The organism is Polaromonas sp. P4_F6 (assembly GCF_056401275.1).
In genome coordinates, this window is the sequence record NZ_JBFUJQ010000001.1 from 1118321 (window position 1) to 1174523 (window position 56203).

Annotated in this window: 51 protein-coding genes (2 of these 51 cut by a window edge); 30 read left to right on the top strand and 21 right to left on the bottom strand. The window is 65.5% G+C overall.

Annotation, left to right across the window (positions count from 1 at the left end; all coding sequences use genetic code 11):
- The 3 genes from AC1DUN_RS05365 to selD form a co-directional block, all read right to left on the bottom strand.
- A protein-coding gene (locus AC1DUN_RS05365; protein ID WP_477713033.1) for a TRAP transporter large permease crosses the window boundary here: on the bottom strand, window positions 1-1225 show its 5' portion. The gene continues 317 nt to the left of window position 1, outside the view; the window shows 1225 of its 1542 coding nt (coding positions 1-1225); the start codon lies at window positions 1223-1225; the stop codon falls past the left edge of the window.
- A 47-nt stretch (window positions 1226-1272) separates the two neighbouring features.
- Entirely contained in the window at window positions 1273-1812 is a 540-nt protein-coding gene (locus tag AC1DUN_RS05370) for a TRAP transporter small permease subunit (RefSeq protein WP_477713034.1), read from the bottom strand.
- Between the two features lie 167 nt (window positions 1813-1979).
- Window positions 1980-3053 (bottom strand): selenide, water dikinase SelD, encoded by a 1074-nt coding sequence (selD, locus tag AC1DUN_RS05375; RefSeq protein WP_477713035.1) that lies wholly within the window; start codon window positions 3051-3053, stop codon window positions 1980-1982.
- Between the two features lie 257 nt (window positions 3054-3310).
- On the opposite strand from selD, the gene AC1DUN_RS05380 reads away from it, so the two are divergent.
- From AC1DUN_RS05380 to AC1DUN_RS05410, 7 genes are all read left to right on the top strand, one after another.
- Window positions 3311-3931 (top strand): hypothetical protein, encoded by a 621-nt coding sequence (locus tag AC1DUN_RS05380; protein ID WP_477713036.1) that lies wholly within the window; start codon window positions 3311-3313, stop codon window positions 3929-3931.
- A 111-nt stretch (window positions 3932-4042) separates the two neighbouring features.
- Window positions 4043-4660, top strand: a complete 618-nt coding sequence (locus tag AC1DUN_RS05385; protein ID WP_477660719.1) for a hypothetical protein — start codon at window positions 4043-4045, stop codon at window positions 4658-4660.
- 87 nt (window positions 4661-4747) lie between these two features.
- Window positions 4748-7744 (top strand): hypothetical protein, encoded by a 2997-nt coding sequence (locus AC1DUN_RS05390; protein WP_477713037.1) that lies wholly within the window; start codon window positions 4748-4750, stop codon window positions 7742-7744.
- Window positions 7745-7755: 11 nt separating this feature from the next.
- Complete coding sequence (locus AC1DUN_RS05395; RefSeq protein ID WP_477713038.1) at window positions 7756-8373, top strand: tail fiber protein; 618 nt, start codon at window positions 7756-7758, stop codon at window positions 8371-8373.
- Between the two features lie 30 nt (window positions 8374-8403).
- On the top strand, window positions 8404-9783 hold the full coding sequence (locus tag AC1DUN_RS05400) for a hypothetical protein (RefSeq protein WP_477713039.1): 1380 nt from the start codon (window positions 8404-8406) through the stop codon (window positions 9781-9783).
- 19 nt (window positions 9784-9802) lie between these two features.
- A complete protein-coding gene (locus tag AC1DUN_RS05405; protein WP_477713040.1) occupies window positions 9803-10675 on the top strand; it encodes an FkbM family methyltransferase in 873 nt (290 codons plus the stop codon).
- Window positions 10676-12949, top strand: coding sequence for a glycosyltransferase (locus tag AC1DUN_RS05410; protein ID WP_477713041.1), 2274 nt, complete (start codon window positions 10676-10678; stop codon window positions 12947-12949).
- Window positions 12950-12994: 45 nt separating this feature from the next.
- On the opposite strand, the gene AC1DUN_RS05415 is transcribed toward AC1DUN_RS05410, so the two are convergent.
- Both AC1DUN_RS05415 and AC1DUN_RS05420 read right to left on the bottom strand, forming a co-directional pair.
- Complete coding sequence (locus AC1DUN_RS05415) at window positions 12995-14494, bottom strand: protein kinase domain-containing protein (RefSeq protein WP_477713042.1); 1500 nt, start codon at window positions 14492-14494, stop codon at window positions 12995-12997.
- A gap of 12 nt (window positions 14495-14506) precedes the next feature.
- On the bottom strand, window positions 14507-15502 hold the full coding sequence (locus AC1DUN_RS05420; protein ID WP_477713043.1) for an FHA domain-containing protein: 996 nt from the start codon (window positions 15500-15502) through the stop codon (window positions 14507-14509).
- Window positions 15503-16076: 574 nt separating this feature from the next.
- Here AC1DUN_RS05420 and AC1DUN_RS05425 point away from each other — a divergent pair.
- From AC1DUN_RS05425 to AC1DUN_RS05435, 3 genes are read left to right on the top strand one after another with little or no spacing between them, the layout of a single operon-like run.
- Complete coding sequence (locus AC1DUN_RS05425) at window positions 16077-16724, top strand: hypothetical protein (protein WP_477713044.1); 648 nt, start codon at window positions 16077-16079, stop codon at window positions 16722-16724.
- Window positions 16725-16734: 10 nt separating this feature from the next.
- Window positions 16735-17385 carry a glycoside hydrolase family 25 protein gene (locus tag AC1DUN_RS05430; RefSeq protein WP_477713045.1) on the top strand — a complete coding sequence of 217 codons (651 nt, stop codon included), beginning with the start codon at window positions 16735-16737 and terminating at the stop codon, window positions 17383-17385.
- A complete protein-coding gene (locus AC1DUN_RS05435) occupies window positions 17382-19577 on the top strand; it encodes a glycoside hydrolase 64/thaumatin family protein (RefSeq protein WP_477713046.1) in 2196 nt (731 codons plus the stop codon). Before AC1DUN_RS05430 ends, AC1DUN_RS05435 begins: the two co-directional genes overlap by 4 nt.
- Before the next feature lie 25 nt (window positions 19578-19602).
- On the opposite strand, the gene AC1DUN_RS05440 is transcribed toward AC1DUN_RS05435, so the two are convergent.
- Window positions 19603-21369, bottom strand: a complete 1767-nt coding sequence (locus AC1DUN_RS05440; protein ID WP_477713047.1) for a FimL-related protein — start codon at window positions 21367-21369, stop codon at window positions 19603-19605.
- A gap of 419 nt (window positions 21370-21788) precedes the next feature.
- Between AC1DUN_RS05440 and senA the strand changes: the two genes are divergently transcribed.
- Window positions 21789-23030, top strand: coding sequence for a selenoneine synthase SenA (gene senA, locus AC1DUN_RS05445; protein WP_477713135.1), 1242 nt, complete (start codon window positions 21789-21791; stop codon window positions 23028-23030).
- 6 nt (window positions 23031-23036) lie between these two features.
- Here the strand turns inward: senA and AC1DUN_RS05450 are convergent, their stop codons facing one another.
- Window positions 23037-24152, bottom strand: coding sequence for a substrate-binding domain-containing protein (locus tag AC1DUN_RS05450; RefSeq protein ID WP_477713048.1), 1116 nt, complete (start codon window positions 24150-24152; stop codon window positions 23037-23039).
- Window positions 24153-24301: 149 nt separating this feature from the next.
- Here AC1DUN_RS05450 and AC1DUN_RS05455 point away from each other — a divergent pair, with 149 nt between their 5' ends.
- The 7 genes from AC1DUN_RS05455 to AC1DUN_RS05485 all read left to right on the top strand — a co-directional run bounded on the left by AC1DUN_RS05455 (window position 24302) and on the right by AC1DUN_RS05485 (window position 29200).
- Entirely contained in the window at window positions 24302-25054 is a 753-nt protein-coding gene (locus AC1DUN_RS05455; protein ID WP_477713049.1) for an ABC transporter permease, read from the top strand.
- On the top strand, window positions 25051-25740 hold the full coding sequence (locus tag AC1DUN_RS05460) for an ABC transporter ATP-binding protein (RefSeq protein ID WP_477713050.1): 690 nt from the start codon (window positions 25051-25053) through the stop codon (window positions 25738-25740). Before AC1DUN_RS05455 ends, AC1DUN_RS05460 begins: the two co-directional genes overlap by 4 nt.
- Complete coding sequence (locus AC1DUN_RS05465) at window positions 25737-26558, top strand: ABC transporter substrate-binding protein (RefSeq protein WP_477713051.1); 822 nt, start codon at window positions 25737-25739, stop codon at window positions 26556-26558. Before AC1DUN_RS05460 ends, AC1DUN_RS05465 begins: the two co-directional genes overlap by 4 nt.
- A gap of 137 nt (window positions 26559-26695) precedes the next feature.
- Window positions 26696-27469, top strand: a complete 774-nt coding sequence (locus AC1DUN_RS05470) for a molybdate ABC transporter substrate-binding protein (protein ID WP_477713052.1) — start codon at window positions 26696-26698, stop codon at window positions 27467-27469.
- A 64-nt stretch (window positions 27470-27533) separates the two neighbouring features.
- A complete protein-coding gene (locus tag AC1DUN_RS05475) occupies window positions 27534-27887 on the top strand; it encodes a DUF2946 family protein (RefSeq protein WP_477713053.1) in 354 nt (117 codons plus the stop codon).
- A gap of 201 nt (window positions 27888-28088) precedes the next feature.
- Complete coding sequence (locus AC1DUN_RS05480) at window positions 28089-28640, top strand: YcnI family copper-binding membrane protein (RefSeq protein ID WP_477713054.1); 552 nt, start codon at window positions 28089-28091, stop codon at window positions 28638-28640.
- 56 nt (window positions 28641-28696) lie between these two features.
- Entirely contained in the window at window positions 28697-29200 is a 504-nt protein-coding gene (locus tag AC1DUN_RS05485) for a copper chaperone PCu(A)C (protein WP_477713055.1), read from the top strand.
- Between the two features lies 1 nt (window position 29201).
- On the opposite strand, the gene AC1DUN_RS05490 is transcribed toward AC1DUN_RS05485, so the two are convergent.
- Both AC1DUN_RS05490 and crcB read right to left on the bottom strand, forming a co-directional pair.
- Window positions 29202-30365 (bottom strand): helix-turn-helix domain-containing protein, encoded by a 1164-nt coding sequence (locus AC1DUN_RS05490; protein WP_477713056.1) that lies wholly within the window; start codon window positions 30363-30365, stop codon window positions 29202-29204.
- Window positions 30366-30449: 84 nt separating this feature from the next.
- A complete protein-coding gene (crcB, locus tag AC1DUN_RS05495; protein ID WP_074575584.1) occupies window positions 30450-30836 on the bottom strand; it encodes a fluoride efflux transporter CrcB in 387 nt (128 codons plus the stop codon).
- 48 nt (window positions 30837-30884) lie between these two features.
- Between crcB and AC1DUN_RS05500 the strand changes: the two genes are divergently transcribed.
- Window positions 30885-31601, top strand: a complete 717-nt coding sequence (locus tag AC1DUN_RS05500) for an aspartate/glutamate racemase family protein (RefSeq protein WP_477713057.1) — start codon at window positions 30885-30887, stop codon at window positions 31599-31601.
- A 17-nt stretch (window positions 31602-31618) separates the two neighbouring features.
- Here the strand turns inward: AC1DUN_RS05500 and AC1DUN_RS05505 are convergent, their stop codons facing one another.
- From AC1DUN_RS05505 to AC1DUN_RS05515, 3 genes are read right to left on the bottom strand one after another with little or no spacing between them, the layout of a single operon-like run.
- Window positions 31619-32914 (bottom strand): TRAP transporter large permease, encoded by a 1296-nt coding sequence (locus AC1DUN_RS05505; RefSeq protein WP_477713058.1) that lies wholly within the window; start codon window positions 32912-32914, stop codon window positions 31619-31621.
- A 19-nt stretch (window positions 32915-32933) separates the two neighbouring features.
- Window positions 32934-33443 carry a TRAP transporter small permease gene (locus AC1DUN_RS05510; RefSeq protein ID WP_477713059.1) on the bottom strand — a complete coding sequence of 170 codons (510 nt, stop codon included), beginning with the start codon at window positions 33441-33443 and terminating at the stop codon, window positions 32934-32936.
- A gap of 2 nt (window positions 33444-33445) precedes the next feature.
- On the bottom strand, window positions 33446-34429 hold the full coding sequence (locus tag AC1DUN_RS05515) for a TRAP transporter substrate-binding protein (RefSeq protein WP_477713060.1): 984 nt from the start codon (window positions 34427-34429) through the stop codon (window positions 33446-33448).
- Between the two features lie 121 nt (window positions 34430-34550).
- On the opposite strand from AC1DUN_RS05515, the gene AC1DUN_RS05520 reads away from it, so the two are divergent.
- The 11 genes from AC1DUN_RS05520 to AC1DUN_RS05570 all read left to right on the top strand — a co-directional run bounded on the left by AC1DUN_RS05520 (window position 34551) and on the right by AC1DUN_RS05570 (window position 47233).
- The gene (locus AC1DUN_RS05520) at window positions 34551-35501 is read left to right on the top strand and encodes a LysR family transcriptional regulator (protein ID WP_477713061.1); all 951 of its coding nucleotides are present in this window, start codon (window positions 34551-34553) and stop codon (window positions 35499-35501) included.
- Window positions 35502-35622: 121 nt separating this feature from the next.
- The gene (locus AC1DUN_RS05525; RefSeq protein ID WP_477713062.1) at window positions 35623-36888 is read left to right on the top strand and encodes an ABC transporter substrate-binding protein; all 1266 of its coding nucleotides are present in this window, start codon (window positions 35623-35625) and stop codon (window positions 36886-36888) included.
- 36 nt (window positions 36889-36924) lie between these two features.
- Window positions 36925-37791 carry a branched-chain amino acid ABC transporter permease gene (locus AC1DUN_RS05530; protein ID WP_477713063.1) on the top strand — a complete coding sequence of 289 codons (867 nt, stop codon included), beginning with the start codon at window positions 36925-36927 and terminating at the stop codon, window positions 37789-37791.
- A 62-nt stretch (window positions 37792-37853) separates the two neighbouring features.
- Entirely contained in the window at window positions 37854-38879 is a 1026-nt protein-coding gene (locus AC1DUN_RS05535) for a branched-chain amino acid ABC transporter permease (protein ID WP_477713064.1), read from the top strand.
- Entirely contained in the window at window positions 38876-39586 is a 711-nt protein-coding gene (locus AC1DUN_RS05540; protein WP_477713065.1) for an ABC transporter ATP-binding protein, read from the top strand. The genes AC1DUN_RS05535 and AC1DUN_RS05540 overlap by 4 nt, the downstream gene beginning before the upstream one ends.
- A gap of 2 nt (window positions 39587-39588) precedes the next feature.
- On the top strand, window positions 39589-40293 hold the full coding sequence (locus tag AC1DUN_RS05545) for an ABC transporter ATP-binding protein (RefSeq protein WP_477713066.1): 705 nt from the start codon (window positions 39589-39591) through the stop codon (window positions 40291-40293).
- Between the two features lie 48 nt (window positions 40294-40341).
- A complete protein-coding gene (locus tag AC1DUN_RS05550) occupies window positions 40342-41109 on the top strand; it encodes a putative hydro-lyase (protein WP_477713067.1) in 768 nt (255 codons plus the stop codon).
- Window positions 41110-41159: 50 nt separating this feature from the next.
- Window positions 41160-42122: a TRAP transporter substrate-binding protein gene (locus tag AC1DUN_RS05555; protein WP_477713068.1), complete on the top strand. Its 963-nt coding sequence runs from the start codon at window positions 41160-41162 to the stop codon at window positions 42120-42122.
- A gap of 28 nt (window positions 42123-42150) precedes the next feature.
- Complete coding sequence (locus AC1DUN_RS05560) at window positions 42151-42780, top strand: nuclear transport factor 2 family protein (protein WP_477713069.1); 630 nt, start codon at window positions 42151-42153, stop codon at window positions 42778-42780.
- A gap of 18 nt (window positions 42781-42798) precedes the next feature.
- Window positions 42799-46431 carry a hydantoinase B/oxoprolinase family protein gene (locus tag AC1DUN_RS05565; protein WP_477713070.1) on the top strand — a complete coding sequence of 1211 codons (3633 nt, stop codon included), beginning with the start codon at window positions 42799-42801 and terminating at the stop codon, window positions 46429-46431.
- A 256-nt stretch (window positions 46432-46687) separates the two neighbouring features.
- Complete coding sequence (locus tag AC1DUN_RS05570) at window positions 46688-47233, top strand: DinB family protein (protein ID WP_477713071.1); 546 nt, start codon at window positions 46688-46690, stop codon at window positions 47231-47233.
- A 61-nt stretch (window positions 47234-47294) separates the two neighbouring features.
- Here AC1DUN_RS05570 and AC1DUN_RS05575 read toward each other — a convergent pair whose 3' ends face one another.
- The 9 genes from AC1DUN_RS05575 to AC1DUN_RS05615 form a co-directional block, all read right to left on the bottom strand.
- Window positions 47295-47945 (bottom strand): ComEA family DNA-binding protein, encoded by a 651-nt coding sequence (locus AC1DUN_RS05575; protein ID WP_477713072.1) that lies wholly within the window; start codon window positions 47943-47945, stop codon window positions 47295-47297.
- A 153-nt stretch (window positions 47946-48098) separates the two neighbouring features.
- Entirely contained in the window at window positions 48099-49106 is a 1008-nt protein-coding gene (rfaD, locus tag AC1DUN_RS05580; RefSeq protein WP_477660754.1) for an ADP-glyceromanno-heptose 6-epimerase, read from the bottom strand.
- Window positions 49107-49132: 26 nt separating this feature from the next.
- Window positions 49133-50068, bottom strand: a complete 936-nt coding sequence (rfaE1, locus tag AC1DUN_RS05585; RefSeq protein ID WP_477713136.1) for a D-glycero-beta-D-manno-heptose-7-phosphate kinase — start codon at window positions 50066-50068, stop codon at window positions 49133-49135.
- Between the two features lie 21 nt (window positions 50069-50089).
- Window positions 50090-51235, bottom strand: coding sequence for a lipopolysaccharide assembly protein LapB (gene lapB, locus AC1DUN_RS05590; protein WP_477713073.1), 1146 nt, complete (start codon window positions 51233-51235; stop codon window positions 50090-50092).
- Window positions 51225-51509 carry a LapA family protein gene (locus AC1DUN_RS05595; protein ID WP_477660756.1) on the bottom strand — a complete coding sequence of 95 codons (285 nt, stop codon included), beginning with the start codon at window positions 51507-51509 and terminating at the stop codon, window positions 51225-51227. The genes lapB and AC1DUN_RS05595 overlap by 11 nt, the downstream gene beginning before the upstream one ends.
- A 63-nt stretch (window positions 51510-51572) precedes the next feature.
- Window positions 51573-51887: an integration host factor subunit beta gene (locus tag AC1DUN_RS05600; protein ID WP_007869491.1), complete on the bottom strand. Its 315-nt coding sequence runs from the start codon at window positions 51885-51887 to the stop codon at window positions 51573-51575.
- A 66-nt stretch (window positions 51888-51953) separates the two neighbouring features.
- Window positions 51954-53639 carry a 30S ribosomal protein S1 gene (rpsA, locus tag AC1DUN_RS05605; protein ID WP_007869489.1) on the bottom strand — a complete coding sequence of 562 codons (1686 nt, stop codon included), beginning with the start codon at window positions 53637-53639 and terminating at the stop codon, window positions 51954-51956.
- Between the two features lie 151 nt (window positions 53640-53790).
- A complete protein-coding gene (locus tag AC1DUN_RS05610) occupies window positions 53791-55773 on the bottom strand; it encodes a bifunctional 3-phosphoshikimate 1-carboxyvinyltransferase/cytidylate kinase (protein ID WP_477713074.1) in 1983 nt (660 codons plus the stop codon).
- A gap of 10 nt (window positions 55774-55783) precedes the next feature.
- Window positions 55784-56203, bottom strand: partial view of a prephenate dehydrogenase gene (locus AC1DUN_RS05615; RefSeq protein ID WP_413327620.1) — the 3' portion only. The gene runs 459 nt beyond the window's last position; the window shows 420 of its 879 coding nt (coding positions 460-879); the start codon falls outside the window, past its right edge; its stop codon occupies window positions 55784-55786.

Genomic DNA, 56203 nt, shown 5'->3' on the forward strand with positions numbered 1-56203 from the left:
TGTCGGCGATGCCGCGCAGGTAGAACAGCGCGAAGCCGAAAGGCGGGTGCATAAAGCTGGTCTGCATGTTCACGCACAGCAGCACGCCGAACCAGATCAGGTCAATGCCCAGCTTGTCGGCGACCGGGCCCAGCATGGGCAGGATGATGAAGGCGATCTCGAAGAAGTCGAGGAAGAAAGCCAGGAAGAAGATGAAGGCATTGACGGCGATCAGGAAGCCTGTCTGGCCACCGGGCAGGCCGGTGAGCATGTGCTCGACCCACTTGGCGCCGTCCACACCCTGGAACACCATCGAGAAGACGCGCGCGCCTATCAGGATGAACACCACCATGGCCGTCAGGCGCATGGTGCCTATCATGGCTTCCCAGGTCAGCGCGCGGGTCAGGCGCTTGTGCATGGCGGCCAGCACCAGCGCGCCCACCACACCCATGGCACCGGCTTCGGTCGGCGTGGCGATGGCGGTGTCGATGCCCGGCAGGCCACCCATGGAGCCCAGCACCGCGAAGATCAGGATGGCCGAGGGGATGATGCCGCGCAGGCATTTGGCCCACAGCGCCCAGCCGTTGAGCGTGCGCGCGTTTTTTGGAACACCGGGCACATGGTCCGGTTTGAACACGCCGAGCGCGAAGGTGTAGCCCGCGAAGATCAGCACCTGCAGGATGGAAGGGCCCCAGGCGCCCTTGTACATGTCGCCCACCGAGCGGCCCAGCTGGTCGGCCATGACGATCAGCACGAGGGAAGGCGGCACCAGCTGCGTGATGGTGCCCGAGGCCGCCAGCACGCCGGTGGCGTAGCGCATGTTGTAGCCGTAGCGGATCATCACGGGCAGGGAGATCATCGCCATGGCGATCACCTGGCCGGCCACCGTGCCGGTGATGGCGCCCAGAATGAAGCCGACGATGATGACCGAGTAGCCCAGGCCGCCTTTGGCGGGGCCGAACAGCTGGCCCATGGAGTCCAGCATGTCCTCGGCCAGCCCGCATTTCTCAAGGATGGCGCCCATGAAGGTGAAGAAGGGAATCGCCAGCAGCAGATCGTTCGACAAAATGCCGAACATATTGAGCGGCAGGTTGGACATGAAGCTGGCCGGGAACCAGCCCATCTCGATGGCCAGAAAGCCCGAACCCAGCCCGAGGGCGGCCAGCGAGAAGGCGACGGGGAAGCCGATCAGCATGATCAGCACGAGGCCCGCGAACATGATCGGGGCGAAATTTTCCATTTGCATGGCGTAGTCCTGAAAGTATTTTTATGGGAGCGGGTGATGCAAACGGATCACTGGACCGGCTTCTCGTAGTGCGTGTCCATCTCGAACTTGCCCTGGAGGTAGCAGATACGCTTGATGATTTCCGACAGGCCCTGCACGAACATCAGGCCGAAGCCCAGGGGCAGCAGCAGCATGGCGGGCCAGCGGATCAGGCCGCCCGCGTTGCCCGAGACTTCCCCGGAGATGTACATGCTCATGAACAGCGGCCAGCTCAGGTAGGTCAACAGGCCCATTACCGGCAGCAGGAAGAAGACCAGGCCGAAGATGTCCACATAGACCGGCCCATTGCCTTTGAGCTTGCCGTAGATGATGTCGACCCGTACATGCTCGTTGAGCTTGAGCACCACGGGCGCGCCCAGCATCACGGTGCCGGCGAACAGGTACCACTGGATTTCCAGCCAGCCGTTGGAGCTGATGTCCAGGCCGTAGCGTACAAAGGCGTTGCCGGCTGAAATCAGCGCGGCAAACAACACCGTCCAGGCGGCGATCTTGCCCAGCCGCGTGGTCAGCCAGTCATAGGCCAGTGCGAGTTTGAGAAGTGCGGACACGGGGGATGTCTCCGATCAGTTTTTTTGAATGAGAAAGTACCCACCGGGTACGCCGAGGCATGAATGGTACGACGGATGCCCGCCGCCGCACTGAATAAAGACTGACAAAAAATTTCCGGGTTTACCCTAGGGGTATTGCGCCTGTGGCAGGCCCCCTGCCTCTTTTTTCAGCGAATGGCCATTCCCCGGCCCGCGGCGACTTCCCCAATCACCGCCGCATCCCCAAACCCCTGCTCCCGGAAAATCCCCAGCACCTCGTCCGCGCTGTCCGCGCTGCAGGACACCAGCAGCCCGCCCGAGGTCTGCGGGTCGCTCAGCAAGGCCTTGTCGACTTCGGTGAAGCCGGCCGGCAAACTCACTTCGGTCCCATAGCTGGCCCAGTTGCGGCCTGAGGCGCCCGTCACGCAGCCTTGCGCCGCGAGTTCTCGTGCCCCGGGGATCAGGGGCACGCGCTGCCAGTCGATGCGAAGCTGCAGGCCGGCGCCGCGCGCCAGTTCCAGGCCGTGGCCGGCCAGGCCGAAGCCGGTGATGTCGGTCAGCGCGTGCACGCCTTCCATGCGCGCCAGGGCGATGCCGGGTTTGTTGAGCTGTGTGGTGAGCGCCACCATGCGGGCATAACCCTGGGCATCGAGTTTTTCTTTTTTCAGCGCCGCCGAGAGTATGCCCACGCCCAGCGGCTTGCCCAGCACCAGCACGTCGCCGGCGCGCGCGCCGGAATTTTTCTTGACGCGCGACGGATGCACCAGGCCCATCACCACCAGGCCGTAGATAGGCTCCACCGAATCGATGGTGTGGCCGCCCGCAATCGGGATGCCGGCCTCGCGGCAGGCGTCCTGCCCGCCGCGCAGGATGGCGCCTATGGTTTCCAGCGGCAGCACGTTGACGGGCATGCCCACCAGCCCCAGCGCCATGATGGGCGTGCCGCCCATGGCGTAGACGTCGCTGATCGCATTGGTCGCGGCGATGCGCCCGAAGTCGTAGGGGTCGTCCACGATGGGCATGAAGAAGTCGGTGGTGGCGATCAGCGCCTGCTCGTCGTTGAGCTGGTACACGGCCGCGTCGTCGGCGGTCTCTATGCCCACCAGCAGTTGCGGCGGAATGTTCAGGCCCGGCAGGTTGCCCGAATTTTTCAGGATCTCGCTGAGCACGCCGGGCGCGATCTTGCAGCCGCAGCCGCCGCCGTGCGAGAGGCTGGTGAGCCGGGGTGCGGCGGATGGCTTGGGCGTGGCGGGCTGGGTCATGGTGCGGCTTTCAAATCGAGGGTGGCGTGGCGCGCGCATCGCGTGCGCATGCACGGCGCCAGTGCATCAAGTTTATGGCAAGCCCCGGCGCCGCCGCTTCATCCACGGCCCATCACGGGCCTGCGCGCAAGGGAAATTTTCACACGCGCTTTTGTAATTGCCTGTAATCGCTTTGGCCATGGGCCTTCCCTAGAGTAGCAGCACTGAAACGCAAAGGCCCGCGGGCCCCGAGCAGACAAGCCACCAAGGGAAGCGCCATGGATATCAAACTGCGATTCGTCAACAAGTCCAACGACGGCAACAAGTCCGAAGTGGTGATCTATCAGAAGAACGTGCTGAGCACCATGGCCTCGCTGTCCGTGGCCTGGAAGGTGATCCGCTACTGCGGGCGCGACTGCACCCACCCTTTCATTTACCCCGACGGCTACGAGGTGTCCGTCACCGACGAGAACGCCAACTTCACGCCGCGCCTGAAGGCCAAAAACGGCCAGATGCTGAGCCTGGTCCAGACCCCTACCGGCAACCGGCGCCTGCTGTACACCGGGCCGGCCGGCGCGTCGACCGAGCTGGATGTGCTCAACGACATGAGCCAGGGCGCGGTCGATGTCTGCATCTTCAAGGACGGCCGCCTGATGGGCGTGAAGACTTCGGTCTCTCCCGGGCAGAAGGCGGTTTTCCAGTACCAGCCGGCACTGTGGATAGGCGTGACCTCCGAGGTCATCCAGGGCCAGCCCATCAACTCCGCCGTGATGTCGGACATCAACACCGAGCTTTCGCTGATCGGCATCGCCAGCGCCGACATCGTGATGACGGGCGGCGGCCCGGGCGAGGGCGCGACAGCCTACGAATTCAATCTCGAAAACATCGTTCAGGCCTGAGGGAAAAGCCGGGACTGGACACGCTGGGTTCGCCGCCGGGGCAGCAGGGCAACGATGGCAAACGGGCAACGCACAGTGCGCTGCCATCTTTTTAATCAACAGGAGTAAACCATGGATATTGCGCTGAATTTCATCAACAACTCGAATGACGCGAACAACTCGGAGATCGTGATTTTCCAGAAGAACGTCGCGACCAACTTTGACGAGCTCGCGGTGGCCTGGCAGGTCATCCGCTACTGCGGCCAGGGTGACAACCATCCCTTTACCTTCCCCATGACCATGCAGGTCGGCGCCAGCGACAGCTACGGCAACTACACGCCGCAGCTCGATGCGCAGAACGGCCAGCTGTTCCAGATGGCGCTGACGACCTCGGGCGACCGCCTGGTGCCCGCGGGCAGCGGCACCAGCTCCAAGGAAGTGCAGGTGCTCAACAGCCTGCCCATGGGCGCCATCAATGCCAGCATCTACAAGGCCGGCAAGCTGCTGGCGATCAAGACCTCGATCGCGCCGCAGCAAAAAGCGGTGTTCGAGTTCAAGCCCACCATCTGGATCGGCGTGGCTTCGCAAATCGTGCAGGGCCAGGTCATGGACTCGGCGATCATCTCCAACATCAACACCGAGCTGTCCCTGCTGGGCATCGCCAGCGCCGACATCGTCATGACCGGTGGCGGCCCAGGCGCCAGTTCGACACCTTTCGCCTTCAACCTCGAAAACATCGTGATGTGCTAAACCCGCCTCGCCGGCGCCCGGCCCCAGCGCCGCGCGCCGGCGTTGCGGGCCGCATGCCCATCCCCCAGGAGCGCCCGAGTGAACGAAATGGTCAAAAGAAGCTGGTCGGCCATGGACGGCTGCCTGGTTTTCGATTTCACCATCAACCGTGAGCCCGGCGACGATATCCCGTCCCTTGCCAATGTGTCCTGCAAGTCCGGCCCGGCCGACAGCCAGCTGGTCACCATCACACGGCAGTGGCCGGCCAGGCCTTTTGAATTCAAGTTCCGGTCCGGCTGCTACGTCACGGGTTACCTGCAGCAGAGAACGCCGGTGCACATCGACGGCGTGACCAACACCGCCATCTTTGCCGACATCCATTACGGCATGAGGGGGCAGAACGACGACCACCATTTCGAGGGCATCATGGTGGCCTGCCCCGCGCGCGGGCCGCTGCCGCCACCGGGACCGCCCTGGCCTCCGGGCCCGCCTTGGCCGCCGGCTCCGCCCATAGTGCCGGATCCCCCCATAGACCCGGTCGAGCCGCTCCCTGTCGTCACCACCCATCCCGACGAGCTGTTCCCTTATGTGTATGTGCGGCGCTGGCCCAAACTCAGCGCCGACGACCTGCTTTACGGTTTCATCCGCTATGCCAGCGCCAGCCCGCCGTGGTGCGGTTTTTTCGGCGACCTGGTCAGCGCGCGCAACCAGCCGCAGGGCGCGCGCGAGGCCGCGCAGAAGCTTGCGGTGGACTTCATCGACGGCAGTGTTTACCCGGGCGACTTCATTCGCGACATGGACAGCCTCGCGGGTCCCGTCAGCCGCTTCCCCGAACTTTTCAGGCGTCTGCCCCCACTGGAGGGCGCACCGGCGGCCTGGCTGGCCGGGGCCTGCGAGCAGCTCACGCGGCTGCTGTCGCGCTACGCGCTGGACTGGGGTTATTTTGATTCCGCCGCCTATGCCAAAACGCTGGACGGCGTCTGGCAAAGCTACTTCGCCCTGGTGATCACCCTGGGCTACGACACCGCGCTGCTCGATGAGTTCACCCAGGCCCTGCTCATGGCCCACCTGATCGAGGTGGCGCTGCAGCCCTTCGAAAGCATGACGCAGGCCGGCGCTGCCGCCGGAGCAGCGGCCGCCCCAGCTGAGGGCGGTCCTGCAGCAGCGCCCATGGCCGCGGACCCGCCCTTTCTGGCCACGGCGCAGATCCATGCGCTGCTGCATGCCACGCCGGTCCTGAGTGAACAGGTGTTTCCGCTGCCGGCGGCGCAGGGCGCCGCCACGGCCTCGCCGCCGCCGGGGCTGCCGGGCTGGATAGAGCCCTATGCCATAGGCGAGCTGCAGATGGTGCGCCAGCGCCTGCTGCGCTACCAGTGCGGCGAGATCGCGCGCATCGAGAACGTGATGTGCGGCGAGCGCCGCGAGGTCACCCACAAACGGACGCATCGCCAGCTCGACGAGCTGCGCCAGAGCAGCGGCGAAAAGCAGCTGCTGCAAAACGACGCCGCGGACGAACGCAGCAACTTGCAGGAAGAGGCGCGCAAAACCGTGGCCGGGGTGGTGGAAACCAATCAGTACAACAACTTCACCAGCAGCTACGGCCCGCCCACCCAGGCCACGCTGGACGGCTCGTGGAGCAAGACGGTGCAGCCGGGTGCCACGCCGGGGCTGGACGACACCACACGTTTTGCGCGCGACATCCTGAGCAAGACCGTCAACCGCATCAGCCGCAGCGTGAGCCTGACGCGCGCCAGCAGCACCATGAGCCAGACCGAAGACTCGGTGGTCAGCCTGGTCGACAACACGGGCGGCACGCACAGCCTGCGCGGCGTCTACCGCTGGCTCAACAAGGTGTACGAGGCCTGCGTCGTCAACTACGGCCAGCGCCTCATGATGGAGTTCATGGTGTGCAAGCCCGCCGCCGCTTTCATTGCGGGCGAGCAGGCCCTGGCCGGGCAGGACTTCGTCAAGCCCTTGCCGCCGCTGCGGCTGCACATCGCCACCTTCAAGGACATCCAGCCGGGCAATTACGCCGGCCTGGGCGCTTACTACGGTGTGCTCGACCTGGCGCCGCCGCCGCTGGCGCAGCGTTTCGCCTCGGCCACCCTGCGCGACGGCGAGGAAAAGCAGATCGCGGTTCCCGCCGGCTACTGCGCCACCAAGGCCTTTGTCGCTTACCTCAGCGCGCCCACCGGCCTGCCGGCGCCCGTGGTGCTGGTGGGGCGGCAGGCCATCACCCCGCCCGGCCCCCCGGACGGAACGGCGCTGTCCGGCGAGGACGACAGCGTGCCGGTGTCGGTGCTCGATTACCCGCCCAGCATTTCCCCGCCCAGCGACGCGCAGGTGCAGGTCAACGTCGAGATCCAGTGCGCGCCCTCGGAGCGCTGCATGGACGAGTGGCGCATCCGTGTTTACGCCGCTGTCATGCGCGCCTACCAGGAGCGGCTCGCGGCTTACCAGCTCCGCGTCGAGGGCGGCCCGCAAGGCCGCGCGGCCACGCGCTCGCCGCTGGCGAACCGGCAGATCGAGCAGCGCGAACTCAGGAACGCCTGCCTGCGCCTGCTGCTCGAACGCATGCTCACGCTGACCGGCATGAACGAGCGGGGTTTCGCGCAGTCGCCGCCCTCGGAATTCGCCGTCTACGAGCCGCGCTACCTGCAGTTCTTCGACAAGGTGCTGGAGTGGAATGAAATGGCCTACAGCTTTTACGCCAGCCCCGGCCCGGGCGGCGGCTGTGGTGGTGGCGTGGAACTGGGCAGCCTGGCCGCCGACGATGACGCGCTGTTCGCGAGCTTTGTGCAGGCCGACCAGGCGCGTGTGCTGCTGCCGGTGCAGCCCGCGCACGTGATGGCGTTTTTGTATTTCTATTCGTCCGGCATGTTGTGGGCCTCGGCTGACCGGCTGGCGCCGGCCAACCCGGTCGACGTCCCGCTGGTCAACGACCTCAAGCAGTCCGGGCCCGTGCGCCATCCGGTGCGGCCCCTAGGCCCGTGCTGGGAAGTGCTGGTGCCCACGGCCATGCAGGTGCTGGACGAGACCTGTACCGGCGTGGTGCCCGGTGCGGCCCTGGAGGGCTTGGAGAGCCCGGGGAGTGCGGCAACATGATGGCGCCCGGCATGAGCCTTCCCTTTTTCGTGCGCCCGGGCTTTGGCGAGCTGCCGGTCGGCTCCGTCACGGCTTTCGCCGGCGCCCTGGGCGCGCCCGATAGCGCCGGTACGGCCAGCCCCGTGGCAGCGCAGGACTACGTCACCGACCCGCTGGAAGCCTGGGGCTGGATGTTTTGCGACGGCCGTTCCTTGCCCACCTATGACTATCCCGAGCTGTTCGCGGTGCTGGGTTATGTCTACGGCGGCAGCGGCAACCAGTTCCTGATTCCCGACTACCGCGGGTATTTCCTGCGCGGTGTCGGCACGGGCACCCAGAACGATCCCGACATCGCCACGCGCCAGGTGCCGCCCGGCGGCCAGGGGCAAAGCAGCGGCGTGGGTTCGACCCAGTCTTTCGCCTTGCAAACCCATGCGCACGACTACAACAGCGCGCCCGCGCCGGCCACTTCCTCGTCCAGCGGCACGGCGGCCGGCGCGTCCTCCAGCACCTCCACGCCGACCACCGGGCCGGTGACCGAGCAGGGCCAGGCCGCGGTGCAGGTGAGCCTGTACGAAACGCGTCCGATCAACGTGTACGTCAACCACATCATCAAGTTCACCTACGGTCTGGCGCCGCTCATCCGATGACCCCCGAGCATTTTTAACAGGAGAAACAGCATGGCTTACAACAATGTCCGATTCATAGGCTACGTGCTCGACACGGCGCCCGGCTTGAATCCCGATGGCTCGAACAGCTACCTCGGGCTGGACAATCCGGAGCTTGACCTCGAGGCGCGCTGCTCGCTGATGTTCCGCGCCATGGACACCGCGTACGATGTGCTGCAGCAGTCCATGTCGCCTCCCTCGTCGCCGCCCGTGCCCAGCGATACCCTCAATGTCTTCATGGCGCCCGAGTTCTTTTTCCGGGGCCCGAACGGCGCCTACGGGATGGAGGACGTGCAGCAGATCATCACCAGGCTGCAGGGCTACGCCGCCCTCGCGGACTGGGCCGACTGGATGTTCGCTTTCGGCACCATCCTGGGCGTGTCCTCGCCCACGCTCAAGACGCCGCCCTACGACATCGACCCGCTGGCCAACAAGGAGGTCTACAACTTCGCGCTGGTGCAACTGGGCGGCGTGGCGGCGCAGGGCGACGCGGGCGCGGTCGTGGTGATGAAGGAACTCATGTCGGGCGTGGACTTCCTCGCCACCGCGGCCGGCCCCAACAGCCTGCTGCTCGGTGAGGTCGACCACCTGGCGCCCTCGACCACGGGCGGCCCGGGACGCGAGCAGCAGGTGCTCAACTACGACGGCGCGGGCGTGTTCTCGCTGGCCGGCATCACCTGGGGGCTGGAGGTCTGCCTGGACCACCGTGATACCGTGCGCCGCCTGCAGAAGTCGCCGCAGCTGCCGGGCGAAAACCTGATCCAGCTGCAGCTCGTGCCTTCCTGCGGCATGGGCGTGCAGGCTCCCAGCGTGGTCACGCAGTTCGGTGGTTATGTGTTCAACTGCGACGGCTTCGGCGCCGCGCGCCATTCCACGCTGGCCGAGCAGGTGCCGCCGCTGACGGATGTGCCGCTGTCGTCGAGCACGCCGGTCCCGGATACCCAGATTCCGCTGAACAATGGGACGTCGGTGGATGTCAGCGACCTTTACCCCCACGGTCCCGGCGTGCTGAATTTCTACCCGGTGCGCGCCGTGCCGGCGCAGCAGACCGTTCCGGGAAAAACCGTGCGGCTGTTCTGGCAAGCCAGCGCCGATTACCAGTTCGTCTTCCTGCTGGTCTATGACGACAACGGCAACTATGTGACCATGGTTTGCGAGCCGCGCAGCAAAAAAACCAACTTCTACGGCAACAACTACTATTTGCCGCTGTCGCTGCAGACGCAGGACTCGCTCAAGCAGGGCGTGAGCATCCAGATGCGCCTGGCCGCCGGCAGCAGCCCCTATGCCGGCGCCGTCTGGTGCAAGATCAACGTGCCGGGCTTTGTCTTCGAGGGCAATGCCTTCGAGTTCAGCGCCAACATCTCGGGTCCGGCCCCCATGACGGTCTGGTAAGCGGCAAGGGAGACCGCCCATGCAACAAGCCAAGCTCCTGCAAGCCGGCCCGCCCGCGGACGACGCGCCGCGGGAACTCAGCGTATTCGTCCATCACCACGCTTTCCGGGTCCGTGCAGGCCCTGCGCGCGGGGACTTCTGGCACCGCGTGGGCGAGGGCGGGTGGGAGCCGCAGACCTTCGAGGTGTTCCGGCGTTTCCTGCGGCCCGACAAGTCCTACATCGACATGGGCGCTTGGATAGGGCCCACGGTGCTTTACGGCGCCATGCTTTCGCGCCGCGCCCATGCCCTGGAGCCGGACCCGGTGGCTTTTGCCGAACTGGCGGCCAATGTCGAGGCGAATCCCGCGCTGCGGCCCAAAATCAGCCTCTACCCCTACGGCATCAGCCCCGAAAGCGGGCCGCTGCGGCTTTACGCGGGAGGGCTTTATTTCGGCGAACAAAGCCGCTTCGGCGACAGCATGTCGGGCATGCTGGCCGCGCCGGGTGCCGTCGGCCAGCCCTGCCGCGAAGTCCATGGCCTGGACCTGGAGAGCTTCCTGGCGCTCAATGGCATAGACGACTGCAACTTCATCAAAATGGACATCGAGGGCGGCGAATACACGCTGATCCCCGGCCTGTGGCGGCGCCTGCCGCAGCTGGGCCTGCCCACGCTGTATGTTTCTTTTCACGCCCCCGAACCGGCGCGCCGCGAGGCGCTGATCCGCGCCTGCGCGGAGGAGTTGCTGCTGTGCTATCCGCGCTTTTACCGCTCGGTGAATGCCCAGGCCGTGGCGCTGGAGCAATTGCTGGACGCGGTCTGCGACTGGGGCGACGAAACGCCGGGCAGCCCCTGGCGCACGCTGGAGGCGCTGCTGGGCGCGGGCCTGCTGGCAAGCCGCGAGGAGTGGTAGATGCCGGCCGCGCCAGAGCGCCAGATCCTGATCGGCGTGTATGTGGCCGCGCATGCCGATGCGCTGGCGGCCACGCTGGCCAGCCTGTTCGAAAACACACCCATGCCTTTCGGCCTGCGGCTGCTGCCGGACCCGGCCGACGAGGCCGAGGCCGTCGCGCTGCAGGCGCGCTTTGAGGCCTGGCCGGGCCTGGAGCAGCTGCGCGGGCCCGTGCATGAAGGCGCGGCCGAATGCTTTAACCGGCTGGTGGGCGTGCCGGCCGACATCTATGTCTTTCTGGAAAACGGCGCGCGGGTCACGCCGGGATGGCTGGAACTGCTGCTGGCCGCGCTGGACGCGGACCCCAGCCACGGCCTGGCCGGCCCCTCGACCAACCGCGGCTGGAACGAGCAGGCCGTGGCGCCGGCTTGCGGCGAGGCGCAGGACGCCTTGTGGAACCAGGCCGATGCGCTGGCGGCCAGGTTCGGCCATGCCTGCGTTACGCTGGAGCCGCTGCACAGCCTGTCCGACTTTTGTTATGTGGTGAGGAACGAGGTGGTGGCCGCCATAGGCGCGGCCGACACGGCCTATGGCCAGGGCCCATGCTGGGAGATGGACTACAACATACGCGCCGCGCGGTCCGGCTTTCGCGGAGTCTGGGCCCAGGGCGCTTTTGTGCACAGGGCGCCGCCTTGCCCGCGGCGGTCCCGGCTGGAGGACAGCCTGCTGGACAACAGCAAGCGGCTGTACCAGGACCGCTTTTGCGCCTGGCGCGGCGAGGCCCAACACCCGCCCGCGCCTTACCACGCGCATTGCGCCGGCGAGCAGTGCCGCTACTTCGCCATGCCCGAGCGCATGCGCATCTTTGTGGCGCCGGCCGCGGCGCCGCCGCAACAGGTGCCGGAGCCGGCGCCGCTTGCCGAGGCGCCGCTGCTCAGCTGCATCATGCCCACACGCGCCCGGCCCGCCTTCGTCGAACAATCGATACGCTATTTCCAGCGCCAGGATTACCCGGCGCTGGAGCTCATCATCGTCTACGAGGAGGACAGCGACCTGCCCGCCGGCATCAGCGACGCGCGCATACGCTGCGTGCGCGTGGCCCCCAGGACCAGCATAGGCGCCAAACGCAACGAGGCGGTGCGCCTGGCGCGGGGCGAGCTGGTCGCGCACTGGGACGACGACTGGTACGGCGAGCAGCGCCTGAGCCGCCAGGCCGCGCCCATCCTGCACAACATCGCCGACATCACGGGGCTCAACGACATGCTGTTCATGGCGCGGGCGCAGGCCGAGTTCTGGGCGCCCAGCCGCGCGCTGTTTCGCCGCATGTTCGTGGAAAACGTCAGCGGCGGCTCCCTGCTGTTCCGGCGCAGCCTGTGGGAGACCCACGGCCGCTATCCCGCCACCTCGCTGCGCGAGGATGCCGACTTCCTGCTCAAGGTCCTGGCCGGCGGTGCGCGCCTGTGCCGTGTGCCCGGGCGCGAGCTGCACATCTATGTGCGCCACGACAACAACACCTGGAAATTCAAGGAAGGCCATTACCTGCAGCAAAACGCCTGGGCGCGTGTGCCGCCGCCGCCCTGCCTGGAGCGCGACCGCGATTTTTATTTTCCACCGGCCGCCGCCGCGCCGGCACCCGCGGCGGCGGCATGGCCGCTGGTGTCCTGCATCATGCCCACCGCCGACCGGCGCGACTTCGTGCCGCAGGCCATCCGCAACTTCCTGGCGCAGGACTACGGCCCGCGCGAGCTCATCGTGCTGGACGATGGCAGTGACAGCGTGGCCGACCTGATCCCCTCGCACGAATCCATCCACTACATGCGGCTGGAGCGCAAGCTGAGCCTGGGCGCCAAACGCAACGTCGCCTGCGAGATGGCCCGCGGTGAGCTGATCGCGCACTGGGACGACGACGACTGGATGGCGCCGGGCTGGCTCAGCTCGCAGGTCAAGGCCTTGCTGGAGCAGGGGGCGGATGTCTGCGGCCTGGACAAGGTGTTTTTTTATGCGCCCGAAGGCAGGCGCGCCTGGCAGTATGTCTACGACGGGCGCTCGCCCTGGGTCTACGGCGGGACCCTGTGCTACCGCCGGGAGTTCTGGCGCGATGCGCCTTTTGCCGACATCAATGTGGGCGAAGACAACGCCTTCGTCTGGGCCCCGCGGCACAAGCGCATCGCGGTCAATCCCGAGCAGCACCTCTATGTGGCCCGCGTGCACGCCCGCAACACCAGCCCCAAGGAGACTTTGAACCGGCGCTGGCGCGGCTACCCGGTCGAGCAGGTCGAGCGGCTGATGCTCTGAGGCCGCGCGGCCGGGCGGCCAGACGGCCAGGCGGCCAGGCGGCTCTTATCCCTGAAGGTCAGCCATCAGCCGGAACACCCTTTCCTCCCCCGCATGCCGCGCGGCCGCCGTGCCCAGGTATTCCTCAAACTGCATATTGGCCGCGAGTTCGCGGCGGGCATGCTGGCTGGCCACAATGGCGCCCGGTTCGGCCACGCTGTTCAGGTGCAGCGCGACGTTGGCGCCCTGGTTGCGGCTGGAGGCGTCGTGGCGCGAGGCCGGCCGCACGCTGTGGATGCCGCCCGATATTTCCAGGCGCACGCCGTGCTGCACTTCCAGCAGGCGGCTTCTGCGCTGCACGCGGGTGCACAGGTCCATGGCGGCGACGGCCGCCTGCTGCAGGTTCTGCGCGCTGCTCGCGCCTTGCTCAAAATGAAACAGCATGCAGTCGCCGAGCACCCCGGCGCTCTGGCCCTGGCCGCCTTGCACGGCGTTGGCGCACCAGCGCATCTGCTGCTCGCGCATCTCCTGCAGGTAGGGCAGGGCCAGCGAGGAATTGCGGGCCGGGTACAGGCGCAGGCCGACGCAGAGTATGCCCAGCGCATGCTCCGCGCTGGCGGGCCCGGCCGCGGGAATGTCCATGCTGTCCAGCGTCAGCTGCCGGGCGCCGCCGTCCGCGGGAGTGCCAGGCGCCGGCCAGGCCTGGCGCGTGCCGCGCAGCTGTGCCAGGCATTGCATGAGGTCGAGGTAGAGGCCCGCCGCATCGGACGCGCGCTGCCGCAGGTCTTTGTGCAAGGCCTGCCGCAGCAGCGGCGCCACCGGGTGGTCGGCCAGCTCCTCGGGCAGGGCCACGGGTTCCGCGTCGAGCTGGCGCTGCAGCACCTCGCCCAGGTCCGCGCCCTGCACGCAGGGCCTGGCGCTCAGGCACTCGAGGAAGATCAGGGCCCATGCGTAGAGGTCCGTCGCGGGCGTGCAAGGTTCTGCGCGCAGCTGCTCCGGCGCGCAGTAGGCGGGCGTGCCCTCGGCGCCCGTCACGAAGCGCGGCTCGCCCTTGTGGCTGGCCAGCCCGAAGTCCAGCAGCTTCAGGTGCAGGGCCGTCCCGGTGGAGACGACCATGAGGTTTTCGGGCTTGAGGTCGCGGTGCACCACCTGGTGCTGGTGCAAGAAGGTCAGGGCGTCCAGCAGCTGCGCCATCAGGGCCATGGTGTCCGGCAAGGGCAGGCCGCCGTTGCGCTGCAAAAAGTCCCTCAGCGTTTCTCCCGGGATGAATTCAAGCACCGCGAAGATCAGCCCGCCCTCCGCCAGGCCCTTGTCGATGAGCCGCACCACATGGGCATGCTGCAGCATGGCCAGCACGCGGGTCTCCTGGTGCAGGCGCTGCTGCACGCGCCGCCTCGCCGCGGGACTGTCCGCCGAAGCCGGATGGGGAATCTTGATGGCGACGAACTGCCCCGTGCTGCGCTGCCTGGCCTTGAACACCTGGCCTGACGCGCCTTGCCCCAGCAAACCCAGCGACTGGTACCCCGGCACGCCCACGGGGAAGCCGCGTGAGGGCACCCGTGTCATGGCGCAGAGAGATCAGGCCACGAGCGACTCTTCAGGGAAGCTCTGGTCGCCGGCCAGCGGATCGAAGTCGGCCTCCAGCGCGGCGCCGCGCGTGATGCGAAAGCGCAGGTTGCCGAAACGCAGCGAGCCGCGGCGCCGCTCTATCAGCTCGGGCACATGCGCGCCGGGCGGCAGCGCCAGCGCAAGCTGCTTCCTCATGCGAAAGATCTGGATGTTCAGGTGGCCGGGGTCCAGGCCCAGCATCTTGGCCAGGCGGTCAAGCTCGACCCAGCCCTGCGCGTGGGGCGCGAGCTGGCGCTGCGCATCGGCCAGCCGCAGGCGTGCCAGGATCAGCAGCGCGTAGTGGTGCGAGCGTTCACCGAGGTTGAGGTGAAGGCCGGCGTCATGCAGCTCCAGCCACGCATGTTCCTCGTCCTGGCTCACCTTGAAGAAAAGCGCCGGCTGCGAGCGCCTCATCAGCGCCTTGTGTCCGGCCATGCAGTCCATGGTGGAGACCACTTCGGCCGCCAGCAGAAAACACCAGACCTTGCCGGCGAAGCGGACCTCGTCACCGTCTTCCAGGACCCAGCTGCCTTCAGGGGTGGTGCACACCCACTGGCCTTTTTCACTGTGATGGATGGAGAGCTCCGCGGCCACCCCCTGCGGCAGCAGGTTGGATCGGCCCAGGGGAATGTAGGGCTCGTCATGGCCCAGCGGCCACAGCAGGTTGCGCGGCGGCGACAGGTCTTCCACCTGCCACGCGGCTCCGTCTTCGTGCCCGAAGCTGATGGTGGCGCCCACGCACAATTCCAGGCCTTTGGTGCTGGAGAGCCGGGTGCCGTCGAGCAGGGTGCCGTTGCGGCTGTGGTCGCGCAGTTCCCAGGCCTTGCCGGTCCAGCGCACCGAGGCGTGCAGCTGCGAGGCATCCAGGTTTTCAAGCAGGGTGTCGGCGGAACGGCCCCGCCCGAAGACATGGTGCGTGCGCAGGTAAATCTTGCGCTGCGTGACGCGGTTTCTCAAAATAGCCACTTGCCTTCTCCCTCCTTGCCATCAAGCCTCATGGGAAGAGCCATCGCTCTGTGGCGCTGTGCATCCTGCCCGTGTTGAAAAACCGTATCGGTCGGCCGCAGTATCTGCGAGACGTTCGATCGTCGTCAAGCGCCGCGGCGCGTATTTACACAAGCGCGCCGTTTGGGCATTAATTGCCTTGATTTAAATCTCACAAGGCCTGCGCATTCATCGGAAATTTTCCCTTGCCCGGGTGCGCAATCCCTGCCGGGGCGGGCACGTGCCGTGCGCCTTGTACTCACGCAGAGCATGACGTAAATCCCGGCGCAGTTCAATCGGGACTTGCGCCTGTACAGCCACCGCATTGCCACCTGCCGGCAGTTGCCGGCGGTAGCGCACATGCGCCTTTAAGTCAAAACGTTGCGTCGAAAAAAATGCGCAAGCCTGTTTGAATCTCAAAGTGTTAGCGCGCGCCGTGCGCGAGGCCCATCGCCTGTAATGCCGTGTAATCGCCAACGCATGGATTCATGCCGACAATTTATCCAGCGAGGTGGCGACTGCCATTCGCAGCGATCCTCGTAGCACGGAGAAGCCCATGCCTTGTCTCAGCAATGCCCAACGCAACCTGCTGGCGCCCGCCGGTGAAGACCATCCGCGCGATGGTGAAACCGTGCCGACCTCGGAGCAGGCGCCCTTCATCTATGCCGCCTGCTGGGCCTGGGCCCTGACCGGCGAATATGAAAGCGCCGACAACGCCTACACCGTGCCCACCATCCACAACTCCGACGAGGGCGCTTTTGTCTTCGACAACGAGCGCGTGCCGACCGGCCTGAACGACGACTTCTTCAACACCACCGACATCATCTTTCCGCGAACCGTGCCCTTTCACCAGGTGCTGGCCGACAACCCCCAGGCCGAGCAGGATGTCTGCCGCGTGGCCTTGATGACCAGCACCGCCCAGCTCAACGGCCACACGGTGCCGGCAGCGGATGGCTCGGCCGTTTACACCATGGTCATGAAATCCAGCAGCTGGTACGGCTGTGACCACTGGGGGCTTGGCGTGCAGGCCACGGACGGCGTGACCACCACCTTCCAGCAAAAGGTCAGCGGCAGCGTGGCCAGCCCGGAGCCGCTGCAATACAACTGCGGCGTGATGTGGGATGAAGGCCTGCCGCTGGAGACGGTGCTCAGGATAGACGGCCTGCTGCAGGCGCAGGTCAACATGCTCAACAACGTCGTCTGAGGAGCCGGGCATGTGGGTGCGCGGCATAGACGTCAGCCACTACCAGGGTGCCGTGCGGTGGCCCCAGGTGGCCCGCAACGGTGTGGCTTTTTCTTTTGTCAAAGCCACTGAGGGGGCTTACGTCGTGGATCCCTTTTTCAAGGACAACTGGACGGGATGCGCGGCCGCCGGTTTGACGCGCGGGGCTTACCACTTCGGACGCGCCGTCAGCCTCGCCGAAGACCAGGCCCAGAAATTTTTCGCAACCGTGGGCGCGCTGGGACGCAATGATTTGCCGCCGGTGCTGGATATCGAAACCCTGGACGGGTGCAAGCCCCCTGCTGTGCTGAAGTGGGTGCTGGACTTCACCGCCGCGGCCGATGCCTTGTTCGGGCGGCAGACCATGATTTACACCAGCAACAGCTTCTGGAAACACCTCGCGCCCCTGCCGGGTTGCGAGCCACTGGGCAAACGAAAGCTGTGGCTGGCTGACTATGCGGAGCATCCGTCCATTCCCGCGCCCTGGCAGGCATGGTCTTGCTGGCAATACAGCGATGGCGCCGTCAATGGCGGAACGCGCATAGACGGCGTGGCCGGCGACGTGGACCAGGACTGGTTCGAGCCGGCCGACTTTCAAGCGCTGACCACACCCCCAACCCCTTTCGGCCAAGGACTCCCATGACAAATTACGTCACCCTCAGCATCGTCAACAACAGCCAGCAGCACGGCGGGGCCTCGGGCCTGGCCGATGGGGCGATTTACCTGTTCCTCACACAGGAAACCCTGAACCAGGCATGGAGCATGGACCCGGCCACCGGCGTCGCCACGCCCGTGGCCGAACCGGGAACGCTGGCGCCCCTGTTCACGCTGGCCGACCTGAAGAAGGCCGGCGGCGCCATCCGGCTGGAGGCCGGCAAGCAGTTTCCTTCGGCGCGGCTTTATTTCAGCAACTCGCCGGACGCGGTGACCGCGCCGAACAACAAGATCAGTGGCCCGACCGCGGCCACGGCGGATTTTTTCTATGACTTCGTGGAGGTCACACTTAGCTGCACCGCCGCCAACGCACCCAAGCATGCCCCGCCGGACACCCTCAACCTGGACATCACCCAGGTGGACCAGCTGGGCATTCCGTTCACGGTGCAGGTCACGCCCCATGACCCCAATTTCGGTGCCGGCTCGGGCATCGTGCCCACGCTGGACCGGCAGACCCTGGTGAGCAACTTCAAGGCCATGGCGGTAGGCCCGCTCGCGCCTTTCGCCGACTGCGTGTACCCCGAGGGCAGCGACGCGGCCACGCCGTACCGCCTGCTCAATCCCAACGACCTGATCAACGGCCAGTTGCTGGCTGCCAGCTTGCAGGGAACCCTGGCCGTCTCGGGCACTCCCGGCGCATGGCAGGCCAGCTTCAGCATCACCGGCCCGGGCAGTCCGGCCCCCACCAATGGCGGCCTGAGTGTGGGCATGCCGGTCAGCGGCCCCTTCATGCCGGCCGGCGCCACCGTGGGCAGCCTGCCCGGCGCGCCCTCGGGCAGCACCGTGATGATCAGCAGCGCAAGCACCGCCACCAGCAACCCCTTCACCGCCAGCACCAGCCCGGTGGAGCTGTTCTTCCTCACGCCGCCCACCACCGCGCTGGCAACTTGGTTCGACGCGGCCATCGACAATTTTTTTGCCTGGTACAAAAAGAACCCCGGCCTGTTGCAGGTCGAGCAGAACAACAACGGCAACCACATCTACACCGGCAACGTGGTGCAGGTGGGCGGCATCATAGACATCGACGGCAACAGCAACACCTACACCGTGCTGCAGTTCACCGGCGGCAGCAGCGAAACCTACAACCTCTACTACCCCTTCTTCAGCACCAATTCCCCCGCCGGCAAGACCACGCCTTTCGGCGCGGCCGTGCCGCCGCCGCCCGCCTGGTGGACGCCGACCAAGGGCCTGATGTATTACGCGCCGCCCTCGATGATGGTGTTCGGGGCCAGCGGCGTGTTTGCCGACAACACCCAGCAGCCGCTCACCGCGCCCAACAGCAGCGCGGTGCTGGGCGCGATCGAGAACGTCATCGTCACCGCGCTGGGGCGCGGCTACGCGACCACCTGGAAATTCCTGCAGGGCGGCATCAGCCCCGGCAACCCTGCCACCACCGCGACCGTCAGCCTCGGCGGCGGCGCCACGACGGCGGGCCTGGTGGACCAGATGGACATGGCCTCCTTCCAGATCGCGAACATCCCGATGACGGTGTCCCTTCCGGCCGGCGCGCCGGTGAGCCGTTTCAGCGTGAGCTCGCCGCTGGACATACTGCCCACCACGCCGGACCTGCTGACCTTCTCGCAGTTCTATCCCGCGGGCGGCACCTGGAGCGCGTTCGCCGATTTCCTGCATAACCCGGCCGTCAGCATAGGCGGGCGCGCCTACGCCTTGCCTTTTGACGACCAGGGCGGTTTCAGTTCTGACCTGAACGCGGCCACTTCGGTCGCCAGCCCGGCCAGCGTGCTGGTGACGCTGGGGCCCTGGGCGCCCGGGGCCGCCAGGCCGGCCGTCGTGGGCGGCGACGCCTTGCCGGTACGGCTGGTCTGGCAGGCCAGCGAAGACTATTGCTTTACCTTCCTGCTGTACTACGACGCCAGCGGTGTGTACACCACGATGCAGATCACGATCCAGGGCGGCCAGTTCAGCGGCAGCGGCTACACCCCGCCGGTGGCGCTGCAAAGCGCGGCGGAAACCATCGATATGACCCTGATGGCCGTCGGCGCGCCCTACAACTGGGGGCTATGGTGCAACATCCACGTGCCGGGTTTTGACTTCGAGGGCAATGCCTTTGAATTCAGCACGCAGTACAACAACCCGCCGCCATACACGGTCTGGGATTAAGAAGCTGCTCAGGCCGTAAGCAGTCCTAAGCCTCTTTGTCGGCCTTGAGTTCGCCCTTGGCGGCGTCGTAGACAAACAGCCGCTTGGCCAGCGCGGGCTGGTAGTTGAGCATGTCGATCAAAAAGCTCAGCGCGCCCAGGTTGTTGCCCAGCCTGTCGAAGATGCCGTCCGCGTGGGCTTTTTGTTCGTCGGCGCCGGGCTTGAGCATGCGCTCGACCAGTTCGCGCATGTGCGTCACCGCGAGCGCGGCCTGGTCCAGGTCCAGCACGGACAGCACGCCTTGCATCTGCGCCAGCTGCCCCGGCACCACGGCCAGCAGCTGGGTGTCTTCGGGCGTGCGGAAAAACAGGTCCAGCGATTTTTCGAGCGCGGCCAGGGAGGTTTGCAGCTCGCCGACCACGCTTCCCATGGTCTGCTTGTCGTTGACGCGCTGGTACAGCTGCTCCATCCACGACTCCAGGGGCTGCGCGGGGCCGCCATCGCGCGCGCTCTGCAGCCGCTCGGCCAGGCGCGCCGTGCGCGCCCACAGCTGGGGGTCGTTGGGATCGAAGTCGTCGAACACGGCCTCCAGGAAGAGCACGGCGGTGGCGAATTCCAGCGCCAGTTCGGGCCTGGGCGCCTGGCCGGACGCGACGGTGCTCTCAATGACGCGAGTCATGGCGCGCGCCAGCACTTCGCTGGGCGGATGCAGCTTGACCAGCGAATCGGTGACCAGGCTGAACTGGTCGGTCAGCATCTTGAATTTGCCGAGGTCGCCCGCGGTCGCCGCCGACCAGGTTTCCTTGGCCGAGGCGATGCGCTTGCGGGCCTGGGCGATCAAGGCCGGCGCGAAGCGGCCGAACTGGACCGACTCATAGTCCACCGGCTTGAAGCGTTTGAGGCCGTAGGCCGAGCGCACCGCCGACAGCACCGGCGAATCGCTGGCGCGCTGGACTTTGGCCTGGGAGCACAGGAAAAGCAGGTCTTCGGCGAGCCTGGCCGAGGCTTCCGTGCCTTTGGCCAGCCACACGTATTGCAGCAGCACGCGCAGGGTGGCCCGCTTCACATAGAGGTCGACGTTCAGCAGGCCCTGCGCGAGCGCCTCGAAAAAGCCGGCGGCAATTTTCCAGAAAGTGCGGGATTCGATGCCGGTCTGCGTTTTTGCAAAGCCCAGGCAGGTGTCGCGAAGGCTGCGCGCGGCCTCGGCGTCGCCGGTGCGTATCAGGGTCAGCATCAGCCGGTCCAGCAGTTGCCGGGTTTCATCGCCGTATTCGCAGTCGGGGACGGTGATGTCCAGCACCGGCTCTATCCAGCGCCACTCGAAGACCCAGAGGTCCGCGGGGTGGACCCGGTCGGCGCCGACCAGGCCCTGGATGTCGCGGTACTGGGGGAAGAGCGAGACCGCCGAAGCCGGCTTGCCCGCCAGCACGTCTTCGAGGTAGTGGACGATGGAAAAGCCCGCCAGTTCGATCTTGCCTATGGCATCCTGGTTGCACTGCACCGGCGACTGTATGAATTTCTGCACCGCGGTTTCCATGGCCCGCAGCACCAGCGCCGGGGCGCTCATGCCCACCATCTCCAGCGCGCCCACGGCCTGGTGCAGTTGCTGGCGTGCGATGCGCAGTTGGCCCGCGTCCAGCGCGCCGATATCGGAGTCGCGCCCGGCCTCGGTCTCGCGCATGAAACGTTTGAGCGCCTTGGTTGAGCCTTCCAGCGATTTGCGCAATTCCTCCAGCACCCAGGCCAGGGGCCCGAGATCCAGCAGGGTCAGGTCGAGTTCGGCGGGCTGTGAGTTGAGGTCGTGTAATTGCATGTGGAGTCGGGCCGGTAAAGATCGTTTTTTTTGAGGTCGCGGTGAGTCCAGAGGCAAACGCTGTGCCCCGGGATGCCTCCTCCAATTGAAGGAGAACTGGCCGCAGTCTATCCGCGTCTTTGCCGAATCAAAAGTGGAAAATACGCATGCGCCACGCGGGCCGACCGGCGGTGGCGCGGGCGCGATGGACAGCCGCCGGCCGAGGGAAAACACCTGATGCACGCTATTGACTTATAGCCCGCCGGCTGGTCTTGTCTCTGCTATTCTGGCCTTAACGCATGCACGGCTGTGATGGCGCCTTGGTGGCGGCCATCGCGGCCGGGCCTGCGAGGACGGCTGCCTTGGCTTCAGACGCTACACCTAATTCATTACCCTCCTCATCGCCTGCCGCGGCAGGCGTCCTGGTGGACTCTCCCGCGATGCGCGGCGCGGGCCGTGGCCCGCTGTCGCTGGCACTGATGGATGCGCGCAACAACACCCTGCATTTGTTCGCGCAATACCAGCAGGCGCTGGAGGCCGGAAATTTCGCCGTGCCCTGCCTGCCCAACGTCAACCCGCCGCTGTGGGAGCTCGGCCATGTGGGCTGGTTCCAGGAGTGGTGGATAGCCCGCAACACGCAGCGCGCCCTGGGCACACGCTGCGAGCCCGCGCGCACCCGGCTCGCCTCCATAGAGCCGAACGCCGACCGCTGGTGGAATGCGCAGCTGGTGCCGCACAGCGCGCGCTGGACGCTGGACCTGCCGGGCATGGCGCACTGCCGCGCCTATCTGCTCGACACGCTGGAAAGCACGCTGGACCTGCTGGAGAAAACCGCACCCACCGGCCAAGGCACCGCGGGCAGCGACGATGCGCTGTACTTCTACCGGCTCAGCCTGTTCTTTGAAGACATGCGCGGCGAGGCCCTGGTGCGCAGCGCGCAAACCCTGGGCCTGGCGCTGGACAAAACCCTGGCGGACGCTTTCACGCCGGCACCCATGGCGCTGCGCGAGCCCCTGCTGGTTCCGGCCACGGTGTGGCAGATGGGCTGCGCACCGGGCACGGGGTTCGTCTTTGACAATGAACAGGCGGCGCATGCCGTCAGCGTGCCGGAATTCGAAATCGACGCCCAGCCCGTGAGCTGGGCCCAGTATGTGGAATTCGTCGGCGACGGCGGCTACGACCGAGAGGAGCTCTGGCAGCCGGACGGCTGGCGCTGGCTGCAGGGGCTGGCCGCGGGCGAAGGCCGGCGCGGCCCGCGTTATGTGGACCAGATCGGCGTCTCCAGCGGCGCGGTGATACAGAACCGATTCGGCGTGCCGCGCCGCATGCAAGGCAACCAGCCGGCCATGCACATGAGCTGGTGGGAGGCCGACGCCTGGTGCCGCTGGGCCGGACGCAGGCTGCCGGCCGAAGTGGAGTGGGAACTGGCCGCCCACACGGCGGCGCGGCGCGGTTTTAAATGGGGTGATGTCTGGGAGTGGGTGGGCAGCAGCTTCAGGCCCTATCCGGGTTTTGTGCCCGGCCCCTGGCAGGCTTATTCGCAGCCGCGATTCGGCACGCACAAGGTGCTGCGCGGCGCCTCTTTCGCGACGCGTGCGCGCATGAAAAACCCCAGGCACCGCGGCTTTGCCCTGCCGGGCCGCGACGACGTGTTCTGCGGCTTTCGTTCCTGCGCGCTCTGAAAAGAGTCAGGCCTTGGCCTTGCCGGGCTTTTCCTTGCGGTAAGTCCACCAGGGCAGGGTGGCGCGCAGCGACAGCACCTTGCCGCTCTGGGCCAGCTTGCCGCTGTAGCCGGGCAGGTGCTCCAGGGTGGCCTGCCAGTCGCGGCTTTGCAGTTCCTTGAGCAGCGCCTGCACCTGCGGCGTGGGCAGCTCCGACTTCAGGCAGACCAGGTGGTAGCGCTCTTGCGCCAGCGGCACAAAGCCCAGGCCTTTTTCGCGCGCCGCCGCTTCAATGCCCAGGCCCGCGTCGGCCGCATCGCTGGCGACGGCCTGGGCCACGGCCGTGTGCGAAGGCTCCTGGCTTTGGTAGCCCTGGATTGCGGATGAGGCCACGCCGGCCTTGGCCAGCAATTCATCGAGCAGCACGCGCGTGCCCGTGCCCTCGGCGCGGTTGACATAGCGCAGGCCGGGCTGTGCCAGGTCGGCGGCGCCGGTGATGCGCAGCGGGTTGTTTTTGGCCACGATCAGGCCCTGCGTGCGGTGGGCGAAGCCGATCAGCTTGTGCAGGCCGGGCTTGAGCAGGTTGCGGTAGCTGCGCGCGGTGAGGGAGTGGCTGCCTGGCTGCTCCAGCGTGTGGAAACCCGCCATCATGCAGCGCCCCGCGTTCAGCGCCGCGATGGCGTCCACACTGCCCATGAAGCGGATGTCCAGGTGCAGGCCGCGCGCGCCGGCCTGCTCGCGCAGTGCCGACAGCGCCGCGTCGTGGCTGGCGTACAGCGTGAGCACATGGGCCTCGTCGTCGAAGGCCGTGGAGAACGCGCGCTCGATGTCGCTGGTCAGGGCCTCGATCTGCGGCGCCAGCCGGGCCTGCGCCTGGCGCTCGGCCCACAGCAGCTTTTCGCCGAACTCGGTGAGCCGCGCGCGCTGGCCCTTGTCCCAGACGATGAGCTCGCGCCCCAGCGTCTGCTCCCAGTCCTTGAGCGCACCCCACACGTGGCGGTAGGACAGGTCCAGCGCCTTGGAGGCCTTGGAGATGGAGCCCTGCTCGCGCACCGCATGCAGCAGGTCCATCAGCGGGTTGCGTATCAGCGCGCTTTTGCCGCGCTGCGGCGTGAGCAGGTAGGAGAGTTCGACTTTGTGCATGGCGGGCAAGGGTGGCTTCGATTATGAGTGCATGGGCCGGCGGGGCAGGGCGGGCAGGTGCCTCAACCTATGCAAACGGCTTCATAGCGATGATTCCTGATGTGATTCAAGGACTTAGCCTCTAGGCTAGAGTCCTCCAAAAATCTTTAATGAACACCTTCTCCGACAGCGCCGCCACGGCCTTTTCCCTCATCACCTCGCTTGATCCCGTGCTGGCCGGCATCGTTGCCCGCTCGCTGGCCGTGAGCGCGTCCGCCTGCGTGATCGCCTGCAGCGGCGGCCTGCTGCTGGGCGCGTGGCTGGGCGTGTCGCGCTTTCGCGGCCGTGGCGCCGTGCTGGCCCTGCTCAACACCGCGCTGGCGCTGCCCTCAGTGGTGGTCGGGCTGGTGGTCTATTTGCTGCTCTCGCGCACCGGGCCGCTGGGTTTCCTGGGCTGGCTGTTTTCCTTCAAGGCCATGGTGCTGGCGCAGGCCGTGCTGGTGCTGCCCGTGGTCACCGCGCTGGTGCGCCAGGCGATAGAGGACGCCGACCGCAGCCACGGCGAGCAGTTCCAGTCGCTGGGCGCGGGCCGCTTTGTGCGCGGCCTGATCCTGCTGTGGGACGAACGTTATGCCCTGCTCACGGTGCTGATCGCCGCTTTCGGCCGTGCCGTCTCGGAAGTCGGTGCGGTCATGGTGGTGGGCGGCAACATCGACGGCTTCACGCGCGTGATGACCACCGCGATCGCGCTCGAAACCAGCAAGGGCGATCTGCCGCTGGCCCTGGCCCTGGGCATGGTGCTGCTGGGCGTGGTGCTGCTGCTCAACATCCTGATCGCGGGCCTGCGGCGCTGGCGCGAACAGCTCGACGACCGCCTGCCCGACCCGGCCGCCGGCCTGGCCGCGCATGGGGGGACGCCATGACCGAGCTCTTCCAGTTGCAGGCCGTGGATGTGCGCTACGGCCGCGTCCAGGCGCTCAGCGGCTGCACGCTGCGCATCCAGGCCGGCGAAAGGCTGGCGCTGGTGGGCTCCAACGGCAGCGGCAAAAGCACTTTGCTGCGAACCTTGAACGGCCTCGTCAAGCCCGCGGCCGGCAGCCTGCAGCATGACAGGCGGGCCTGCCAGGCCATGCTGTTCCAGCGCCCTTACATGCTGCGCGCCAGCGTGCTGCGCAATGTGGCGTTGGGCCTGTGGCTGGCCGGTGTGCGCTGGGCCGACGCCAAAACGCAGGCGCTTTCCGCACTCGAACGTGTGGGGCTGGAAGGCCTTGCGACGCGCAACGCCAAGGCCTTGTCGGGCGGCCAGCAGCAGCGCGTGGCGCTGGCGCGGGCCTGGGCGCTCAAACCGCAGGTGCTGCTCCTCGACGAACCCACGGCCAGCCTGGACCCCTCTGCCAAGCGCGAGGTCGAGCGCCTGATGGCCGAGTTCGCCGACGCCGGCATGACGCTGATCTTCAGCAGCCACAACCTGGGCCAGGTCAAGCGACTGGCACAGCGTGTGATTTACCTGGAGCAGGGCCGGCTGGTCGCCGACCTGCCCACGGCGGCATTTTTTGGCGGGCCGGTTCCCGCCGCGGCGGAAGCATTTTTAAAAGGAGAACTTGCATGATCAACTTAAAGACCCTCAGGGCGCTGCTGGTCGCCCCGCTGGCCTTGTCAGCCACGCTGGCTGTGGCGCAAACGTCCATCGTGATGGCGTCCACCACCTCGACTGAACAGTCGGGCCTGTTTTCTCACCTGCTGCCCGAATTCAAGAAAGCCACGGGCATAGACGTCAAGGTGGTGGCCGTGGGCACCGGCCAGGCCATAGACATGGGCCGCCGCGGCGACGCCGACGTGCTGTTTGTGCACGACCAGGTCGCTGAAGAGAAGGTCGTCGCCGAAGGCTTTGCCGTGAAACGCTTCCCGGTCATGTACAACGACTTCGTGCTGGTAGGCCCCGCGGCCGACCCGGCTAAAACCAAAGGCAAGGACATCGTCGAGGCGCTGAAAAAACTCAGTGCCGCGAACGCCAACTTTGTCTCGCGCGGCGACAAGAGCGGCACCCACGCCGCCGAACTGCGCTACTGGAAAAGCGCGGGCATAGACACGCCCGCCGACAAGCCGGCCTTTGCCAACTACAAAGCCTGCGGCTGCGGCATGGGCCCGGCGCTCAACATCGCGGCCAGCAGCGGCGGCTATGTGCTGGCCGACCGCGGCACCTGGCTGTCCTTCAAGAACCGTGGCGACCTGGCCGTGCTGGTCGAGGGCGACACGCGGCTGTTCAACCAGTACGGCGTGATGGTGGTCAACCCCGCCAAACACCCGCAGGTCAAGGCGGCCGAAGCGCAGAAGTTTGTCGATTGGGTGATTTCGCCCGCGGGCCAGGCGGTGGTTGCCAGCTACAAAATCGGCGGCGAGCAGTTGTTCTTCCCCAACGCAAGATGAGTTCCCCCCTGTCCAAGCTCACTGCGTGTAGCTTGTTCTCCCCTCCAGGGGACGGCGCCTGCGGCCCGGCAAAGCCGGTTCCACGGCGCTTGCTGGTATGGGCTGCCGCGGCACTTGTTTTTTCAGGAGGTCTGAATATGGTGCATGCGCAGTCGTCCGCACCAGTTGTCGTTGATGCCGCGCCTCTGCGCGTGTATGCGGCAGGCAGCCTGCGCGAAGCCCTCACCGAAGTTGCCCGCGTTTATGAATCCCGCACAGGTCTTAAAACCCAGTTGACCTTTGGCGCCTCCGGCCTGCTGCGCGAACGCATTGAAAAGGGTGAGGCCGCACAGGTATTTGCCTCGGCTGATACCCAGCACCCCCAGCGCCTGCATGTCATGGCGGGCAGCGCGTGGGCGCCACCCACGCTGTTTGTGCGCAACCAGCTGTGCGCATTGGCCGTGCCGCAACTCAATGCCGAGCCCGCAAAGCTGCTCGACCTGATGCTGGACCCGGCCGTCAAGCTGGGCACTTCCACGCCCAAGGCGGATCCCTCGGGCGACTATGCCTGGGAGGTGTTCCGAAAAGCCGAGGCGCTGAAACCCGGCGCCTATGCGGCACTGGACGCCAAGGCGCTCAAACTCACCGGTTCGCCCCAAGCACCCCAGCCACCGGCCGGCCGCAGCACCTACGAATGGCTGATCACCGAAGGCCGCGCCGACCTCTTCCTGACTTATTGCACCAACGCCGTGGCGGTTCGCAAGGAAGTGCCGCGCATGACTGTGGTGCAGATGCCGCTGGAATTGCAGGTGAGCGCCTCCTACGGGCTGACCGCGCGAAGCGGCGATGCTGCCGCTGCGCAATTCGCCGCTTACCTGCTGACAGCCGAAGCGCAGGAGGTGTTCCTCCGTTTCGGTTTCGGCGCGCCCTGAAGATTGCCGGGTGAATGGGTGGTGTACTTATAATTGCACCGTGCCTCACCATCCCACCTCCCGCTTGACTCTGCCCGTCTGGGAACGCCTTGCCGCCTGGCTGGCTTTCCTGGCCGTGCTGTCGGCGCTGTGGGCGCCGGTGTCCATGCTGGCCCAGGACGTGCAAACCGGCAAGCTGGGTGGCATCTGCAGTATCAACACTTCGTCCAACGCCGGCGGTGATGCTTCCGACGGCGATGCAGGTGCCACGGGACTGCGCTGCGACCTCTGCGCCTCGCCGGGCTTGGTGCTGCCACCTTTGCCGCTGGCCGCCACTCCCTGTTTTTCCGGCACCGCTGTTGCCGCCTCGGCCCTCCCTGCGGCCGCCGGCGCCGCCGTCCCCGGGCTGCCCTTCAGCCGCGGGCCTCCCTCCGTTTGATGTGAACCGCCTCGCCTGAGGCATTCCCGCGCGCGGGCCTGGAGGCCTGCGCGTCCGTTCATTTCAGAGTGTGAGTTTTCATGAAACTTTCCCGCACACCGTGCGTGCTTGCCCGGCGCATGGCTGAACTGAACTTCAGGCTGTAATCCGTGCTTTCCTTTTTATCAAGTCACTCAGTTATCAAGTTACCAAGGTTGAACCATGAAACATATCGCCCTTCAAGCCATCGCCGTCAGCACCGTGCTTTTGGCCGCCTCCCTGCCCGCCGCCGCGCACGTCACGCTGGAATACCAGGTGGCCAATGCGGGCAGCTATTACAAGGGGAGCTTCAAGGTCGGCCACGGCTGCGGCAACTCGCCCGTCAAGCAGATCGTGGTCACGATTCCTGCGGGCGTGCAGGGTGCCAAACCCATGCCCAAAGCCGGCTGGGCGCTGGAAGTCACGCGCGAGAAACTGGCCCAGCCGCGGCAGGACCACGGAAAAGCCGTCACCGAAGACGTGTCCCGCATCAGCTGGACGGCCAAAACCCCGGCCGATTATTTGCAGAACGACTGGTATGACGAGTTCGTGCTGCAGGCCAAGCTGCCGGCCAAGGCCGGCATGCTGTACTGGCCCGTCATGCAGGTGTGCGAGGAGGGCAAGGTGGATTGGAACGAAGTGCCCAAGCCGGGCCAGTCACTCTCCGACCTGAAGAACCCCGCTGCCGCCCTGGAGCTGATGCCCGCGGGCGGCGGCGGCGAACATAACCACTGAGCGGCACCGGCTGCCCTTCGTTTTACAGTCCACCCATTGTTTCAAGGAGCATTTGCATGACATCCGGAAAATTCCCGACATTCTCCAAATTTTCACAAGCCGCGCTGCTGGTGTTGCTCGCGCTGGGCGGTACGGCCGCCCTGGCGCAGACCGCCGCCGTCAAGGTCGATGGCGCCTGGGCGCGCGCCACCGTGCAGGGGCAAAGGGGTTCGGGGGCTTTTATGAGCCTCACAGCCAGTGAGGCGACCCGGCTGGTGGGCGTGTCCTCACCGGTGGCCGGCGTGGCCGAAGTGCACGAAATGAAGATGGAAGGCGACGTCATGAAAATGCGCGCGCTGCCCTCGCTGGAGCTGCCCGCCGGCAAAAAAGTGGAGTTCAAGCCCGGCGGTTACCACGTGATGCTGATGGACCTCAAGGCGCCGCTGGCCAAGGACAGCACGATTCCCCTGACCTTGCTGTTCCAGGACGCCAAGGGTGTGGAAAGCAAGCTGGAGCTGAAACTGCCGGTGGCCACGGCGGCACCGGGTGCGACCGCCGGCACGGCTGAACACAAGCACTAGCCTAGCCGCGCTTGCCCGGGCCCAGCCGCCGGTACACCGTGGCGCGGCTCACGCCCAGCGCCCTGGCGGCCTGCAGCACATTGCCGCGCGCGTCGCTGACGGCCTTGCGGATCAGCGCGGTTTCAAGTTCCTTGAGCGGCCGGCCCGCGTCGGCCGAAGGCGGCAGCTGCAGCGCGGCCGGCGGGGCATCGCGGCCGGCCGGCAGCGGCATCGCGTGCAGGCGCAGGCCCGACCACAGCGGCGCCTCCAGCACGCCGCCCTGCGCATTGCCGCGGCGCTGTGCCGCATCAAACAGCATTTCAAAAGGCATGGCGAACAGCTCGCTGCAGTGCGGCATGCCGCCGGCCGCGGCGTCCAGGCGCGAGAGCATTTGCCGGGCCGCCGGGTTGGCGCCGGTGACGCAGCCGTCGGCGTCCACGCAGAGCAGGCCGTCGCTGTCGTCGCCCAGCACCCGGCCCGGCCAGTTGAGCCGCACCAGCAGGGCATGGGGCCGGCCCAGCGTGAGCGCGTTTTCAATGCTGCGCGCGCACTGGGTGACCAGGTGCTTGAGCTCGGGCCGCTCGGCCGCTTCTATGCCCGTCAGGTCCAGCATGCCGGCGCAGTGCCCGTCGGGGCCGAACAGCGGCGCGCCGGCGCAGCTGTAGACCGAGGTCGCGTCGAAAAAATGCTCGCCCCGGTGCAGCCAGACCGGCTGCAGCTCGCCCAGCGCCGCGCCTATGGCGGTGGTGCCGACCCGGGCTTCCGAAAGGTCGGTGCCTATGCGCGTGATCACATCGGCGCGGCCGTCGCTGCGGTCTATGCGGCCGTTGACGTCGACCACCACGCCGGCCTGGTTGGTCAGGATGGCGAAGTAGCGGGTGTCGGCAATCGCGCGGCCCAGCCGCTCAAGCGTGGGTTTGGCGGCCTGCACCAGCTGCTGGTTGGCTTCCTGGTGGCGCCGCATCTCGGCGGCCGGCACGGTGTCGAAGGAGGGGGCTTGTTCGGGGTGCTGGCCGCTGGCCAGGCAGCGCCGCCAGGAGCGCTCTATCCAGCCTTCCAGGGCCGGCGCCGCGTCGGCGGGCCGGGTTTCGCCGTACAGGACGGCCTGGCGCGCGCGCCCTATGCGCGCCAGCCTGTCCTGGCCGCCCGCGGCCTGGGCGGGATGAAAAGGGGTCATGGATGCCATGGCCCATTGTGGCGAATTTCGCCGGTTTGCGCAGAGGGGGTTTTTGCCTGGGCGCGCCGCGGCGGCAAGCGCCCCGGGACGGTATCAGCGCGCGTTGGCGGCGATCAGCAGCATGGCGGACTTCAGCCCCGCCACCGTCATCAGCAACGAACCCAGCACATGCACCGTGGCTGTCAGCGCCGCCAGGCCGTAGCGCGCGTCCATCAGGAAGATCACCACCTCGGCTGAAAACGAGGAAAAAGTGGTCAGCCCGCCCAGGAAGCCGGTCACCAGCGCCAGGCGCCAGACCGGGTCCAGCTGCGGCATGGCCTGGAACACCGCGATGCAGATGCCTATCAGGTAGCCGCCTATCAGGTTGGCGGCCAGCGTTCCCCAGGGGATGATGCCGCCCGGCGTGAGCCACAGGCTCAGGCCCCAGCGGGCCAGCGCGCCCAGCGAGGCGCCGATGGAGATGGCAAGGACGGTCAGCATGGTGTGTGCGGGGAGGAAAGGAGCTGGGTTTGGCGGGACAATGCAGCCATGACTTTAACCGCTGCGCCCGCTTTCGGCGAAGCGCCCGGCTTCCTGGGCGTGGTGATGCTGGACACCCGCTTTCCGCGCCCGCCCGGCGACGTGGGCCATCCCGATGCGTTTGGCGTCCCGGTGCGCCGGCATGTGGTGCGCGGCGCCTGGCCCGGCAAGATTGTGCAGACGGCGGCCGGCTTGCGTGCCGCGGGCGTAGCACCGGCCTTTGTGGAGGCCGTGCAGGCGCTGCAAGCCGAGGGCGCACGCGCCGTCACCACGAGCTGCGGCTTCCTGGTGCTGCTGCAGGACGAGCTGCAGGCCGCCGCGCGGGTGCCTGTGATCACTTCCAGCCTGCTGCAATTGCCGGGGCTGCTGGCGCACCAGGCGAGGGTCGGTGTGCTGACCATCAGCGCGGCCGCGCTGGGCCCCGAGCATTTGCTGGCAGCGGGCGTGCCGGCCGGCCGGCTCGCCGACGTGGTGGTGCAGGGCGTGGACCCGGCCGGGGAATTCGCAACGGCCATACTGGGCAACCGCGACACCCTGGACATGGACAGAGCCAGCCGCGAGGTGGTGGATGCGGCGGTGGCACTCAAGCGGCGCGAGCCTTCGCTGCAAGCGGTGGTGCTGGAATGCACCAACTTGCCGCCCTACCGGCAGGCTGTTGAAGCGGCCACAGGTCTGAAGACCTGGGCGCTCACGGATGATGAGAGGCTGTTGCGCCCCTGGAAATAAGCGGTTACCGCAGGCCGCTACATCTTGCCCGGCAGCCAGGTGGCGATTTGCGGGAAAAACCAGAGCAGCAACACCATGCCGCACATCAGGAAGAAAAACGGCAAGGTCACCCGCGCGATATAGGTGATTTCTTTTTTGGTCATGCCCTGGAGCACGAACAGGTTGAATCCCACCGGTGGCGTGATCTGTGCCATCTCCACCACGATGACGATGAAGATGCCGAACCAGATCAGGTCCAGCCCGGCCGCCTGCACCGTGGGCAGGATGACGCCCATGGTCAGCACCACCATCGAGATGCCGTCCAGAAAGCAGCCCAGCACGATATAGAAGATGCTCAGCACGATGATGAGCATGAAGGGGCTGAGCCCGAGGCCTGAGACGAACTCGGCCAGGTGGCGGGGCAGGCCGATGTAGCCCATGCTCAGCGTCAGGAAGGCTGCGCCGGCCAGGATCAGCGCGATCATGCAGTACAGGCGCGTTGCGCCCAGCAGGGATTCCTTGAAGGTGCTCCAGCTCATGGACCTCTGCACCACGGCCAGCACGAGTGAGCCGACGACGCCTATGGCCGCGGCTTCGGTCGCGGTGGCCACGCCGGTGTAGATGGAGCCCAGCACGGCGCCGATCAGCAGCACGACGGGTATCAGGTGGCGCGACTCGTAGATTTTTTCGCCAAAGCTCATCGCGGCGTCGGGCGGCGGAATCTTGCCCTTGTTGAGCAGGGCCCAGACGACCAGATAGCCCGAGAACAGGGAGGCCAGCAGCAGGCCGGGGAACACCCCCGCGATGAACAGGCGGGCAATCGACACATCGGCGCTGACGCCGTAGACGATCATGATGATGGACGGCGGAATCAGCAGGCCCAGCGTGCCGGCGCCCGCCAGGGAGCCTATCGTGATGTCTTCCGGATAACCGCGTTTGGCCAGTTCCGGCAGCGTCATCTTGCCGATGGTGGCGCAGGTCGCCGCCGAGGAGCCCGAAACCGCGGCAAAAATGGTGCAGCCGATGACGTTGGTATGCAGCAGGCCGCCCGGCAACCGGCTGACCCAGGGCGCGAGGCCCTTGAACATGCTTTCGCTGAGCTTGGTGCGAAACAGGATTTCACCCATCCACACAAAAAGAGGCAGGGCCGTCAATGTCCAGCTTGACGAGGATCCCCAGATGGTCACGGCCATGGCATCACCGGCGGCGCGTGAGGAGAAAAGCTGCATGCCTATCCAGGCCACGCCCGACAGCGTGAGGCCTATCCACACGCCGGAACCCAGAATCAGGAAAAGCGAAAGAATCAGCAGCGAAGTGATGGCGAGATCGGACATGTTGGTTCTTTGTTGTTATTTATTCGTGGTGCAGCGCTTCGTCGCTGCCGGCCTGCGTGCGCCGTCCCCTGATCTCCAGCACCAGCTCGTCGATGAATGCGATCATCAGGATGACCGCACCCACGCCCATGGTGATCTGCGGAATCCATAGCGGCGTGGCGTCGTTCCCGGTGGAGATATCGTGGTAGGCGTAGGAGTTGACCGACAGCATGACGCTGTACCAGGCGAACAGCATGGAAAGCGCCGTGGCCACGGCCAGGGCCCAGATTTCCAGTGCGCGCCGGGCGCTGCCGTGCAGGCCGTTGAGGATCAGCGTGACGCGGATGTGCTCACCCTTCTTGAGGGTGTGGGCCAGCGCCAGAAAGCCGCTGGCCGCCATGCAGTAACCGGCATACATGTCGGTGCCGCGCAGCGACCATGCGAACTGGCGGTCCAGCACGCCGGCGAGCACCGACACCAGCGTGCCGACCATGAACAGGGCACCCAGCCATGCCGCGCCGTCATACAGCGTATCAAGCATGCGGCGCATGGTTATTTCTTCGCCGCGTTGGATTTGTCGAATGCGGACAGCAGTGCTTCCCCCTCGGGGCCGGCGCGTTTGAGCCAGTCGGCCTTCATGATGCCGCCCACCTGGCGCAGGTCGGCCACCAGCTTGGGCGAAGGGGTCATGATCTTCATGCCTTTTTCGGCCAGGGCCTTTTTATAGAACTCGTTTTTTTCCTCGCTGATTTTCCAGCCGCGGGTCTCGGCGTCCGCGGCGGCTTTCAGCACGGCGGCCTGGGTGGGCGCGTCCAGCGCGTCGAAAGACTTCTTGTTGACGATCACGGCGTTCTTCGGCAGCCAGGCCTGCACGTCATACCAGTACTTGATGCTCTCGTAGGTTTTGGTGTCGTAGCCGGTGGAGCCGGAGCTCATGTAGCTGTTGACGACGCCGGTTGCCATGGCCTGGCTCAGTTCCGCGGCCTGGACGGTCACGGGTTGCGCGCCGACCAGCTCGGCGATCTTGCTGGTGGCCGGGCTGTAGGCGCGCCACTTGAGGCCTTTCATGTCGGCGACGGCCGTGATTTCCTTGTTGACGTAAATGCCCTGTGGGGGCCAAGCCACGGTATAGAGCAGCTTCATGCCTTGCCCGCCCAGCAGTTTTTCAAGCGCCGGCTTTTGCGCTTCAGCCAGTTTGTGGGCCGAGGCATAACTGGAGGCCACGAAGGGCAGGCCGTCGGCGCCGTAAATCGGGTTTTCGTTTTCGAAGTTGACCAGCAGTACTTCGCCGATCTGGGCCTGGCCGCCCTGCACCGCGCGCTTGATCTCGTTGGCCTTGAACAGCGAGGCATTGGCGTGCACCGTGATCTTGAGCTTGCCGCCGCTGGCCTTGTCGACGTCGGCCGCGAATTGCGTCAGGTTTTCCGTGTGGAAGTTGCTGGCCGGGTAGGCGGCGGGGAGGTCCCACTTGGTCTGGGCAAAAGCATTGGCGCCCAGCGCGAGGGCGGCGGCCGCCACGGTGATCTTGAAATTCATGAGAGGCTCCAGGACAAGGAATTGATAAGTAGTAATAGGATAGACGCAAATCCCGCGCCAGTTCATCGGGCATACCCCGAAATACTGCGCCCACCTGTTTAAGCGACCCTGGGGCCCCGCCATGAACCTGCGTTTTGTTGAAGCCTTTTATTGGGTGGCCTCGCTCAAAAGCATCTCGCGCGCCGCCGACAAGCTCTACCTCACGCAGTCGGCGATGTCCAGCCGCATCGCCACGCTGGAGGAGGAACTCGGCATCCTGCTGCTGGACCGGCGCGACAAGCAGTTCAAGCTCACGGTGGCCGGCGCGCGCTTTTTTGTCTACGCGCAAAAGCTGCTGGAGCTGCAGCGCGAGGTCAAGCAGGAGATGGGATCGGGCGCGCCCATGGCCGTCTCCATGCGCATAGGCGCGATCGAGTCGGTGCTGCATTCCTGGCTGATTCCCTGGCTCGAAAAACTGCGGGTGGACCATCCGGGGCTGGAGCTGGAGCTCACGGTGGAAACCACCCCCATCCTGATGGACCAGGTGCAGCGCGGCACGCTGGACCTGGTGTTCGCGGCGCTGCCCGCTTCGGCCGATGGCGTGCGCAACCAGGCCTTGCCGCCCATGGACATGGCCTTTGTGGGCAATCCGGCACTGCATAAAAAAAGAAATTACCGGCTCGATGAGCTGGCTGAAATGGAATTGCTGACCTTCCAGAAGGGTTCGCAGCCGCATGTCACGCTGCTGGACCTCTTCAAGCAGAACCGCATGGAGCCCAAAAAGGTGCACGCGATTTCGTCGATCTCGGCCATGGTCCAGCTGGTGCAGGGCGGCTTCGGCGTGGCCTTGCTGCCGCGCGCGGCGGTGCAGCGGCTGACGGGCTTTGCCAGCCTCAAATTGCTGACCTGCGACAAGAAGCTCAAGGCCTTGCCCATCCATGCCAGCTACCGCACCGACCCGACTTCGTCCATCGTGGAAACGGTGGTCCGGTCGGCCGTGGAGTTCGCCGGGGAAGGCGGGGGCGGCACCAAAACGGCTCGCAACCCGGCCGCCAAAGCGATAAAAACCGCCAAAAAAGGTGCATCAGGGTAAATCCTAGTCATCGAAAAAATCGATGGCGAAAGCAAAATATTTCTTGTTTGATTTCGTCATTTGCTGATCGCACACTTCGCCCCATGTCATCCAACTGTCATGTTTTTACGAGGAGTGCGAAATGAAGAAGTCATGGTGGGCCCGAGTGGCCGCGGTACTGGCCGGCGCTGGTTTGAGCCTGTGCGCGCATGCGCAGCAGGAGGTCAGGATAGGCGTGCTGTATCCGCTGACAGGTCCCGCCGCCTCGGTGGGCGCTGAACTGCGCAGCGCGCTGGAACTCGCCGCCGACATCATCAACAACGGCGCACCCGGCGTGTCCGAACTGCCGCTGTCGGCCGGCAAGGGCTTGCCCAACCTCAAGGGCGCGAAAATCAAGCTGGTGTTCGCCGACCACCAGGCCAACCCGCAAACCGGCGCGACCGAAGCCGAGCGCCTGATCACGCAGGAAAAAGTGGTGGCACTGGTCGGCGCCTACAACAGCGCCGTCACCGCCACGGCCAGCCAGATCGCCGAGCGCGCCGGCATCCCTTTCCTGAACCCGGAGTCGTCCTCGGCTTCGCTCACGCAGCGCAACTTCAAGTGGTTCTTCCGCACCACGCCGCACGACGACCTGTTTGTGCACAACGCCTTTGATTTCCTCAAGGAACTCGAAGCCAAAAAAGGCATCAAGGCGGGCGTGGTGGCCAGCCTCAATGAAAACGGCTTGTGGGGCACGGAAACCACCAAGCTGCAGACCAAACTCGCGCCCGAGTTCAAGCAGAACCTGGTCAAGCAGGTGATGTACCCGGCCAAGACCACGCAGCTGACCTCCGAAGTGCAGACGCTCAAGGCGGCCAATCCCAACCTGGTGCTGCAGTCGTCCTATACGGCCGATGCCATCCTGTCGATCAAGACCTACAAGGAACTGGGCTTCTCGCCGGACATGATCCTGGCGAACAACGCGGGCTTCACCGACACCGACTTCATCAAGACCCTGGGCAAGGACGCCGACTACATCATCACGCGTGAAGTCTGGGCGCTGGACCTGGCCAACCGCAACCCGCTGATCAAGCAGGTCAACGACCTGTTCAACAGCCGCTACAAGATCAACTTCACCGGCAACTCCTCGCGCACCTTCACCGGCCTGATGGTGATGGCCGACGCCATCAACCGCGCGGGCTCCACCGAACCCGAGGCCATCCGCAAGGCGCTGGCCGCGACCGACATGCCCGGCAGCAAGCTCATCATGCCGTGGAAGGGCGTGAAGTTCGACGCCACCGGCCAGAACACCCTGGGCCAGGGCATCCTGGTACAGATCGTGGGCGGCAAGTACAACACGGTCTGGCCTTTCGACATGGCCTCGCGTGACGTGACCTGGCCCATGCCCAAGTGGGACCAGCGCAAATAAGCCGCCGGCCTTGACTCACCTGCCTAAGAGACAACCATGACTACGGAAATATTGCTTCAGACGCTGGCCTCCGGCGTGCTGATCGGGCTGATTTACGCGCTGGTGGCTATCGGCCTGACCATGATTTTCGGCGTCATGGACATCGTGAATTTCGCGCACGGCGAGTTCCTCATGCTCGGCATGTACTCGGCCTTCTGGCTGTTCGCCCTGTATGCGCTGGACCCTATGATCACCCTGCCGCTGACGGTCCTCATGCTGTTCGGCTTTGGTGTGCTGCTGTACAAGCTGGTGATCGTGCGCATCATCAACGCGCCCATGCTGTCGCAGATCTTCACGACCTTCGGCATCATGATCCTGCTGCGCGGCGTGGCCCAGTTCCTCTGGAAGCCGGACTTTCGCTCCATCGAGAACTCCGCGGTCAGCGGCACCGTCAAGCTGCTGGGCATACAGCTGGGCAAGCCGCAGCTGGTGGCCGGGGTGGGAGCCATTGTGGTGACCGGCCTGATTTATTTCTTCCTGAACAAGACCCGGCTGGGCGCGGCGCTGGAAGCCACCGCCTCCGACAAGGAAGCCGCGCGCCTCATGGGCATTGATTCGCACAAGATATTCTCGCTGGCCTGGGGCATAGGCGCGGCCTGCGCCGGTGCGGCCGGGGTGCTGCTGTCGACCTTTTTCCCGATCTTTCCGGACGTAGGCGCGAGCTTCATCCTGCTGGCCTTTGTGGTGGTCAACCTGGGCGGCTTCGGCAGCGTCTCGGGTGCCTTCTGGGCCGGCATCCTGGTCGGGGTGATCGAGGTCATGGGCGGCCTGCTGCTCGGGCCGCAGTACAAGACCGCCATCGTGCTGGTGCTGTTCCTTGGCGTATTGATGTTCCGGCCCCAGGGCCTGATGGGTAAGGCATGAGCGCCGCGCCGGGCCGTCCCCAAGCAAGCTCGCACCGCAGTGCGGAGCACGAAGGTATTCGAATGCATACCATGAAACAGATTATTTTTGCTGTCGCCGCCTTGGTGTTTGCCTTGGCCGTCCCCGCCTTCACGGATGCCTCGCACCTCAACATGGCCATCCTGATCCTCATGGCGGCCCAGGTGGGCGTGGCCTGGAACATCGTGGGCGGTTATGCCGGCCAGGTGTCCTTGGGCCACGCGGCCTTCTACGGCCTGGGCGCTTATGCCTCGACGCTGCTGCTGGTCAAGTTCGGCGTCAATCCCTGGATAGGCGTGCTGGCCGGCGGCCTGCTGGCGGCCTTGCTGAGCCTGGGCTTTGGCTGGTCCTGCTTCCGGCTCAAGGGCCACTACTTCGCGATGGCCACCATCGCGGTGGCCGAGCTGGTGCAGATCTTCTTCACCGAGTGGGACTACGGCGGCGCGGCGGTGGGTCTGTATGTGCCCATGGACCGCCAGGGCTGGCTGTGGCTGAACTTCGCCACCAAGCTGCCTTATTACTGGCTGGCGCTGGGCCTGCTGCTCATCACGCTGGGCGTGAACTGGTGGATAGAGCGCAGCTACCTGGGCTACTACTTCCGGGCCATCAAGGACGAACCCGATGCGGCCCGCAGCATAGGCGTGAACATCGCGCGCTACAAGCAGGTCGCGCTGTCGGTCAGCGCCTTCCTGACCGCGGTCGGCGGCAGCCTGTACGCCCAGAAAGAGCTTTACATCGACCCGAACTCGGTGCTGTCGACGGCGCTTTCCATCAAGATGGCGCTGGTGTCCATCCTCGGCGGCGTGGGTACTTTGTTCGGGCCGGTTGTGGGCGCCGTGGTGCTGACCAGCATCGAGGAGCTCACCCGCATCGCCTTCGGCGGTACGGGCCGCGGCACCGACGTCATTATTTACGCGAGCCTCATCATCGTGATCGCGGTCTTTTACCCCACGGGCCTGCTCGGCTGGCTGCGCAGCTTCCGGGAGCGCCGGCAGGCGCGCGGCCATGCATCGCGGCAGATGGCGCTGCCCGCCGCCGCCGTGCAGAACGCCGGCAAGGAGGCTGTATGAAGTTGCTGGAAGTCAAGCAGGTCAACAAACGCTTCGGCGGGCTGGTCGCCAACCAGGATGTTTCCTTCGGTGTGGACACCGGGCAGGTGGTGGGCCTGATAGGCCCCAACGGCGCCGGCAAGACCACCATGTTCAATTGCGTCGCGGGCTATTTCGCTCCCACGTCGGGCAGCATCCTGCTGGGCGGCCGCGACATCGCCGGCCTGCCGCCCGAGGCCTGCGCCCGCGCCGGTGTGGCGCGGACCTTCCAGATCGCGCGCACCTTCACCAGCATGACGGCCTGCGAGAACGTGATGACGGCGGCCATGCTGCTGCAGCACAACGTCGCCAAGGCGCGCAAGGCGGCCATGGACTGGCTGGCGTTTGCCGGGCTTGAACGCTTTGCCGACAGGCCTGCCGCCAGCATGACCATCAGCGAGCAGAGGCGCCTGGCCGTGGCGCGCGCGCTGGCCACGCAGCCGCGCATCCTGCTGATGGACGAAGTGATGGCGGGCCTCAACCCGTCGGAAGTCCGCGAAGCGGTCGATGTGGTGCTGAAGATCCGGGACAGGGGCATCGCCTGCCTGATCGTCGAGCATGTGCTCGAAGGCATCATGCCCATCGCCGACAAGATCGTCGTGCTGGACCGCGGCGTGAAGATCGCCGAAGGCACGCCGCAGCAGGTGTCCAGCGACGCCGCCGTGATCACCGCCTACCTGGGGGACTGAAGATGCTCGAAATCAAGAACCTCAAGGTTTGCTACGACGAGGTGCTGGCCGTCTCCGACGTCAGCCTGCAGGTCGAACCCGGAAAGATCGTGGCGCTGGTGGGCGGTAACGGCAACGGCAAGTCCACCACCTTGCGCGCCGTGGCGGGCCTTAACGCCGCCGCGGCCGGCAGCATCACGTTCAACGGCGAGCCGGTTCACCGCATGCCGGCGCACAAGCGTGTCCCGCTGGGCCTGTCGCTGGTGCCGGAAGGCCGGCGCCTGTTTCCCCGGCTCACGGTGCTGCGCAACCTGGAGCTGGGCGCCTTCACGCGCATGGACAGGCACGAGGTGGCCCGGGGCATTGAAGAGATGCTGCAGTTGTTTCCCATCCTCAAGGAACGCGCCACGCAGCTGGCCGGCACCATGAGCGGCGGTGAGCAACAGATGCTGGCCATTGCCCGCGGGCTGATGGCCCGGCCCAAGCTGCTGATGCTGGACGAGCCCTCCTGGGGTATCGCCCCCAAGTTCGTGACCAAGGTGCTGGAGGTGATCCAGCAGGTCAATGCCACCGGTGTGTCGATCCTGCTGGTCGAGCAGAACCTGCAAAAAGCCCTGAACATTGCGCACTATGGTTATGTCATCCAGACCGGCCGCATCGTGATGCAGGGCAAGGGGCACGAGCTGCTCAATGACGACCGGATCAAAAAAGCTTACCTGGGCCTTTGAGCGCACACCCCAAGCACCATTTTTTATTCCATCCGTTTTCCCAACACCATGAACAAGATTTTTGACCGCCCCGCCGACCTTCGCATGGCCAGCCGCTGTGGCGAGTTTTCCCTGCCCACCGCGGGGCACGCCAACGGCCATATCCAGGCCAACCTCATGATCGTGCCGCAGGCGCAGGCCTTTGACTTCCTGCTGTTTTGCCAGCGCAACCCCAAACCCTGCCCGCTGGTGGAGGTGCTCCAGCCGGGCGCCACCGAGCCTTTGTGCGCGCCCGGGGCCGACATCACGACCGACATTCCGGGCTACCGCGTCTACCGCGACGGTGAGTTTGTCGAGGAGCGCGGCGAGATCCGCTCGATCTGGAAGGACGACTATGTGGCCTTTCTGATCGGCTGCAGCTTTTCCTTCGAGGCCGCGGTCGCGCAGGCCGGCATTCCGCTCAGGCATGTCGAGCAGGGCCGCAATGTCTCGATGTTCCGTACCAGTCTTCAGTGCCAGCCCGCCGGCGTGTTCAGCGGCGAAATGGTGGTCACCATGCGGCCCATCAAGAGCCGGGACGTCGCGAAAGTGGTGGAGATTTCTGGCCGGTTTGACGTGGCGCACGGTGCGCCCGTTCACATCGGCAATCCGGAGGCGATAGGCATTACCGACCTGTCGCGCCCGGACTACGGCGATGCGGTCGACATCAAGGACGATGAAGTCCCGGTCTTTTGGGGTTGCGGCGTCACGCCGCAATGGGTAGCCCAGAAAAGCCGTTTGTCGATGTGCATCACCCATGCGCCGGGCAAGATGTTTGTGACCGACCTGAAAGGGTGAGTTCCATGCACCCTGCGCCGGGCTGATCCTCAACTCCCAAGGAGTTCCTCATGAAAGCAATTCTGATAGCCGCGCTGGTCGCGGCGGGGGCAGCGCACGCCCAAACAAGCTGGAAGCTGGCCACCGGCTACCGGGTGGAGTCCTTCCACACGCAAAACATCCTGCAGTTCGGCCGCGATGTGGACACGGCCACGCGCGGGGAGCTGCTGATACAGGTGTACCCCAACAACACGCTGGCCAAGCTGGCCGACATCAGCGCGGCCGTGCAGCAAGGAAAGGCCGAGGCCGGCGAGACCATCATGACCAGCATGGTCAAGGAGATGCCGCTGGCCGGCGCGGACTCCATTCCTTTTGTCGTCACCTCGTACAAGGACGCGCAACGCCTCTGGAAGCTGCAGCGCCCCGGCCTTGAAAAGCATTTCTCCGAGCGCGGCCTGAAGCTTCTTTATGCCGTGCCCTGGCCGCCGCAAGGCCTGCATTCGAACAAGCCGGTGCGGGGGCCGTCGGACTTTCGCGGCACCCAGATGCGTACCTACAACCAGACCACCCTGCGCATCGCCGAAATGCTGGGCGCCAAGCCGGTGGATGTGGCCATGGTCGACGTGGGCAAGGCCTTGGCCGATGGCCGCATGGACAACATGATCACGTCGGCGCTGACCGGCGTGGAGAACAAGGTGTGGGGCCCGATCAAGTACTACTACGAGATCAATGCCTGGTTCCCGAAAAACGCGGTGTTTGTGAGCAACAAGGCTTTTGAGGCGCTCAAGCCCGAGGCGCGTGCCGCCGTGCTCAAGGCTGCCGCCGAGGCGGAAGTGCGCGGCTGGCAGGCCAGCCAGGCACTGGCCGCCAGCGCCACCGAGGAACTGCGCGCCAACGGCGTGAAGATAGAGCGGATTTCGCCCGAGCTGGACCAGGAGATCAAACGCATGGGCGAGAAGTTCTCGCGCGAGTGGATACGCTCCGTGGGCAACGAGGCGAACGATATTTTTGTGCCTTACTACATGCCGCAATGAGGCGGGCGAAAACAGGACGCCACATCGTATGAAAACACCTTCCGCAGCCGTCACAGCCTACCTTCACGCCAAGGACGGCAACCGCCCCCATCTGTTGGCGCAGGCATTCACGGACGATGCCCTGCTGGAGATGGTTGTCCATACCGCGGCGATTTCATTTCCGCCGGTATCCCAGGGGCGAGATGCCATCGCCGAGGTGCTGGTGCGCCGGTTCGGCCAGTCTTACGAGAATGTCTACACTTTTTGCCTGTCCTCGCCGCCTGAGGGCGATGCCGAGGTGTTTGTCTGCGATTGGCTGGTCGCCATGACCGAAAAGGACAGCCGTGCCGTGCGTGTCGGATGCGGCCGCTACGATTGGTGCTTTTCACCGCCTTCATACCTGGCGGAAAGCCTTTCGATCACCATAGAGACCATGCAGACATTGCCGGCTTCGCAGGCGGAGAAGGTCATGGATTGGGCGGCTGGCCTACCCTATCCCTGGTGCCCGGCGGCGGTTGCCCTGCCAGGTGCGCCGGACATTCAGCAGCTGGCACCGGTACTTGGGTACATTGGCAGGGAGCGTATGGCTGGTTTTGGCCGGGCGGCCCCAGCCCGCAGTGCCAGGCCGGGCCTGGCCTGGCGGCACACAGACCCTGAAGATCATCAAAAAACACGTTAACTCTGAAATCAAAAAATCATGCAAGACACCACATCCAAACCGGGCGGCGACCGTTGGCAATTCTGGATAGACCGCGGCGGCACCTTCACCGACATCGTGGCCAAAAAGCCCGACGGCTCGCTGGTCACGCACAAGCTGCTGTCGGAAAACCCCGAGCAGTACCGCGACGCGGCCGTGGCCGGCATACGCCACCTGCTGGGCCTGAAGGCCGGCGAGCCGATTCGCGCCGACGTGGTCGACTGCGTGAAGATGGGCACGACGGTGGCCACCAATGCGCTGCTGGAGCGCAAGGGCGAACCTACGCTGCTGGTCACCACGCGAGGTTTTCGCGACGCGCTGCGCATCGCCTACCAGAACCGCCCGCGCCTGTTCGACCGCCACATCGTGCTGCCCGAGCTGCTGTACAGCGCCGTGGTCGAGGCCCAGGAGCGCGTGGGCGCGCAGGGCGAGGTGCTGCAGGCGCTGGACGAGGCGCTGCTGAAAAAAGAACTGCTGGCCCACTACCAGAAGGGCTTGCGCAGCCTGGCCATTGTGTTCATGCACGGCTACCGCTTTACCGAGCACGAAAAGGCCGCCAAGCGCATCGCGGCCGAGGTGGGTTTCACGCAGATCAGCACCTCGCATGAAACCAGCCCGATGATGAAGTTCGTGAGCCGCGGCGACACCACCGTGGTCGACGCCTACCTCTCACCCATATTGCGCCGCTATGTGGAGCAGGTCGCCAGCGAGATGCCGGGCGTGCGGCTGTTTTTCATGCAGTCCTCGGGCGGCCTGACCGATGCCCATGTGTTCCAGGGCAAGGACGCCATCCTGAGCGGGCCGGCCGGCGGCATTGTGGGCATGGCCCGCACGGCGGCGATTGCCGGCCATGCCAAGGTCATAGGCTTTGACATGGGCGGTACCTCCACCGACGTCTCGCATTACGCCGGGGAGTTCGAGCGCGAGTTCGAGACCCAGGTGGCCGGCGTGCGCATGCGCGCGCCCATGATGAGCATCCACACGGTGGCGGCCGGCGGCGGCTCCATCCTCAAGTTCGATGGCGAGCGTTTTCGGGTGGGCCCGCAAAGCGCGGGCGCCAACCCCGGCCCGGCCAGCTACCGGCGCGGTGGGCGCCTGGCGGTGACGGATGCCAATGTGATGGTCGGCAAGGTCCAGCCGCGCTACTTTCCCAAGGTCTTCGGCCCGAATGCCGACGAGCCGCTGAGTTACGAGGCTGTCGAGGCCCAGTTCAACGAGCTGGCCGGCCAGACCGGCCGCGGCGCCGAGGTGGTGGCGGAAGGTTTTATCAACATCGCGGTGCAGCAGATGGCCAATGCCATCAAGAAAATCTCGGTGGCGCGCGGCTACGACGTGACGCGCTACACCCTGCAATGCTTTGGCGGTGCGGGCGGCCAGCATGCCTGCCTGGTGGCCGATGCGCTGGGCATGACCAAGGTCTTTGTGCATCCGCTGGCGGGTGTGCTGAGCGCTTACGGCATGGGCCTGGCCGACCAGAACGTGATCCGCGAGCAGGCGGTGGAGCTCAAGCTTTCCGAGGCCGCACTGCCCGAGATTTCCGGCAAGCTTGAGGAGCTCGCCACCCACGCCGAGGCCGAGCTGCAGCGCCAGCAGGTCAGCATGGGGGGCATCACCACACACCGGCGCGTGCATGTGCGTTATGAGGGCAGTGATTCCGCGCTGATTGTTTCTTTCGGCACGCTGGACCAGATCGAGGCCGGTTTTGAGGCTGCCTACCGCCAGCGTTTCGCTTTCCTGATGCAGGGCAAGGGCCTGGTGGTGGAGGCAGTGTCGGTGGAGGCCGTGGTCGCCGGCGACGCGCCGGCCGAGCCGCGCCATGCCACGCACGAGCCGCGCGAAGTTCCGCGCCGTGAAACCGTGCGCATGTATTCGGGCGGCCAGTGGCACGACGCGGCCCTGGTGGTGCGCGAGGATTTGCGGCCGGGCGACATCATCTCGGGCCCGGCCATCATTGCCGAGAAGAACGCGACCACGGTGGTCGAACCCGGCTGGGAAGCGGCGCTCACCGCGCTGGACCACCTGGTGCTGGACCGCCGCGCCGAACGCGCCGTGACCTTCGCGGCCGGCACCACGGTGGACCCGGTGCTGCTGGAGGTGTTCAACAACCTCTTCATGAACATCGCGGAGCAGATGGGCCTGCAGCTGCAGAACACCGCCTACTCGGTCAATATCAAGGAGCGCCTGGACTTCAGCTGCGCGCTGTTTGACACTGAAGGCAACCTGATCGCCAACGCGCCGCATATGCCGGTGCACCTGGGCTCCATGGGCGAAAGCATCAAGACGGTGATACGCGAGAACGCCGGCAGCATGCAGCCGGGCGACGTCTATGTGCTGAACGACCCCTACCACGGCGGCACCCATTTGCCCGACATCACGGTGATCACGCCGGTCTACCTGGGCAGCGCCGCGCAGCCGACGTTTTATGTGGGCTCTCGCGGACACCATGCGGATATTGGCGGCACGACGCCAGGCTCCATGCCGCCTTTCTCGACGCTGATCGAGGAGGAGGGCGTGCAGATCAACAACGTCAAGCTGGTGGAGCGCGGTGTGCTGCGCGAAGCAGAGATGATCGCGCTGCTCAAAAGCGGCAAATACCCCAGCCGCAACCCGCAGCAGAACATGGCCGACCTCAAGGCGCAGATCGCCGCCAATGAAAAAGGCGTGCAGGAGCTGCGCAAGATGGTCGACAGCTTCAGCCTGGAAGTGGTGCTGGCCTATATGCGCCATGTGCAGGACAACGCCGAGGAGTCGGTGCGCCGCGTGATCACGCGCCTCAAAGACGGTGAATTCACGCTGCCATTGGACAACGGCGCGCAAATCAAGGTGGCGATCCGCGTCGACGCCAAGAGCCGCAGCGCCGAGATCGACTTCACCGGTACCTCGCCGCAGCAGACCAACAATTTCAACGCGCCGACGGCGGTGTGCATGGCGGCGGTGCTGTATGTGTTCCGCACGCTGGTGGACGACGACATCCCGCTGAACGCGGGCTGCCTCAAGCCGCTCAAGGTCATCATCCCGGCGGGCTCCATGCTCAACCCGAATCCGCCGGCCTCGGTGGTGGCGGGCAATGTGGAGACCTCCACCTGCATCACCAACGCGCTGTACGGCGCGCTGGGCGTGATGGCGGCCGGCCAGTGCACCATGAACAACTTCACCTTCGGCAACGCGCGCCACCAGTACTACGAAACCATTTCGGGCGGCTCGGGCGCGGGCGGCAAGCTCGACGAGGCGGGCAAGCTGGTGTCGGGCTTTGACGGCACCAGCGTGGTCCAGACGCATATGACCAATTCGCGGCTGACCGACCCCGAGGTGCTGGAGTTCCGCTTCCCGGTGCGGCTGGAGAGCTATGAGATCCGCGAGAACTCCGGCGGCGCGGGCCGCTGGCGCGGCGGCAACGGCGGTGTGCGCCGCGTGCGCTTCCTGGAGGCGATGACGGCCAGCATTCTGTCCAACGGCCGCAAGCACGGCGCCTTCGGCATGGCCGGCGGCGAGCCGGGCCAGGTCGGGCGCAACCTTGTGGTGCGCGCCCAGGGGCAGGTCGAGGCGCTGGACCATATCGGCCAGGCCGATATGCAGCCGGGCGATGTGTTTGAAATCCATACGCCTGGCGGCGGGGGATTCGGCAAGCTGTAGACCACCCCCGTCCAGGTGGAATTGGCTCACCCCCGTCCAGGCTCACTTCGTGTAGCCTGTTCCCCCCTTCCAGGGGGCGGCGCCTGCGGCCCGGCAAAGCCGGTTCCGCGGCCCCCGTTGGTGAAGTGAATTCACCGTCCGAGCTCACTTTATATAGTCTGTTCCCTCCTTCGAGGGGTGGAGCCGGCGGCGGATGCAAAATACCGTGAGCCTGGTGACAACGCACCGGCCGTCACCTTTTTCTGGAGCGTTTTCCATGACCCGTGAGTTCTGCGACAACTACCGCTTCCTGGCCCGCTACAACCGCTGGATCAACGAGCGGCTCTATGCGGCCTGCGAGGCCTTGACGGACGAGGCGCGCAAGCAGGAGCGCGGTGCTTTTTTCGGGTCGATACACCGCACGCTGGGCCACCTGGTGCTGGCCGACCAGGTCTGGCTCAGGCGCTTTGCGCAATGTGGGGCGGACAACGGGATAGTCTTCGCCTCGCTGGGCCCGGACGTGCTGGACATGCCCGAGGCCTATACCCTGGACATGGTGCTGTTTGAAGGCTGGGCGGAACTGAAGGCCAAACGCGCACAGCTGGACGCGGCCATCGAGCAGTGGGTGGCCGACATGCCGGACAACTATCCGCAGCTCACCATGCGCTACGGCAATTCAAAAGGCGTGCGGCGCGAACATGCGGCCTGGATGGCGATCACGCATTTTTTCAACCACCAGACGCACCATCGGGGCCAGGCCAGCACGCTGGTCACGCAGGCGGGCGGCACGGTCGGTGTGACGGACCTGATCGCGCTGGTGTGAGCACCCCGGAGGCATAAAAAAACCCGCCATGGGCGGGTTTTTTGGGTGAAGAGGCTGGCCCTTATTTCTTGGCGGCACTGGCAGCGCTGGCGGCTGGCTTGGCGGTGTCGGCCTTGGCGTCTTTCTTTTCATCCTTGGCGGCAGGCTTGGCGTCCTTGGCCTTCTTGGCATCGGCCTTGGCTTTGGCTTCGTCAGCCTTCTTTTTCTTCTCTTCAGCCTTGGCCTTCTTGTCGGCTTCTTTTTTGGCCTTGGCTTCGTCAGCCTTGGCTTTGGCCTCGGCCTTGGGGTCCTTCTTCTCCGCTGCGGCGGCTGCGGGGGCCGGTGCGGCGGCTACCGGCGCGGCCGGCTTGGCTTCGGCCTTTTTCTCTTCGGCCTTGGCGGCAGGCTTGTCATCCTTCTTCGCGGCGGCTGCGGGTTTTTCGTCCTTTTTGGCGGCAGGGGCCGCGCCCTTGAAGCTGGTGCCGCCCACCGTCAGGCCTTCGGCGGAAAACTTGGCGGCATTGCCTTCGCCCACGCCTTTGACGCGTTCGATGAAGTCGTTCCAGTCCTTGAAGCTGCCTTTCTTGCGCTCGTCGATGATCTTGCCCGAGATGCCGGGGCCTATGCCCTTGATGCCGTCGAGCTCAGCCGCGGTGGCTTTGTTGACGTCAACGGCGGCGAACGAAACGGCCATGTACATGGCGGCGACGAAGGCCAGTATTTTTTTGAACATAAGGAATCTCCTCAAAGATTGGATTGAAGTGAAGGCACGTGATCCATCCTTGTGAAGAAGGATGTCTTCTTCATAACGGCCCGTCCAGGGCCGCGTTGACTACCGGCCCCGGCTTTGGGGCCAGGAAAACCCTAGTGAGAGGCCGTCTCGGATTCAGCCCGCGGCGGCGCTCAAGGCCTGCATGTAAGCGGCCACACCTGTCTGCACATCGGCGAAGGCATGGGTGCAGCCGGCCGCGCGCAGCGCGCGCGGGTCGGCCTGGGTGTAGCTCTGGTATTTGCCGACCAGCGCGGGCGGAAAGGCGATGTATTCGATCAGGCCGCCGCGCACGGCTTCTTCCAGGCTCAGGGCCGCGGCATTCTGGCCTTTGCGCAAGGTGTTGACGACGGCCAGGGCCACGTCGTTGAAAGGCTGCGCCCGGCCGGTGCCGAGGTTGAAGATGCCGGATTTGCCGGGGTTGTCGAAGAACCAGAGGTTCACGGCCACCACGTCGTCGATGAAGATGAAGTCGCGCATCTGGCCGCCGGCGCCGTAGCCGCCGTATTCGCCGAAGAGCTTGACCTTGCCCTCGGCCTGGAACTGGTTGAACTGGTGGAAGGCGACGCTGGCCATGCGGCCCTTGTGCTGCTCGCGCGGGCCGTAGACGTTGAAGTAGCGAAAGCCCGCGACCTGGGTGGCGGCGTTTTCAAAGCGGGCGCCGAGCTCGCGCCGCATGCGCTGGTCGAACAGCAGCTTGGAGTAGCCGTAGACGTTGAGCGGACGCTCGAACTCGGGCGACTCGGTGAAGGTGTCGGAGCCGCCGTAGGTCGCGGCCGAGGATGCGTAGAGCAGGCGCGTTCCCTGGTCCTGGCAGGCGTGGAACAGCTCGCAGGACAGCGTGTAGTTGTTGTCCATCATGTACTTGCCATCGGCTTCCATGGTGTCGCTGCAGGCGCCTTCGTGGAACACGGCCTCGACCCGGCCGTAGGCGCCCTCGGCGAACAGCTCGTAGAAGTCGTCGGCGTCGACATAGTCGGCGATCTTCAGGTCGGCCAGGTTGCGGAATTTGTCGCCATGAGTCAGGTCGTCGACGGCGATGATGTCGTCGATACCGCGGGCATTGAGGCCCTTGATGATGTTGCTGCCAATGAAGCCGGCGGCGCCTGTGACTACGATTTTCATGATGGGTCCTTGAGGTGAGCGCAAGCTCACTGCGCGGCGAACAGCTCGCCGTAGTTGACGGTGGCGGTGCCGAACTTGCCGACCACGATGCCGCCCGCGCGGTTGGCGATCGGCACGGCGTCGCGCAGGCGCATGCCGGTGGCGGTCATGGCGGCCAGCGTGGCGATCACGGTGTCGCCGGCACCGGTGACGTCGAACACCTCGCGCGCTACGGCCGGGACGTTGAGTTCGCCCTCGGCATCGAACAGCGTCATGCCTTCTTCGCTGCGCGTGAGCAGCAGGGCTTCCAGGTTGAGCGCCTCGCGCAGGTTGTGGGCCTTGGCGCGCAGGTCGGCTTCGCTGCTCCAGGCGCCTATGACGTGCTCCAACTCGGCGCGGTTGGGGGTGATGACGCTGGCGTTTTTGTAGCGCGCGTAGTCCGAGCCCTTGGGATCGACCAGCACCACCTTGCCCGCGGCGCGGGCCTGGGCGATCATCAACACGATGTGCGCGAGGCCGCCCTTGCCGTAGTCGGAGAACAGCACCGCGTCGTGCTCGGTGTGCAGCTTTTCAAAGGTGGCGGACTGGGAGGCCAGCACCTCGTTTTCGGGCGTGTTCTCGAAGTCCAGGCGTATGAGCTGCTGCTGGCGGCCGATGACGCGCAGCTTGACGGTGGTCTTGAGCTGGGCGTCGCGGCCGAAATAGGGCGTGATGCCGGTCTTGGCGACCAGTGCCTCGAGCTGGTGGCTGGCCTCGTCATCGCCCACCACGCTCAGCAGCGAAGCTTGCGCGCCCAGCGTGACGATGTTGTAGGCCACGTTGGCCGCGGCGCCTATGCGCTCCTCGGTGCGCGTGACGCGTACCACGGGCACCGGCGCCTCGGGCGAGATGCGGTCCACCGCGCCATACCAGTAGCGGTCCAGCATGGCGTCGCCCACCACGAGAACGCGGGCCTTGGAAATCTTTTCAGGCGTCAATTGCATGCTCATCTATCGTGTCTTTTTCTACAGCTCTTCAATACGGCGCGTCGGGTAGCTGTCCCAGGCCTGGCAGCCTGGGCAGTGCCAGAAGTGCTGGGTGGCTTCAAAGCCGCAGGCCGCGCAGCGGTAGCGCATCAGGGGCTTGGTGGCCTGGTCGAGCGCGCGCTGGACCAGGGTGTGGTGCTGCTCGTCCTGGAGCTTTTCACCGGCGATCCATTTTCCGGCCGCGACCAGCGAGGCCTGGCGCTCCAGGTGTTTCACATACCACTGCCGCGCCGAGGCCGGGTCTTTTTCGAGCTTGACGATGGCCTCGATCACGTCGATGGACGGCATGTTGGCATAGCTGGCCTTGAGCAGCTCCAGCGCCATGGCCTCCTGGCCGCCGGCCTGCGCGATATTGGCCAGCAGGCCGGCGGCCAGCGGCAGGCCTTGCGGTGCGGTTTTTTCGAGCTTGAGCAGGGTTTGCAGGGCGTCCTGCGGGCGGCCCAGCTGGTTTTGCAGCTTCGCCAGGTCTATCAGGGGACGGGCCAGGGCCGGGGCCATGGCGATGGCTTCCTGCAGGGCACCCAGGGCCCGGGTGGTGTCGCCGGCGGCCACGCAGGCGCCGGCCTGCTCGCACAGGTAGTGTGCCTGGCGGGCGCTGAAGCTGCCGTGGCTGGAGCTGCCGAGCCGGGCGGCGATTTCGGTGGCATTGGCCCAGTCGCGCGAACGTTCGTAAATCGACAGCAGGGCCAGCCGCGCCTCTTCTTCAAAGGGCGTGCCTTCGAGCTTGCGCAGGGCGGCCTCGGCGCGGTCCAGCAGGCCGGCTTTGAGAAAGTCGAGCGCCAGTGCATGCTGGGCGCGGTCGCGCTCGGGCTGCGTGAGGTCGCCGCGCGACATCAGGTGCTCGTGCACGCGCACGGCGCGCTCGTACTCGCCGCGGCGGCGAAACAGGTTACCGAGCGCGAAATGAAGCTCGGAGGTGTCCGGGTCGCTTTGCACCGCCTCGATGAAGGCGTCTATGGCCTGGTCCTGCTGCTCGTTGAGCAGGAAATTCAGGCCTTTGAAATAGGCCTTGGGCGCCTGGCGGTTTTCGATGCGCAGCTGCCGCAAGTCCAGCCGTGAGGCCAGCCAGCCCAGCGTGAAGGCGATCGGAAACCCGAGCAGGACCCAGGTGAAGTCAAATTCCATGGTGCATCGTGGACGGGTCTTCACTCACGGTGTGGGGGCCCAGGGTCGTGTAGGCGTACTTGGCCGAGCGGCGCTTTTTCCACCAGCGCGGCATCATCACAAAAATGCCGAGCGCCAGCCCGCAGGCGAAGGTCGCCAGCACGACCAGCACCAGGGGCGCTTGCCACATGGTGCCAAAAAAGAAATACACCGCAACCGTTTGCTGGTTATTCAGTGCAAAGGCGAAGAGCGTAAAAAAAATGGCTGCTTTAAGCAGCCACATGAGGTATTTCATTGGGTAATCCCTCAGGGTGGTCTGGCGATTGTAGCCAGCCCACCGAGGGACACCAGCAAGACCTTACTTGGGTTCCGTGACCGCCAGCAACTCCTGGGTGCGGGCATCGACGGCTTCGCGCAATGCCTTCCCGGGCTTGAAATGCGGCACCCGCTTTTCAGGGATGGCCACGCTTTCGCCGGAACGCGGGTTGCGCCCCATGCGGGGCGGGCGCCGGTTGATGGAGAAACTGCCGAAACCCCTGATTTCAATGCGATGGCCGCGCACCAGTGCGTCGCTCATGGCGTCAAGAATCGTCTTGACGGCATATTCGGCGTCGCGGTGCGTCAGCTGGCTGAATCGGGCCGCCAGTTCTTCGACGAGGTCGCTTCGGGTCATGGATCAAGTAGCTGCACAGCGATGCGACCCGCCCCTGGGGGCGTATCGCACCGCCGCGCGGTTGCCTTACTTTTCGTTGTTGTCCAGCTTGGCGCGCAGCAGGGCACCCAGGCTGGTCGTACCGGCGTTTTCGCGGGAAGACTGCTGGCTCAGGTTGGCCATGGCTTCCTGCTGGTCGGCGTTGTCCTTGGCCTTGACCGACAGCTGGATGTTGCGGGTCTTGCGATCCACGTTCACCACGACTGCGGAGACTTCGTCGCCTTCCTTCAGCACGTTGCGGGCGTCTTCGACGCGGTCGCGGCTGATTTCGCTGGCGCGCAGGTAGCCGATGATGTCTTCGCCCAGGTCGATTTCAGCGCCCTTGGCGTCAACGGTCTTGACTTTGCCGGTCACGATCGCGCCCTTGTCGTTGATCGACACGAAGGTGGTGAAAGGATCGGAGTCGAGCTGCTTGATGCCCAGGGAGATGCGCTCGCGGTCGACGTCGACGGCCAGCACGATGGCTTCCACTTCCTGGCCCTTTTTGTAGTTGCGAACAGCGGCTTCGCCGGGTTCGTTCCACGAGAGGTCGGACAGGTGCACCAGGCCGTCGATGCCGGCAGCCAGACCCACGAAGACGCCGAAGTCGGTGATCGACTTGATCGGGCCCTTGACGCGGTCGCCGCGCTTGGTTTCCTGCGCGAATTCCTGCCATGGGTTGGCCTTGCACTGCTTCATGCCCAGGCTGATGCGGCGCTTGTCTTCGTCGATCTCGAGGACCATGACTTCGACTTCGTCGCCCAGGGCCACGAGCTTGCTTGGGGCCACGTTCTTGTTGGTCCAGTCCATTTCGGACACGTGGACCAGGCCTTCGATGCCGGGTTCGAGTTCCACGAACGCGCCGTAGTCGGCGATGTTGGTGATCTTGCCGAACAGGCGCGTGCCTTGCGGGTAGCGGCGGTTCACGCCCATCCATGGGTCGTCGCCCATCTGCTTGAGGCCCAGCGAGACACGGTTCTTTTCGGTGTCGAACTTCAGGATCTTGGCAACGATCTCTTGACCGGCCGTCACCACTTCGCTTGGGTGACGCACGCGGCGCCATGCCATGTCGGTGATGTGCAGCAGGCCGTCGATGCCGCCGAGGTCAACGAAGGCACCGTATTCGGTGATGTTCTTGACGACGCCCTTGACGGCAGTGCCTTCCTTGAGGGTTTCCATCAGCTTGGCGCGCTCTTCGCCCATGCTGGCTTCGACCACGGCGCGGCGGCTCAGCACCACGTTGTTGCGCTTGCGGTCCAGCTTGATGACCTTGAATTCCATGGTCTTGTTCTCGTAGGGAGACAAGTCCTTGATGGGGCGGGTGTCGATGAGCGAACCGGGCAGGAAGGCGCGGATGCCGTTGACGAGGACGGTGAGGCCGCCCTTGACCTTGCCGCTGGTCTGGCCGGTGACGAATTCGCCGGATTCCAGGGCTTTTTCCAGGCTCATCCACGAAGCCAGGCGCTTGGCCTTGTCGCGGGACAGCAGGGTGTCGCCATAGCCGTTTTCGACGGAGTCGATGGCCACGGAGACGAAATCGCCGACCTGGACTTCGAGCTCGCCCTGGTCGTTCTTGAATTCTTCGAGGGGGACATAAGCCTCGGATTTGAGTCCGGCATTCACAACGACGTGGTTGTGGTCGATACGAACGACTTCGGCGGTGATGACTTCACCGGTACGCATTTCAGAGCGTTGCAGCGATTCGTTAAATAGGTCGGCAAAAGATTCAGACATGATTTTCCTAGTCCACACAACAGGGTTCCAATAGCGGGATTGCTATTGTTTTTATAGCTGCTTGCGGCGGTGTTTTGCGGCCAGACGTCTGGTAAGGCCGCGGGTTACGTTGATGAACCTGCTGACCCAAGCGCAGGTTGCGCGTCGGGGGTCAGAAGGGCCGGGTGCCTTGCCACCATTCAAGCACCTGTTCCACCGACTTTTCAATCGACAGGTAGGAGTTGTCCAGGGGGCGGGCGTCATCAGCAGGCTTCAAAGGGGCTGCTTTTCGCGACGAATCGCGCGCATCACGTGCCTCTAAATCTTGCTGAATCTCGTCGATTGTAGCCGAATTTCCCTTTGAAATCAACTGCTTATGCCGGCGTTCGGCCCGGTGCAGGGCGCTGGCCGTGAGGAAAACCTTGAGCGGGGCGTCCGGGAAGATGACGGTGCCCATGTCCCGGCCGTCGGCGACCAGCCCCGGCAGCTTGCGAAAACTGTGCTGGAGCTCCAGCAAGGCGGCGCGAACCTCGGGGTGGGCCGACACACGGGAGGCGGCCATGCCAGCGGCCTCGGTGCGTATGGCGTCGGACACGTCCTGAGGCCCGAGAAAAATGTGGCTACCCTGGAAGCGCACCGGCATGGTGCGCGCCACGCGGGCCACGCCGGGCCCGTCGTCCACCGAAATACCGGCCAGCGCCGCGGCATGGGCGCTCAGGCGATAAAGCGCGCCGGAGTCCAGGTAGTGGTAGCCCAGCCGGTGGGCCGTCAGGGCCGCCAGGGTGCCCTTGCCAGAGGCTGTCGGGCCGTCGATGCAGATGACCGGAACGCGGGGCGTGTCGGCCTGGGCCACTTCAAACAGGGCTTCGAAGTAGTCGGGAAAGGTTTTGGCGACGCATTTGGGGTCCAGGATGCGTACCGGCAGTTGCGCCGGGTTGAAGGCCGCCAGCGAAAAACACATGGCCACGCGGTGGTCGTCGTAGGTATGGATCGCGCCCGTCGTCCACTGGGTGGGGGGGGTGATCCTGAGGTAGTCCGCGCCTTCCTCGACCACGGCACCGAACTTCTGCAGCTCGCAGGCCATGGCGGCGATGCGGTCGGTTTCCTTGACGCGCCAGCTTGCGATATTGCGTAGCGTGGTGGTGCCGTCGGCGTACAGCGCCATCACCGCCAGCGTCATGGCGGCGTCCGGGATGTGGTTGCAGTCCAGGTCTATGGCCTTGAGCGGCCAGGCGCCGCGCGAAATGCGCAGCGAGTTCGGTGCGCTGTCGACCCGTGCGCCCATCATTTCCGCGGCTTCGACGAAGCGGATGTCACCCTGGATGGAGGCGGCGCCCACGCCCTGGATTTCGATGCCGGCGTGCCCCGGGGATGCCGCCGCGATGGCGCCTAGCGCGATGAAATAGCTGGCCGACGAGGCGTCGCCCTCGACATGGATGGCGCCCGGCGACCGGTAGCGGCTGCCGGCCGGAATGGTGAAGCGTTCCCAGCCCTCGCGCCTGACGTCTATGCCGAAGCGCTGCAGCAGCTTGAGCGTAATTTCAATGTAGGGCCGGGAGATCAGCTCGCCGACCACCTCGATGCGGATATCCCGTTCGGCGACCAGCGGCAGGGCCATCAGCAGGGCGGTCAGGAACTGGCTGGAGACATCGCCGCGCACCCGTATGGGCTGCTCCAGCCTGAGTTGCCCGGGCCGCAGGCGCAGCGGCGGAAAGCCTTCGTTGCCGAGGTAGTCGATGGCGCAGCCCAGTTGCCGGAGCGCGTCGACCAGGTCACCAATGGGCCTTTCGTGCATGCGCGGCACGCCGGACAGCTCGAACTCTCCGCCCAGCAGGGCAAGCGCGGCCGTCAATGGCCGCATGGCCGTGCCGGCGTTGCCCATGAAGAGTTTGGCCGGGGTCTGGACAGGCCGGCCGCCCAGCCCGCTGATGACGGCGGTGTTGCCGTCCTGCCGGACCGTGCAGCCGAGCTGCCTGAGCGCGGCCAGCATCACGGCGGTGTCGTCGGAGGCCAGCAGGTCGTGGACGGTGGTCTCGCCGTGGCTCAGGGCGGCCAGCAGCAGGACGCGGTTGGAAATGCTTTTGGAGCCGGGCAGGCGGACGATGCCTCCCGCGCTGCGCAGGGGCGGAATGTCCAGGAACTCGGTGTCGAACATGGACTGCGGATTATTTGTGCGATTTTTGTGAGGAGATGCGCCAGTTGGCCCGGGTCTCGCTGGCCCGCTCGATCAGCACTTCAAGGACGTCGCCGCTGCTGTTGGCAATCAGCTCCTCGAGCGACTGCAGGGTCTCCTGGAAGATCTTGGACTGGGCCAGCAGTTCTTCGCGATTCGCGATCAGGATGTCGCGCCACATTTTCGGGTCGCTGGCGGCGATGCGCGTGAAGTCCCGAAAGCCTGGGCCGGCCAGCGACATGTATTCCTTGCCATGATCCTGCCCGGTGATGCCGTTGATCAGGGCGAAGGCGATCAGGTGCGGCAAATGGCTGACGGCGGCGTAGGCGGCGTCATGGGCCTGGGGCGACATCTTGAGGACATGGCAGCCCAGGGCCGTCCAGACGTCGTTGGCTTTTTGCAGCTGTACCGT

What these genes read in the sequence shown, in the direction of transcription:
- AC1DUN_RS05415 (WP_477713042.1), bottom strand. Translation starts at nt 14,494, where the DNA reads ATGACACGGGTGCCCTCACGCGGCTTCCCCGTGGGCGTGCCGGGGTAC.
- AC1DUN_RS05560 (WP_477713069.1), top strand. Translation starts at nt 42,151, where the DNA reads ATGAAAACACCTTCCGCAGCCGTCACAGCCTACCTTCACGCCAAGGAC.
- AC1DUN_RS05390 (WP_477713037.1), top strand. Translation starts at nt 4,748, where the DNA reads ATGGTCAAAAGAAGCTGGTCGGCCATGGACGGCTGCCTGGTTTTCGAT.
- selD (WP_477713035.1), bottom strand. Translation starts at nt 3,053, where the DNA reads ATGACCCAGCCCGCCACGCCCAAGCCATCCGCCGCACCCCGGCTCACC.
- AC1DUN_RS05410 (WP_477713041.1), top strand. Translation starts at nt 10,676, where the DNA reads ATGCCGGCCGCGCCAGAGCGCCAGATCCTGATCGGCGTGTATGTGGCC.
- AC1DUN_RS05575 (WP_477713072.1), bottom strand. Translation starts at nt 47,945, where the DNA reads ATGTTCAAAAAAATACTGGCCTTCGTCGCCGCCATGTACATGGCCGTT.
- AC1DUN_RS05400 (WP_477713039.1), top strand. Translation starts at nt 8,404, where the DNA reads ATGGCTTACAACAATGTCCGATTCATAGGCTACGTGCTCGACACGGCG.
- rpsA (WP_007869489.1), bottom strand. Translation starts at nt 53,639, where the DNA reads ATGTCTGAATCTTTTGCCGACCTATTTAACGAATCGCTGCAACGCTCT.
- AC1DUN_RS05460 (WP_477713050.1), top strand. Translation starts at nt 25,051, where the DNA reads ATGACCGAGCTCTTCCAGTTGCAGGCCGTGGATGTGCGCTACGGCCGC.
- AC1DUN_RS05450 (WP_477713048.1), bottom strand. Translation starts at nt 24,152, where the DNA reads ATGCACAAAGTCGAACTCTCCTACCTGCTCACGCCGCAGCGCGGCAAA.
- AC1DUN_RS05555 (WP_477713068.1), top strand. Translation starts at nt 41,160, where the DNA reads ATGAAAGCAATTCTGATAGCCGCGCTGGTCGCGGCGGGGGCAGCGCAC.
- AC1DUN_RS05500 (WP_477713057.1), top strand. Translation starts at nt 30,885, where the DNA reads ATGACTTTAACCGCTGCGCCCGCTTTCGGCGAAGCGCCCGGCTTCCTG.
- AC1DUN_RS05425 (WP_477713044.1), top strand. Translation starts at nt 16,077, where the DNA reads ATGCCTTGTCTCAGCAATGCCCAACGCAACCTGCTGGCGCCCGCCGGT.
- AC1DUN_RS05510 (WP_477713059.1), bottom strand. Translation starts at nt 33,443, where the DNA reads ATGCGCCGCATGCTTGATACGCTGTATGACGGCGCGGCATGGCTGGGT.
- AC1DUN_RS05530 (WP_477713063.1), top strand. Translation starts at nt 36,925, where the DNA reads ATGACTACGGAAATATTGCTTCAGACGCTGGCCTCCGGCGTGCTGATC.
- AC1DUN_RS05490 (WP_477713056.1), bottom strand. Translation starts at nt 30,365, where the DNA reads ATGGCATCCATGACCCCTTTTCATCCCGCCCAGGCCGCGGGCGGCCAG.
- rfaD (WP_477660754.1), bottom strand. Translation starts at nt 49,106, where the DNA reads ATGAAAATCGTAGTCACAGGCGCCGCCGGCTTCATTGGCAGCAACATC.
- crcB (WP_074575584.1), bottom strand. Translation starts at nt 30,836, where the DNA reads ATGCTGACCGTCCTTGCCATCTCCATCGGCGCCTCGCTGGGCGCGCTG.
- AC1DUN_RS05455 (WP_477713049.1), top strand. Translation starts at nt 24,302, where the DNA reads ATGAACACCTTCTCCGACAGCGCCGCCACGGCCTTTTCCCTCATCACC.
- AC1DUN_RS05505 (WP_477713058.1), bottom strand. Translation starts at nt 32,914, where the DNA reads ATGTCCGATCTCGCCATCACTTCGCTGCTGATTCTTTCGCTTTTCCTG.
- AC1DUN_RS05465 (WP_477713051.1), top strand. Translation starts at nt 25,737, where the DNA reads ATGATCAACTTAAAGACCCTCAGGGCGCTGCTGGTCGCCCCGCTGGCC.
- AC1DUN_RS05395 (WP_477713038.1), top strand. Translation starts at nt 7,756, where the DNA reads ATGAGCCTTCCCTTTTTCGTGCGCCCGGGCTTTGGCGAGCTGCCGGTC.
- AC1DUN_RS05515 (WP_477713060.1), bottom strand. Translation starts at nt 34,429, where the DNA reads ATGAATTTCAAGATCACCGTGGCGGCCGCCGCCCTCGCGCTGGGCGCC.
- AC1DUN_RS05550 (WP_477713067.1), top strand. Translation starts at nt 40,342, where the DNA reads ATGAACAAGATTTTTGACCGCCCCGCCGACCTTCGCATGGCCAGCCGC.
- AC1DUN_RS05435 (WP_477713046.1), top strand. Translation starts at nt 17,382, where the DNA reads ATGACAAATTACGTCACCCTCAGCATCGTCAACAACAGCCAGCAGCAC.
- AC1DUN_RS05570 (WP_477713071.1), top strand. Translation starts at nt 46,688, where the DNA reads ATGACCCGTGAGTTCTGCGACAACTACCGCTTCCTGGCCCGCTACAAC.
- AC1DUN_RS05540 (WP_477713065.1), top strand. Translation starts at nt 38,876, where the DNA reads ATGAAGTTGCTGGAAGTCAAGCAGGTCAACAAACGCTTCGGCGGGCTG.
- AC1DUN_RS05385 (WP_477660719.1), top strand. Translation starts at nt 4,043, where the DNA reads ATGGATATTGCGCTGAATTTCATCAACAACTCGAATGACGCGAACAAC.
- AC1DUN_RS05480 (WP_477713054.1), top strand. Translation starts at nt 28,089, where the DNA reads ATGAAACATATCGCCCTTCAAGCCATCGCCGTCAGCACCGTGCTTTTG.
- AC1DUN_RS05520 (WP_477713061.1), top strand. Translation starts at nt 34,551, where the DNA reads ATGAACCTGCGTTTTGTTGAAGCCTTTTATTGGGTGGCCTCGCTCAAA.
- AC1DUN_RS05470 (WP_477713052.1), top strand. Translation starts at nt 26,696, where the DNA reads ATGGTGCATGCGCAGTCGTCCGCACCAGTTGTCGTTGATGCCGCGCCT.
- AC1DUN_RS05380 (WP_477713036.1), top strand. Translation starts at nt 3,311, where the DNA reads ATGGATATCAAACTGCGATTCGTCAACAAGTCCAACGACGGCAACAAG.
- AC1DUN_RS05440 (WP_477713047.1), bottom strand. Translation starts at nt 21,369, where the DNA reads ATGCAATTACACGACCTCAACTCACAGCCCGCCGAACTCGACCTGACC.
- AC1DUN_RS05600 (WP_007869491.1), bottom strand. Translation starts at nt 51,887, where the DNA reads ATGACCCGAAGCGACCTCGTCGAAGAACTGGCGGCCCGATTCAGCCAG.
- AC1DUN_RS05405 (WP_477713040.1), top strand. Translation starts at nt 9,803, where the DNA reads ATGCAACAAGCCAAGCTCCTGCAAGCCGGCCCGCCCGCGGACGACGCG.
- lapB (WP_477713073.1), bottom strand. Translation starts at nt 51,235, where the DNA reads ATGGAATTTGACTTCACCTGGGTCCTGCTCGGGTTTCCGATCGCCTTC.
- AC1DUN_RS05610 (WP_477713074.1), bottom strand. Translation starts at nt 55,773, where the DNA reads ATGTTCGACACCGAGTTCCTGGACATTCCGCCCCTGCGCAGCGCGGGA.
- AC1DUN_RS05525 (WP_477713062.1), top strand. Translation starts at nt 35,623, where the DNA reads ATGAAGAAGTCATGGTGGGCCCGAGTGGCCGCGGTACTGGCCGGCGCT.
- AC1DUN_RS05545 (WP_477713066.1), top strand. Translation starts at nt 39,589, where the DNA reads ATGCTCGAAATCAAGAACCTCAAGGTTTGCTACGACGAGGTGCTGGCC.
- AC1DUN_RS05565 (WP_477713070.1), top strand. Translation starts at nt 42,799, where the DNA reads ATGCAAGACACCACATCCAAACCGGGCGGCGACCGTTGGCAATTCTGG.
- rfaE1 (WP_477713136.1), bottom strand. Translation starts at nt 50,068, where the DNA reads ATGCAATTGACGCCTGAAAAGATTTCCAAGGCCCGCGTTCTCGTGGTG.
- AC1DUN_RS05430 (WP_477713045.1), top strand. Translation starts at nt 16,735, where the DNA reads ATGTGGGTGCGCGGCATAGACGTCAGCCACTACCAGGGTGCCGTGCGG.
- AC1DUN_RS05535 (WP_477713064.1), top strand. Translation starts at nt 37,854, where the DNA reads ATGCATACCATGAAACAGATTATTTTTGCTGTCGCCGCCTTGGTGTTT.
- AC1DUN_RS05485 (WP_477713055.1), top strand. Translation starts at nt 28,697, where the DNA reads ATGACATCCGGAAAATTCCCGACATTCTCCAAATTTTCACAAGCCGCG.
- AC1DUN_RS05595 (WP_477660756.1), bottom strand. Translation starts at nt 51,509, where the DNA reads ATGAAATACCTCATGTGGCTGCTTAAAGCAGCCATTTTTTTTACGCTC.
- senA (WP_477713135.1), top strand. Translation starts at nt 21,789, where the DNA reads ATGCGCGGCGCGGGCCGTGGCCCGCTGTCGCTGGCACTGATGGATGCG.